This window comes from Labrys sp. WJW (genome assembly GCF_001676615.1).
Lineage (GTDB): Bacteria > Pseudomonadota > Alphaproteobacteria > Rhizobiales > Labraceae > Labrys > Labrys sedimenti.
On sequence record NZ_LYXZ01000079.1, the window covers coordinates 1 to 57520 of the forward strand.

The window sequence follows — 57520 nt, forward strand, 5'->3', positions numbered from 1 at the left end:
TATCGTGGAGGTCGCTATTGGCCGGGGTCCAGCCCAGCGCATCGGCTGCCCTGTCGATATTCGCATAGAGGGCGGCCGGGTCGCCGCTACGGCGGGGGTGAGGCTCGACCGGTACGGGGTGCCCGGTAACGGTTTCGACCGCATTCAGCAGTTCCCGTACGGTGGCACCGCGGCCACTGCCCAGATTGAGCGTGAGGCTGCCGCGTCCCGCCTGCAGGTGATCGAGGGCCCGCAGATGTGCGTCGGCAATATCGATGACGTGGACATAGTCGCGCATGGCTGTGCCATCGGCCGTGGCATAGTCCGTACCGAAAAGCTTGAAGGCGGGGCCGAGGCCCAAGGCAGCCCGGATGGCCTTGGGTATGGCGAGGCTGCTCGTCGCATGCCGCTCGCCGATCTCCCCGTCGGGGTCGGCGCCGGCCGCGTTGAAATAGCGCAGCACCACACTCCGCAATCCATAGGCCGAGTCGTAGTGTCGGAGCGCCTGCTCACCGATGAGTTTGGTGGTGCCATAGGGGCTGACAGGCGCCGTGGGAGAGGTTTCTGTCACCGGAAGAGCGGGGGCGTCGCCATAGACGGCGCAGGTCGAGGAGAAGACGATCGGGCAATTGCCATTGTGCCGGGCTGCCTCGATCACGGCGAGCGTGCCTGCGACATTGGCCTCATAGCAGGGCGAGGGATCGGTGACCGATGACCCCACATTCGCGTAGGCGGCGAGATGCATGACCGCTTTGGGGCGATGGCGAGCGAAAACGCCGGCAAGCCAGTCCGCATCGGCAATGTCGCCCCGTTCGAGCGGCCCCCAGCATACATGGCCTTCTCTGCCGTTCGAGAGATCGTCGCAGGCGACGGGGCTGTACCCGGATGAAGCCAAGGTCTTGCAGACATGGCTGCCGATATAGCCGGCGCCCCCGGTGACCAAGATGATACTCACGATGGCTCTCGTGCTCCTGACGGGCGATTGCGACATGCCGGTGTAAGGGCCTCAACCGTCAATGAGAAGCAAAGAATGGCCGTGCCGCGTCAAATGGAGGCGGGCGAGTGCACTTGTTCAGCCTTTCGCACTGCAACGCTGGCGTGTATTTCCTGCGGGTACAGGTGGGGTGAACCAGCAAATACTGGCCTGGAAATTGCTTCGAAAGGCTCGGCGCAATGGAATTGGAGAAATCACGATGACGGCGATCGGCGTCTCCGAAGCGAGCGAGCCCCCGTTTGCCGACCATCAGGGGCGAGCGGCCATCTATGCCGAGTTGCATGCCCGGCCGACTGAGCCGATCGCAACCTCGGCCCGCATCCGCAGGATCGCCTTCATGCCGGCGGACGCCGGACCTTCGCTGGAGGAGGTGGCGCGGCGCTTCGCCCTTTTCGCCGGCCAGCCCGTGCTGCCCTTCGACGATGCACGTACACGCCACATCAAGGTGGAACGGGGAGGGCGCAAGGCCACCTTCGAACTCCACAACGAATTCGCGACCCTGACCTGGCAGTCCGATCTCACCGACCGCGAGCCCTGGCCGGAGGATATCGGCCTGGATTGCTTTGCGGGGCTGCAGCGGGTCAGCGCCACGCGTGTCGACCTGACAGAAACCCACACGATCACGGAAGCGGCGCTGGTCGGCTTCAACCCGATCAGCCTGTGCTATTCCGAGCTTTATGACGGCAGGGCCCAGGTCGCGACCGATTTCAATCGTGATCGCGACGGCTTCACCCGCTACGAACTCGCGGCTGGCCAGTGCAACGTCTTGCGCCGTGGCGTGCTGGTGCGCCGGCTCCTGGAGATCGAGACCTACAGCAATTTCGTCCTGCTCGGCCTGCCGGTGGCCCGGGCGCTCGGCTCCACGATCCGCCAGTTCGAGGGGGCTGTGAGCCAGGTGATGGGACGCGTCGGCCATGCGCATTCGACCAGGGAGAACCGGGAGGCGCTGGAGAGCATCCATGCGCTGTCGGCAGAAGTTGGCCGCAGTATCGAGGAAACCAGTTTCCGTTTCGCGGCAAGCCAGGCTTATGCGGCCGTGCTCGACACCCGCCTGCGGCAGCTCGTCGAGCGACCGATCGGAGAGTTCACCACCATCGACCGCTATCTGACCAATCGGACCACACCGGCGGTAGCCACCTGCCTGGCGACGGAAAAGCGCCTGCAGGCGGTGGCGATGAAATTGGAGCGCTCGGCGGAACTCTTGAATGCCCATATCAGCCTGAGCCTGGAAACCCAGAACCAGACGATTCTCGATACCATCTCGCGCACGTCGGAAAGCCAATATCGTCTGCAGGAGACGGTGGAGGGGCTGTCCATCATCGCGATCTCCTATTATGCCCTTGCCATCATCGGCTACATGATCGAGGGCGTCAGCCATATCTGGCATGTCGACAAGGCCATTGCCATGCTGTGCGCGGCACCGGTGGTGCTGTTCCTGGTCTGGCGCGGCATCAAGAGCCTGCGCAAGCGCGCCGCCTGAAGGGGCTATTAGAGCCCCCCGACAGGGTAGAAAAGAGCCTCGCCGGGCCCTTGGGTAACCCTGCTGCCGGTCGATGAGCGGGCCATTCGGTAGGATCGATCGTTTTCGAGGCGGTGTGCCGGCCGCCCGTCAGCCATTGGGAATGCATTGGCCGGCGTGATTGGGACGCTGCGATGGCGGGCATACGTCAATGGTTTTGTGATGCTCCGATGTCTGGCCGACCGAGGCACTCGACGCCATGCGTCGGGGATCGAACGCGTCGCGACTGGCGTCGTTGATGGAGCGGTTGGGTACGCATCTGCGCCACTGATTGAAATGGAAGCCTGGAGCGCAAGCGGGGGCCATTGCAGGAGCGTTCGCCATGGGCGCTTCTTGAGCGGCAAGCCCGGTGGGCGCAAGCACTGCCAGGCACATCAACGCGGCGGGCAGCAGGAGGGGGGCTCTGGCGATCATGGAGCGGGCTCTGGTCTGATGGAGGTGTGTCGAGATGCACTGCGTGGACCATCGAGATGATCCATGCGCGGCTTAGCCTGTGCCGCGGCACGGGGGTGTGCGTTTTCGCACAGGACGCGCATTGTCTCGCTCACTTCTTCCTGACCCGGGATCAGGACAGGCGGGCACGTGTCCTCCGCGAGAGGAAGCTCAATCGCGGTTGCATCACGCAAGGGATGGATCGCCCAAAAAGGGGGGAGGCCCGGGGAGGACGCCTTGCTGAGGTTGTCATCCGGGCCTCCGGGTTCCCGGGGTGGGAACGCCCGTGAGTTAGACCGTCGAAACTTAGATAAGAATTAGACGTCAGACGCAGCTGGGCCATACATAGGTATTAGGGGTGCATACTTTAATATAGACGATATTTATAATCTTTGCGCATGGCGAAGAACACCGGAACACAGACGAAGCCCAGGGACATGATCTCATGGTACAATGGCCAATTTAGCTATATCGCATCCCCGTCTTACCCTTCAGGTTATTGATCGATTGTTGTCGTCCATGCTCCGACATCACCTCGATGACATCATTGCATCCGAAGATCCTGGCCCGACAGGTCGTCTAGCGCCGGGCTTTTTCTTTGGCTGCATGCATCACTCGGGTGGACGCCTCGACCCGGCGTTTTGTGGGAGCAAAGGTGACTGAGAGTTTCGCCTGGAACTGACTAGTCCGAACGTACAACTCATAACAGCAAGGAGAATCAGCTAGAGGGGCGGTCGAATGCGGGCTGAAAACAGCTTGCTGAGTTTCGTTTGAGCCTGGGGGGCTTGTGAGTGGATAGTTACGTTCCGGCGACCAATACCGTTTCATTCGGAGCAGTCGTCTTTCGCTTTTCATGGATATATGTTCTTGCGGCGATCGCCGTCGTGGTCATTGCCTTCTTGCTGGAAGCTTTCTTGCATATCGATATGAGCAAGAATTCCTTCCTGGGCGTGCTGCCCTTGATGACGGCAGGCTCGGGAACCGGGAAATACTATGCAACCCGCACCGGCATGAAGCCCAGGGGCGTCAAAGCTTGGTTGATAGCGCTTGTCGGCTTCGTGATATCGCTGGCCTTCAATCTGGCTGTGATCTTCGGCTTCATTGCCTTGACCGACAGTTGGCAGGAGCTGGGCAGCCTCGGCTCGTTTCGCCTGCGCGGCGAGGAGCAATGGCTGGTGCCCTTGGCGCTTGGCGGATTGTTCCTGCTCTTTGTGGCCCTGACGCGGCTGTTTCTGTGGATGGGAGCCAATCCCGTCGTGAAGAAAATGCGCAAGGACGTCACCAGCGCTTTCTGAAGCAAAACGCAGGAAGCCCCCCCCGGCTCGAAGGCCGGAGGGGCAGGTCGCCCTCTTCAACGGAAGTGGCGAAGGAGTGTTGTAGTCGTGGAGGAGCGGCAGGTGTGAATGCCGGACTTGCGTGATCGACATAGCTGCGTCGCAAACATCGGACTATGTTACGCAAGGGCATAGGAGATCTGATGTTCAAACTGTTTTACGACATGTCGATGCTTGCTTTTGAATCGCAGCAGGCCATTTGGCTGCGTACGCTTCGGCTGGCGCAGGGTGGAAGCCGCGCCGAGCGCGAGGCCAAGCTGATGATCAGCGAGAAAGTCGCTGCCGCGCAGAACGCCGCTGGCAAGCTGATGACGGGTGCGGCGCCAGGTGCCGTGGTTCGAGACTATCGGCGCAAGGTTCGATCCAATGTGAAGCGTTTATCCAAGCCGTGACGGCCGGCGCTGGCAGCAGGGCGCAGAGATGGGTAGCAAGCGGTTTCTTCATCAGGAAATTGGCCGCGTGAATGCCGGAGACGTAGCGCGCCGAGTTCTATCACGCTCCCGTCACACCATTTGGTCTAATCATCGCATGTTGTCGGCCGTCCCAATACCGGCCTGATACGTCGCATCCGATCTTGGCCCGGCAGGTAGCGTATCGCCGGGCTTTTTCTTTGGTAGCGAATGGCAGGACCGGGGCCACCGTGCCCGCGTGGCTCTCATGTCACGCGCGTATCACGTGATATGAAATTTATCACCATCGGCTCGCGATTCAGCGAGACAGCAACCTCCTTGGCCCGGCGTTCCGACAGCGCCGGGTTTTCTTTTGGCGGTTCCGTCGATCGGTTGAAGCTCGACCGGAAGGCACGTCGACTTCTCAGGCGCTGCCTCGATGACCGGAAACTTTCTTCAGGAATTGCATGGGCGATTTCAGCCGGGTCATCGGAGAATAGACGATATCCTGGAAGGTCTTGGGATTGGGCATTTCAAGGGCTGAGACCAGCTTGGCCTTGAGGGCATCCCGCCTGGGGGAGTAACCGGGTGGTCTCGGCTTCAGCCGGAGCTGGCGCAGCATGAAATTGGCCTGATAGATTCTGGCCCGTTGCTCCAACGGACGCATGCAGAAGGAAATGCTCAGGCTTACCGAGACGTTGTTGCCGTTCTTGACCCAGTGGGGCGCCACAGGCGGATGATGCACGGCTTCGCCGGGCGTCAGCTTGAAGATCTGGCCGTGGCTCTGCAGTTCGGGCTTGTAGCTCGGCGTATTGTAGCTGCTGGCATAGAAGCGTTCGAGCTCGATTTCCGGCAGAACCTCGCGGTCTCCGGGATCGAACAGACAGACATCCTTCTCGCCCTGAATCTGGAACAGGAAGTTGGATTCGTGATCGATATGGAAGGGGGTAGAGATCCCCGGTGAGGTCAGAATCACGGTCAAGGTCGCCCAGGTCACCTCCTGGCGGAACGGACGATCGGCATAGATCCCGATTTCGTCGATGAGCCGGGCGAGAACCTGGGCATAGTCGCGATTATAGTCCTGCGTCCGCGAAAGCCTGATCCAGGAGCCTCCCTCGCCGAGGCGTTCGATCACTTCCGTCAATCGATCGTGCTGCGTAGCCTCGGTGAATTTGCTGCTGATCGATTCCTTTCTCAAATCGAGAGCGAGAAAATCGGCTGCATTGCCACTCCCGATGATGCTGCGGGCAGTTTTGACGATCTCGGAGATCTCGAACAGGCCGCTCCGGCAAAGTGTGTGATGAACTTTGAAAGGTCGAAGGTTGTAATTTTCTTTAAATGTTCGTTCGCTGATTTCGAGTATGTGATCTATGTCATCAGAAATTGATGGCGGTCCTCTTTCTATTTTATTTTCGAAGGCGATGTTCATGATCAGTAACTCGCTCTTTCTGGAATGCCCCCAGTCCAGTAACACTGATGATATCACCTGTATGAAATTTTATAAGGAGTAGGCGGGAAGCAAATATTAACTCTTTAGGAGGGTGAATGTCATGGCTACGTCATCATCTGAGATGATTAGTTTCTAAGATTGTCGCGTTGAGATCGATTTATCTCCAACATGAAGGATAGTCGGAAATACAGGTCGTGATTACGCCCGAATTCTGACCGATATACATTACGTCGCGGCATCATGTAGTTATTTTCGGCGGGCGCAGTATTCATCGAGAATGGAGGGGCCAGAACTATGGATGCCGTAATCGCCGGCCGCGGGGCCGGCATGTTCTCAAACAAGCTCCCAGGACAGCGCGCCGACTTTCTGTTGGGCAACGCCGCCATCATCCGGGCTCGATGACGGCATCATTCGCCGGCATCTTCCACCTCCAGGAGTTTGGTACGAGCCGCAAGCCGGCGGCCATCGCCGCGCGATCTCTGCACGTCCTGCATGGCAGGAGGGAAAACGGAGGTGCCGCGTGGGACGACGGGATTTGAAACGAAAGAAGGCGCCCCTGGGGGCGCCTTGCTTTTCGTCAGCGATATCAGGAGTTTCGATGGTGGGCGCACTAGGGCTCGAACCTAGGACCCGCTGATTAAGAGTCAGCTGCTCTACCAACTGAGCTATGCGCCCATCGAAACCACCGAAGCGCGACGCGGTGCCGCGTTCGATGGCGGCGATGTAGCAAAGCTCTTTGTGTGTGTCTAGCGTGTGACGGAAAAATTCTTCAGCTTTTTTGAAATTGCGCTCCGGCGTGCTATTCGAAGGCTCTATTCAAAAGCGCCATTCATTAAATCGCCGGAGGTCCCGTATGCCGCCCACCAAATTTGGCGTTGGCCAAGCCGTGCGCCGCAAGGAGGACCAGTCCTTCATCACGGGCACGGGCCGTTATGTCGACGACGAATCGCGTTCCAGCGTGCTCAGGGCCTATGTCCTGCGTTCTCCCTATGCCCATGCCCGCTTCAGCATCGGTGATCTCTCCGACGCTGCGGCGATGCCGGGGGTTAAGCTGATTCTCACGGCGGCCGATCTCGATGGGCTCGGGGACCTGCCGTGTCTGGCCTTGATGAAGAACGCCGACGGCTCGCCGCAGCGCCCGCAGCCCTATCCGCTTTTGGCCCGGGACGTGGTGCGCCATGTCGGCGATGCCGTAGCCTTTGTGGTCGCTGATTCGCTCATCGAGGCCCGCGACGCCGCCGAGGCGATTCCAGTCGATTACGAATCGCTCGACGCCATCGTCGGTTCGGTGGCTGCCCTGGAACCGGGCGCACCGCTGGTCTGGCCCGACCACGGCTCGAACCTGGCGTTCGATGCTCAGATCGGCAACACCAAGAAAGTGGCCAAGGCCTTCGACAAGGCGGCCCGCGTGGTGTCCCTGGACGTGGTCAACAACCGCCTGGTCGCCAATTACATGGAAACCCGCGGCTGCCTCGCCGAATGGGACGGCAAGCGCTTCACCCTGACGGTCGGCAGCCAGGGCGTGCACTCCATCCGCGATACGCTTGCCAACCATGTCTTCAAGGTCGAGCCCGACAAGGTGCATGTGAAGACCGGCGATGTTGGCGGCGGCTTCGGCACCAAGGCTTTCATGTATCGCGAATATCCGCTCTCGCTGGAGGCGGCGCGGCGCCTGGGCAAGCCGGTGAAGTGGTTCGCCGACAGGGCCGAGCATTTCCTCGCCGACACCCAGGGGCGCGACAATATCAGCCGCATCGAGGCGGCGCTGGACCGGCGCTCGCGCATCCTGGCGGTGAGGATCGACATCATTGGCGATCTCGGCGCCTATCTTTCGCAGTTCGGGCCCTTCATTCCGTGGCTCGGCGCCCTGATGGCGACCGGCGCCTATGCGATATCAGCCATGGACGTCAGGGTGCGTGGCGTCTTCACCAACACGCTGCCGGTCGATGCCTATCGCGGTGCCGGCCGGCCGGAGGCTGCCTATCTCATCGAGCGGTTGATGGACGCCATTGCCTTCGAGACCGGGCTTTCGGTCGATACGGTGCGCTCGCGCAATTTCGTCAAGCCGGAACAGATGCCGTTCAAGGCGCCCACTGGCCGCACCTATGATTCGGGTGAGTTCGAGGGCCATATGCGCAAGGCGATGGAGGTTGCCGGCTGGGGTGATTTCAAGGGCCGCTGGCAGGCCTCGAAGAAGGCCGGCAAATTCCGCGGCATTGGCATGTCCACCTATATCGAGGCCTGCGCCGACGGCCCGAAGGAAGCCGCCAGCGTCACGCTCGAAAAGGACGGTACCGCCACCGTGCTGATCGGCACGCAGACCAACGGGCAGGGGCACCTGACGGCCTACGCCCAGTTCGTCTCGCAATATCTCGACCTGCCGCTGGAGCGAATCAATGTGATCCAGGGCGATTCCGACCTGATCAAGACGGGCGGCGGCACCGGCGGCTCGCGCTCGATCCCGGTGGGCGGCGCGTCCGTGGCCCGGGCCAGCCAGACCCTGGCGGAGAAGCTGAAAACACTCGCCTCCGATGAACTCGAGGCCGGCATCGCCGATCTCGAAATCGTCGACGGCCGGGTGCGCGTGGTCGGCACCGACAAGGCCATCGACTTCGCAGCGCTCGCCCGCCTGCCCAAGGCGACGCCCGATCTGCTCAGCGCCGAGACAGACTATCAGCCCGGCGAGGCGACCTATCCGAACGGCACGCATATCTGCGAGCTGGAGATCGATCCCCAGACCGGCGTCACCGCGATCCTCGGCTACACCATCGTCGATGATTTCGGCATGGTGGTGAACCCGCTGCTGCTTGAGGGACAGGTGCATGGCGGCGTGGTGCAGGGCATCGGCCAGGCCTTGCTGGAGCGCACGGTCTATTCGGAAGACGGCCAGTTGCTCACGGCTTCGCTCACCGACTATGCCCTGCCGCGGGCCGACGATCTGCCCTTCATCCATTTCGAGACGCGCAACATCCCCTGCAAGAACAATCCGCTCGGCGTCAAGGGGGCCGGCGAGGCCGGCACCATCGGCGCTGCCCCGGCGGTGATGAATGCGGTGATCGATGCCCTCAGGCGCGGAGTCGGCGTCACCAGGCTCGACATGCCGGCGACGCCCGAGGTGGTGTGGCGCACGATCCAGGACGCGCAGGCCGGGAAGCTGGCGGCGGAGTAGGAAGAGCGGTGATGTGGAAACCACCGACGGATGTTCGCCCGCATCCGGAGAACTGCGTCGGTGATTTCTATGTCGATGACGACTGCTGTGTAACCTGTGGAGTGCCGCTCGATCTCGCACCCGAGATCTTTGCTTGGGCGACAGACGTTGATTTGCCATCCTGTGTCGTGGTGCGTCAGCCGACTACTCCGGATGAAATCTACAGGACGCTGGCCGCTGTCCGGGGGGCCGAGGTGCCATGCATCCGCTATCAGGGGCGCGATCCCGAAATTGGCCGTCGGTTGGTGGCAATGGGCGAGGGCGATCAGTGTGATTTTCCGCCTCCGCCCGATGCCTGCTCCGTGCGCAGATCGCACGTTACATTCGGGGCCATCGGGGCCACGGCGTTCAATGTTAACGTGCCAGAGGCAGCAAAATCTTTTCTCACTCACTTCAAGCAAGGCTTCGAAGCCGATCCCAACCACATTACGCGAGAAATCGAATGCCTCGACGCCAGGGCGATCGTGGCGGTCTCCTGGTATCAACGGAAATTTCATCGAATTGAATTCGAAGCACTTGGCGACGGTCGATGTCTCGCCGTTATGCGGCCGCATTTTCCCGAAGCAATGAACGGGCTTGCTGGTCTGGTCGAGAAGTGGCTGCGCAACGTCGGCCTATTCGGCGATATCCGTTGGTACTCTCTTGAGCAATGGCAAGCCGGCGGGCCATTTCATCCCACCTTGTTTTGAATTTCCCTACTGCGAGTTGCCTGTCTCGATTCCGGCGGCCACCTCATTTCTGTACGCGGCAACTTCGGAAGGGCGCGTTTCGGTGGGAAGATGATGCAGGTCGCGAAGACGCTGACTCATGAACGAGAAGTCCCTGGGAGCGCGGACGTCCTCGTCCGCTCTTGGAAACGCCGTGTCTGCAGGAAAAGAGGAGCGGATCGTCCGGCACTCGTTCGAGTGTCGTAGGGACGTCCGCGCTCCCAGGGGCATTTCAGGCAAATGGGTCATTATTTTCACGACTCGGTATGGTCTCGCTTTTCAAGGCCCGGCCGGTTCGGCCGCCTTCGGCCAATAGGTGCCGAAGGCCCAGACATTGCCTTCCGGATCGCGGCAGATGAATTCGCGGCTGCCATAGTCGCGATCAACAGGCTCTTCCTCGATCGCGGCGCCGGCGGCCTTGGCGCGGGCATGGGCGGCGTCGGCGTCGTCGACGGCAATATAGATCGACTTGCCGCCGCCCGGTCCCGGCGACCCGACGATCTTGCAAAAACCATCGTCACGCGTGCTGCCGATCATGATCATTGAGGAGCCGAGGGCGAGTTGGGCATGATCGACGCTGTCGCCCTCGCCGTAACGCACGTGCAGGGTGAAGCCGAAGGCCTGCTGCAGCCAGTCGATCATGGCGCCGGCATTGTTGTAGCGCAGGGTCGGATAGATGCGGGGGGCTTCGGTGGGCGAGAAAGGCATGAACAGATCTCCGTTGTTGAACCGGAGCTGACTGTGCCTGCATGGATCCAGGCGGTCTTGAAGAAATGTTACGCGGCGGGGCGCCAGGCCGTGGGCGGGCAGCCGGCCAAGGCCGCGAATTCGCGGGTGAGATGGGCCTGATCGGCATAGCCGCAAGCCGCCGCGATGTCGGCCCATCCGGCTGCAGTGCTGCTGGCGGCGAGCGCCTGGGCGGCATTGAAGCGGATGATGCGGGCGACGGCCTTGGGCGGCAGCCCGATCTCCTCGCGAAACCCGGCGATCAGGCGACGGCGGCTCCACTCCAAGTGCCTGGCGAGCGCGCCGACGCGGACGGCGCCGCCCTTGCGCATCAATTCCGAAAAAGCCCAGCCGATGTCGGCACGGGCGTGGTCTGCTTGGGTGAGACGCGTTTCGACGAAGTGCTCGGCAAGGTCGAGACGGGCTTCCCAGGCGTTCAATTCGCCAAGGTGCTGGGCGAACCGGCCGACATCCCGGTCTTCGAGGTCATCCAGCGCCACCATGCGATCGGTAAATTCGCTCATCGGCCTGGCGAAGAACAGCCGGCCGCCCAGCGGCGTGAAATTGATCTGGATACATTGGGCCGCCCCGTCCGAATCCATGATGATCGGGCCGGCGAACAGGCCGGCAGCAAAGCTGTCATGGCTGTCGAGGGCAGTTGGTTTGCGGCCAAGGCCGATGCGGAACGGGCTGCCGAAATTGACGATCAGCGGTACGGTCAAGGAAGCGGCCTCGACCAGGCCGTTCATGGCCTCGCCATACTCGCGATAACCGAAGATGCCGCTCACCAGCGCGGCGAGGCGGGGGGCCGGTGGCCGATACCAGAAAACCGGCTCGCCCGAATCCTTATGTCCCACGCCCATCAGACATCCCGGTCAATCCCTGCACCCAGGCCTTGTCGGCCGAACGCCACCGCGCGGATCATACGCTGATCCGGGCGGGAGAGGGAGTCGCGCTTGTGGGCTTGCGGGCCGCCGTGATCGGGCTCGACTCAGCCATAGCGTTTTGCGATTTGACGGAGTCTCCTCGAATCGCAAAGACGCGTCGGTACAAGGAGCTAGAGCAAGCAAGCGTTCGCGCTTGAACGCGCTTTGCTCTAGGGGATGGCGATCTGTCCAATCCTGTCGCTCCTGCCATCAAAGGGCTTTTCTCTCACCTCGCTCCGCCCTATTGTCCGCTGGAACAAACGATCGTTCGTCATAACAAACGAAAGGCTGGCAATGAGTGGGTTGGACAGGCGGGGTGAACTCGATGCGGGCGCGGTTGCGCTATCGGGGCAACTCGGCAAGACGGTCCAGCGTCTGCGCAAGGCCTATAATCTCTCGCTGTCGGAACTGGCCGAGCAGTCGGGCGTGGCCAAGTCGATCATCAGCCAGATCGAGCGCAACGAGACCAACCCCACTTTGGCAACGATCTGGCGCCTGTCCCAGGCTCTCGACGTTTCGATCGAAAGAGTGCTGGGTTCGAGCGACGACGAGCCCTTCATCGAGAAGACCACCCGTGTCGATACGCCCGTGATCATTTCCGACGACGGCAAGTGCCGCCTGGCGGTGGTCGGCTGGCTGAAGACGGTGGAATGGCTGCAATGGTATGACTTCAGGGCCGAGCCGGGCGGGGTGCTCGAAAGCGACGCCCATCAGCGTGGCTCGGTCGAATGCCTGTCGATCCTGGCGGGCGTGGTCGAGGTCGACGTTGCCGGCGTGCGCGAACGGGCGGAGCCCGGCGAGACGCTGCGCTATCGCTGCGACCGCCAGCATGCCATCCGCGTGGTCGGCGACGAGCCCGTCCACGCCACCATGGTCTGTTTCATGAAGGCGGCCCTCATGGAGTAGGGGCCGCCCCCGCCCACAGGGAGGTTGCCGTAAGGCGTGCCGGCCGATTTGCGCCCCGTTCTTTTCGCTCCGATGTCCGGCGTTCGATCAGCACGGAATCGCCGAATTCGTGGGCGCGATAGTTCCAGGCTTCCAGCATCAGGCAGACGCGGTCGAGCGTTAGGTCGTCGGCAAAGGCGCGCAGCAATTCGAAATGGCTTTCGCCCGGCTGATGGACGCCGCTGAGAATGGCATCGACGAGACGAAGCCTCGATTTCGGCCCGATTCGACCCTGTGCCACGCCGTCGCCAGCTCGGAGGTCTCCGGTTGCCGAGGCTGCATGTTCGAGCGCCCGCACCACGCTGGTGCCGATGGCGATCACACGTCCGTCGGCGGCTTTCGTGCGCGCGATCGCGGTCGCGGTCGCCGCAGGGATGCGGTAGGGCTCGTCGAAGGGAAGGCGCAGATCCATCACCGCATCGCCTGTCGAGGAAATGCCGGCGGCGTGCGTCAAGCTGGCAAAGCCGACGCCGCGCCGTCGCCAGTCGGCGATCGTGCGCCAATCGAGCGCAAAACCGGCCGAGGGCGGTTCAAACGCCAAGGGTTCGGCTGCGATCGCCGTCCACATGTCCCAAAGCGCCAGAGGCTCGGGCACATGGGCATATTGGATCGGTCGCCCGTGCCGCGCCAGGCCGGCGAGGATACGCTCCGAGGGACCAGAGAAACGCAACGTTACCAGACGGGGATAACCGTGCAGGCGTTCGACCTCGGCCGTCAGCGGGCCAAGCTCGAGCTTGTCGCCGGCGAACAACTGGGGTGGCGCAGGGCGGTCCTCGGTGCGCACGCGGTGGTCGCCCGCCCCGAAGACGACGGCGATGAAACGGCTGGGGTCGCCGGGCGCAACCCAGGCGGCAAGCCGGACCTCGATTGGTCTGCCGCTGTCGACATGGCTGCCGGCAAGGCTGGCGGGCAAGGTGGCCGCATCATTGGCGACGACCAGGTCGCCGGGGCTGAACAGCAGCGACAGGGCACTGCGTGGCAAATGACGGATCTTGCCGGTGTCGGAGACGGCGAGCAGCCGTGCAGCGCCTGGTTCGGGATTGCCGGCGGCGATCATGGCCGGATCTCCAGGGTCAAGGCGAGGCGCGGTTGATCCAGGCCCAGGGCGCGTATGATGTCGGCTGCCGCTTCTTCCGGGCGCTTGAGCGCGGATCTATCGGCCTCCGGAACGGCTTGCGCATGCAGGAGCGTGTCCATGTCGCCGGGATCGATGGCAAAGAAGCGCACGCCTTCATCGCGCGCTTCCTCGGTCCAGATGGCGGTGAGATGCTGCAGCGCGGCCTTGCTGGCGCCATAGGCACCCCAGCCGACATAGGCGTTGACGGCCGCGTCGCTGGTGATGTTGACCACGGCAACGTCGCGCCCCTGCCGTGCCGAAGCCGTGAGGGCACCGAACAAGGCCTTGGTCAGGCGGAAAGGGCCGACCAGATTGGTCGCGAGGGCTTCCTCCAGTTCCTCGCATTGCGTATCGGCCAGCAAGGCGAGAGGCACCGGTCCGAGGCTGGAGGCATTGTTGACGAGGAGGTCGAGACCACCGAGTTTGCCGGTGATCTGCAGGGCTATCGGATGGATATCGGTCTTGCATCCGACATCGCCGACAATGCCGAGCGCACCGGTTTCCGCGGCCACGCGCTCGACGGCCTCTCTGGTGCGGGCAACGAAGGCGACCTGCGCGCCTCTCCCGCTCAGCGCCCGCACGAGGGCCAGCCCCAACCCGGAGGTGCCGCCGGTAACGGCGACGCGAAGGCCCTTGAGATCGGTATGAATGCTCATCGATCGAAACTCCCTGAATCACTCAGGTTCGTTTCATACAAGTTCAAGTGAACTTTAAGTCAAGTGGCGAAAGGCGGACGGACGGGGCAAGGTTCTCGGCGATCAGAGCTCCTCGAAGCCGAGTTCGAGCTGGTCGCTGTCCGAAACTTCCTCCGACGCAAAACCCGATAGAGTGACGCCGAGCAGGCGGATGCCCTTCGTTGGCGGGAACACGCTACGGATGAGGTCCAGGCTGACGGATCGCAGGCTTTCCTGGGTGTGCACCGGTGCAGCCAGGGTGCGGCTGCGGGTGGCCTGCTGGAAGTCGGCATATTTGATCTTCACCGTCACGGTGCGGCCGAAGGCATGGGTTTTCTCGCACCAGGCCCAGACCTCGTCGGCCATGGCGAGGACTCCGGCCTCGATATCCTCGGGCTTCGTCAGGTCGTCGGAGAACGTCGTCTCTGAGCCCGAGGATTTGCGCGGGCGGTCGGGCTCCACCGGCCGGCTGTCCTCGCCCCGTGCGATCGCATGGTACCAGGCCCCGGCCTTGCCGAAATAGCGGACGAGATCCTCCAGGGGCTGCGCCTTGAGGTCGGCGCCGGTCATGATGCCGAGACGGTTCATCTTCTCGGCCGTGACCGGGCCGACACCGTGGAACTTGGCCACCGGCAATGTCTCCACGAAAGCCGGTCCCATGGCTGGGGTGATGACGAACTGGCCATTGGGCTTGCGGTGATCGGAGGCGAGCTTGGCCAGGAACTTGTTGTAGGAGATGCCGGCCGAGGCGGTGAGGCGGGTTTCCTCGAGAATGCGCGTGCGGATGGCCTGCGCCGTCGCTGCCGCGCTGGGCAGGCCCTGCAAGTTCGCGGTGACGTCGAGATAGGCCTCGTCCAGCGACAGAGGCTCGATCAGCGGTGTGAACTCGGCGAAGACGGCGTGGATCTGGCGGGAGACGGCGCGATAGACCTCGAAGCGCGGCCTGACGAAGATGAGATCGGGGCAGTTGCGCAGCGCGGTCGAGGAAGGCATGGCCGAACGCACGCCGAAGGCTCGCGCCTCATAGCTCGCCGCCGCGACCACGCCGCGGCGTTCCGAATAGCCCACGGCCAGCGGCCGTCCGCGCAATGAGGGATCGTCACGCTGTTCGACGGAAGCGTAGAAGGCATCCATGTCGATATGGATGATCTTGCGGGTGGGGGCGGACATGGCGACAGTCTATACCAATGGTCGTGATGTTTGACGCGCGCATCATTGCGAGCGCAGCGAAGCAATCCAGAGGCACGCGTGGCACGCTTTGGAGATTGGATTGCTTCGCTGCGCTCGCAATGACGGTGCCTGATCGGTCAAGTCGCAATGCCGTTGCTATTGGCAGAGCTGCAGCGGTGATGGGGAGAGCGGGCAAGGACAGCCTGCGTTCCGACACCCCGCTCTGGAACCGCGGCCGTCATCGGAACTCCTTCGCCAAAAGGCCGAAACTTTCTTCGACATAATGGGCGAGAGGACGCGCAGCTTCGCTCTGCTTCCATCTCTCCAGGGCGAGCCGCAGGGTGCCCATGGCCACCATCGCCACCAGCCGAAGCCCGTCCCGCCGTTCGGGGGAAGGCCATAGCTCGCACATCGCCTCCAGCAGGATGCGCTCGGTCTCGACGAAGCCGGCCTCCTTGCGTGCGCGCAGGGCCTCGGTCGATTGCATCAGGCGGTCGAAAACGATGGACTCCTTGGTCTCGCGCCGGGAAGCAAGCTTGATCAGGCAGTGTTGGACGGCAGCCAGCGGGCGCTGCTCGGGGGACTCCGCCAGCATGGCCGGCTTGAGTTCTTCCCGGAAACCACCGTCATGCGCGGCCAGCAGCACGTCTTCCTTCGACTTGAAATAATAGAAGAAGGTCCGGCGCGAGATGCCGGATGCCTGCGCGATCGCCTCGAGCGTCGTGCCGTCATAGCCATGTTTCACGAACAGTTTCAGGCCTTCTTCGACGATGCGCCCGGACGTTTCTCGCCGCTTGCGCTCCCGCAGGCCCTGCGGCTTTGACGAGAGGTCTTCCATGCGAACAGGCTCCATCGTCACCCCTTGCAAAATTACACTGAGTGTAATAAAAAATCGCACTCAGTGTAATTTTATAGCGGTATTGGTGACATGCCTCAAGCGATGATTGGGGCCGCTATGGAGCCTTTCGCCAAGGCGATGCTTGAGGGCAGATTAGCGCTCACCAGCGCGATGGAGGATCTATCCCTTGCTGTATGATGTCGTGATTGCCGGCGGAGGGCCGGTCGGCCTGTTCCTGGCCTGTGAACTGCGCCTTGCGGATCTGTCCGTATTGGTGCTGGAGCAGAACGAAGATCCGCAATCCCCCCTGAAGCGGCTTCCCTTCGGCTTGAGGGGCTTGTCGGTGCCTACGGCGGAAGCCTTCTACCGTCGCGGCTTGCTGGACGACATCGCGTCCTCGCAGCCCGCGAAGGACGGTTCAGGCCGCGCTGCCCAGGCTGCTGCCCATTGGATGCAGCAGCCCCGCCGACCCGGCGGACATTTCGCCGGCATCCAGTTCTTTCATGACAACATCGATGCTTCGAAATGGCCCTATCGCCTGCCGAGCCCGGCCACTTCCGGCCTTGCGGTCACGATGGAGCATCTCGAAACCGTCCTGGCCGCGCGTGCCCATGCCATGGGCGTGGAGATCAGGCGGGGCATCGGTGTCGAGGGCTTCGATCAATCGGACGAGGACGTGGCCATTCGTGCCGGCACTTCGACTTTGCACGGGCGCTGGCTGGTCGGTTGCGACGGGGGCCGCAGCACGGTGCGCAAGGCCGGCGGCTTTGGGTTCGCCGGCACCGACCCCGAATTCACCGGCTATTCCGTTGACATCGAAATGGCCGATCCGGACGGGCTCAGTCCGGGCCGCCACTACACGCCGACGGGCATGTACACCTATTCACCGCCCGGGACGATCGCGATGGTCGATTTCGATGGCGGCGCCTGCCATCGAAGCCAGGCGATCACGCTCGACCATGTCCAGGCGGTACTTCGGCGTGTCTCCGGCATCGATGTCACCCTGACCACCCTCAAGCGCGCCGCGACCTGGACGGATCGCGCCTATCAGGCGACGGCATATCGGAAAGGGCGGGTGCTGTTGGCCGGAGATGCCGCCCATATTCATTCTCCGCTGGGTGGCCAGGGCCTCAATCTCGGGCTTGGCGATGCGATGAATCTCGGCTGGAAGCTGGCCGCCACGATCCGGGGCGATACCCCGGTCGGTCTGCTCGACAGCTATTTCGAGGAACGGTATCCAGTGGGCGCGCGGATCCTAGACTGGTCCCGCGCCCAGGTTGCGATCATGCGGCCGACCGCCAGCACGCGCGCGCTCGAAGCCATCATCCGCGACCTCGTCGAGACGCGCGACGGCGCGACCTATTTCGCCGAACGGGTGTGGGGCGTGTCTCTGCGCTACGATCTAGGCGACGATCATCCGCTGGTGGGCCGCAGCGCACCCGATTTCGAGTTGAGGGAAGGTGTGAGGCTTGCCGAGCTCCTCAGGGCAGCCAAAGGCATTTTCCTGGATTTCGATGCCCAGCCGCAGCGGCGAGCCCTTGCATCGCGCTGGAACGACCGGATCGACTATGTCGCCGGTGACGTCCATGGCCGGCTCGGTCTGAGCGCTGTGCTGGTCCGCCCCGATGGCGTCGTCGCCTGGGCCAGCGAGGCCGGGCAGGGCCTCGAGGAGGCCTCCAAGGCCCTGTCGCGGTGGTTCGGCGCCCGGTGAGGCTCGACGTTCTTCGCATCGCTACGTCGAACGGCCTCAGATCCGCGAATAGAGGCTCTCGGCGTGCTCGTGCTCGTTCAGCACCAGCTTGTGCTCAGCGGGGGGATGGGCCCGCTGTCCGCAGTCGAGGCGCGGGCAGATGCGGCAGCCGACGCCGATCGCCACGGCCTGGGCGGAATTGGAAACATCCATGCCGTCGGAATAGACCATCTCGGCGGCATGCGAGATGTGGCAGCCGAGGCCGATCGAGAGATGGCGCCGGGGCGCATTGTGGCGATGGCCGCCCTTTGTCAACGACTTTGCAATGCAGAAATAGCGCGTGCCTTCCGGCATCTGGCTGATCTGGATGTTGATCTGTCCCGGCAGCAGGAAGGCGGCATAGACGTTCCAGCGCGGGCAGGCGCCGGAATGGCGCGGGATGTGAATGCCCGAGAGCGAGAAGCGCTTGGAGATGTTGCCGGCGATGTCGGTGCGGATCAGGTGCAGCGGGATGCCGCTGGCGCCGGGGCGCTGCAGCGTGGTCATGCGATGGCAGACCTGCTCGAAGCTGGTCTTGAAGCGCCGGGCGATCCTGTCGATGTCGTAGCGCGTCTCCCGGCAGGCGGCGAGGAAGGACTGATACGGCATGATCACGGCGCCGGCGAAATAGGCGGCGAGGGCATGGCGGGCCAGGGCCGGTGCATCGGCCGGCAAGGCGCTCTCGGTGATGAGATGCTCGATCTCGCGCGAGGCGGCGAGCAGGCCCAGGCGGTGGGCGGCCGTGAAGGTGGCGCTTTCGGGCGAGAGCACGTCCGCCGTCTCGAAGGTCTCCTCGTCGCGGCCGAGGCGCCCGGCAAGGCCTTGGGGCAGGGGAGCGAGCCGCCAATGCACGCCGAATACGTTGGAGAGGTAGAGTTTCAGGCCGGGCTCGAAGGAATCGGAGAGATTGTCGATCTCGCCGCGAATGCGTTCGGCCTGGGCCTCCAGACCCGGGAAATAGTTGGCATTGGCCTGCAGGAAGTCCGAAACCGCATCGGTGGCGACGTGATAGCCAGCCTCCTGCGCCGAGGTTGCGCCTTGATTGCTGTTGCGCAGCGAGCGGAAGCGATCGAACAGATGCACGATGGCCCGGCCGATCTGCGGGTTGGAACTGGCGAGATCGCGGACATCCTGGTTGGTGACGTCGCTGTCGGCGAAGAGGTCGTCGCCGAACAGCTCCATCAGGTCGCCGGCCAGGCGCGAATCGTCGTTCTCGGCGAGTTCAGTGGCGTCGACACCGAAATAGCTCGCCGTCTTCAACAGCAGCGGCACCGTCATGCGCCGGCGATTGTGCTCGATCAGGTTGAGATAGCTCGCCGAAATGCCGAGCGAGCTGGCGAGCTGCGCCTGCGAAATCCGGCTCTGCCGGCGCAGCCGCTGAATCTTGCCGCCGATGCGCGGATCGGCCTCTTGCATGGCGCTTGTCATCGTTCGTCCCTGGTTCCGGAATGTTGTAAATATTTACACGATTTACAACATTACAAAATTTTCTTTACAGCGCTTTTCCGGTTGACGCCCCGGAATTGCGATACGTCTTGCTTTATTGCGCCGCGGTGTCAATCATTGACTTAACACGAAACGCGGCACGGAGGAATGCGTTATGGACCAGATGCGCCAGAGCAACGAACACGACGAATTCATCACCATCATCGGCGCCAGCATGGCCGAGATCAACGCCGAGTACCACGCCCAGGGCCTGGCGGATCGGGACTTCTCGATCGTGCACAAGATCGGCCGGCATCGCTTCACCCGCGTGGGCGGTGGCGCTTCCGAACACATGTTCGACGGCCAGTCGATGATCGCCGCCACCTTCACCCGCACCCGGCGCAATTGACTTTGTTTCACCCTTCCCTGGAGGGGGAGGGTGAAGAGCACTCCCGCCGTCAATTTCTTTACACGTCTCCACGTTAGGAACTTTGTGATGCTCGATACCCAGAAGAACCGTCCCGCCGAGACCTTCCCCGCCCCGGAATGGGCGCCGGATCGCTGGCGCAACGTCCGCCGCAACTACACGCCGCGGGACGTGGAGCGGCTCGCTGGGTCGCTGCCGATCCGCCAGACGCTGGCCGAGAATGGCGCCAGGCGCCTGTGGGAACTGCTGCACAAGCGCGACTATGTGCCGACGCTCGGCACCTTCACCGGCAACCAGGCCGTGCAGCAGGTCAAGGCAGGTCTGGAGGCGATCTATCTGTCCGGCTGGCAGGTGGCGGCGGATGCCAACACCTCGGGCAACATGTATCCCGACCAGAGCCTGTACCCCGTCGACAGCGTGCCCTCCGTGGTGCGCCGCATCAACAAGGCCCTGCAGCGCGCCGACCAGATCCAGACCATGGAGCGCGTCGACGGCAAGGGCGGCGAACAGCTCGATTATTTCGTGCCTGTCATCGCCGATGCCGAAGCCGGCTTCGGCGGCCAGCTCAACGCCTATGAATTGATGAAGGCGATGATCGAGGCCGGCGCCGCCGCGGTGCATTTCGAGGACCAGCTCGCTTCGGAAAAGAAGTGCGGCCATCTTGGCGGCAAGGTGCTGGTGCCGACGCGCACCTTCATCAAGACGCTGAACGCGGCGCGCCTTGCGGCCGACGTGATGGGCGTGCCCACTTTGATCATGGCCCGCACCGATGCCGAGGCGGCTCGCCTGATCACCTCCGATGTCGATGAAGCCGATCGGCCCTTCATCACCGGGGAGCGCACGCCGGAAGGCTTCTATGTGCTCAAGGGCGGCTTCGAGGCGGCGATCGCCCGCGGTATCGCCTATGCGCCCTATGCCGACCTGATCTGGTGCGAGACCTCGACGCCGAGCCTGCCCGACGCCAAGCGCTTCGCCGAAGCGGTGCGCAAGGTCCACCCCGACCAGATGCTGGCCTATAACTGCTCGCCCTCGTTCAACTGGGCCAAGCATATGGATCCGGCGGCGATGAAGGCGTTCCAGCGCGAGCTGGGTGCGATGGGCTACAAGTACCAGTTCATCACGCTGGCTGGCTTCCACAACACCAGCTACACCACCTTCGACCTCGCCCGCCGCTACAAGCAGGATGGCATGGCCGCCTATTCGCAGCTCCAGCAGGCCGAGTTTGCCGCCGAAGCCGACGGCTTCACCGCAACGCGCCACCAGCGCGAGGTCGGCACCAGCTATTTCGACGCTGTCGCCACCATTCTGGGCGAAGGCCAGAGCTCGACCACGGCGATGGAACATTCGACCGAGACGGCGCAGTTCTAAGGCGATCGTCACTCCCTGACGTCATGAAGGCCCTTCCCGCGCCAGCGGGGAGGGCCGTTGTTTTTCAGGGCGCGCGGGCATCCTGCCCGCTCTTGGAAACGCGGCGCACTCTGGAAGGGACGAAGGGCAAGATGCCCGCGTACCCGGAGATTACGATTCTCCCGCCTCGAAACTCGCGCGGTTGATGCCGTATTTCGCCAGCTTGTCGTAGAAGGTCTTGCGCGGGATGCCGAGGGTTTCGAGGCTGGCGCGGACGTCGCCCTTGTGCCGGGTCAGGGCCTCGCGGATGAGGTCGGCCTCGTAGCGCTCCAGCCGTTCGGGCAGGGAGGCGCCTTGGTCCGCCGCCGGGGGCGGGGGCGCCTTGCCGGTCGCCGCCAGGTCGATCTCGGCCAGGCCCAGCGCCACACGCTCGGCGAAATGCACGATCTCGCGCACATTGCCGGGCCAGTCGTGGCTGGCGAGGTGGTGGCGCACGACAGGCGTCAGCATTGGCGCCTCCCGTTGGAAGCGCCGGCAGGCCCGGTCGAGATAGACGGCGAACAGCAAGGGCACGTCCTCGCGCCGTTCGCGCACGGGCGGAATGCGCAGCGTCACCACATTGAGGCGGTGGAACAGGTCTTCCCGGAAGCTGGCCTTGTGGACGGGGGAGCCGAGATCGCTCTTGGCGGCGGCGACCACGCGCAGATCCACCTGCCGGGCCGTGTTGGAGCCGAGCGGCGTGATCTCGCGCTGTTCGAGCACGCGCAGCAGGCGGGCCTGGGCGCTGAGCGGCATGCTCTCGATCTCGTCCAGGAACAGCGTGCCGCCGCTCGAATGCTCGATCAGGCCGACCCTTTTCTTCAGCGCGCCGGTGAAGGCGCCGCTTTCATGCCCGAACAATTCGCTTTCCAGTACCGTCTCGGGCAGCGCACCGCAATTGAGGGCGACGAAGCGCCCGCTGCGCCTGCGGCCGAGATGGTGGAGCTGGTCGGCCACCAATTCCTTGCCGGTGCCGGTTTCACCCACGATCATCACGTCGATATCGGCATCGGCCACCGCCTTCAGCGTTTCGCGCAGGCGCTCCATCGCGGGAGCGTCGCCGAGCAGGGGCGAGGGGGCGTGGGCCTCCTCCGCCGCCTGGCGCAGGCGCCGGTTCTCCATCACCAGGGCCCGCTTTTCGGTGGCGCGCCTCACGCTCTGGATCAGCCGGTCGGAGGCGAAGGGCTTGGACAGGAAATCATAGGCGCCCTCGCGCATCGCCTCGACGGCGGTGGCGATGTCGCCATGGCCGGTGATCATGATCACCGGCAGGTCGGGATCGCGGGTGCGCAGGGTGCGGAACAATTCCATGCCGTCGATGCGCGGCATGCGCAGATCGGTGATCACCACGCCCGGAAAGCGTTCGTCGATGGCCTTGAGGGCTTCGACGGCGGATTCGAACAGGAACGGCTCGAATCCGGCAAGCCGTAGCGTCTGCGCATTGGCGTCACGCAGGACGGCATCATCATCGACGAAGGCAACGGGAAAGGGGGGGCTGACGGTCATGGCGTGCGCCTCTCCGGAAGGAGGCTGGTCGACGAGGCGCTATTGCGAGCGCAGCGAAGCAATCCAGTCTTTCGCGGAGGGGCGAGACCTGATTGCTTTGCCAGGCTCGAAATGACGGGAGCAGGAAATCGAACGACGTGAAATACCGAAGCGTTGCCCATGCCGTTCATCCTTCTTTCTCCGCCCGCTTCAGGGTGATCAGGAAACGGCAGCCTTGGCCTGGCCGGCTTTCCACCTCCAGGCGGCCTCCGAATTCCTCGACGATGTCCTTGGAAATCACCAGCCCGAGGCCGAGCCCGCCGGACTTCGTGGTGGTAAAGGGCGTGAACAGATTGGCCGTCACCTCAGGCGCGAGGCCGGGGCCGTTGTCGGTGACGGCGAGCCGGACCAGGTCGCCATCGCCGGCGATGCCGATCTGGATGGCTTGCTCGGGTCGTCCTTCCAGTGCTTCCAGGGCATTCTGCAGGAGATTGACCAGCACCTGTTCGAGCCGCACGCGATTGGCCACCACCTGGAGATCTTCCGCGACCGGCTCGACCTCGATCTCGGCCCCTTGGCGCCTTGCCCTGATGCCGACCAGCAGCAGTGCGCCATCGAGCACGTCCTGCAGGGCAACCGGACCGATATCGCCACTGGCCTTGCGGGCAAAGCGGCGCAGTTGCGCGATGATGTCGGCGATCCTCTCGGTTAGCCCGGCAATGGTCGCCAGGTTCTGGCGTGCGGGCTGCGGCTCGCTGCGATCGAGAAAGATGGCGGCGTTGTCGGCAAAACTGCGGATGGCGGCGACCGGCTGATTGACCTCATGAGCAAGGCCCGCCGTGATCTGGCCGAGGATCGCAAGGCGGTTGGCCTGGGTGAGTTCGTCCCGCGCGGTCTGCAGTTTGGCCTCGACCTTGCGGCGCTCGTCGATCTCGGCCGAGAGGAGCGCATTGCTCTGGCTGAGGTCGAGCGTACGCGCCTCGACGCGGTGCTCGAGTTCGATCTGGGCCTCGGTGAGTTCGGCCGTCCGCGCGATCGCCCGTTGGCGCCTGTGCAGCAGGATGCCGAGCAGGACCAGTGTGGCGCCGACCACGGCGAAGGTGATGGAGCGCAAGGTCGCGGCGCCGGCGGCGAGCGCTCGTGCGGCGGGCTCGAGCAGATGCAGCTGCCAATTCGTGGAAGGTACCTCGCTTACACTGGCAAGGTGCAGTCCGCTGCCGCGCAGGGAGACGAAATCCGCGCCCGGTGTCATCGCCTGGCCGCGCCGGATCGGCAAGACCGTCAAAGGCGAATCGCCGAATTGCAGCGAAGTTCGGATCTTCGCTGCTTCCTCGGCGGTGAACGGGGCCTGCGCCATGAAGCGCCATTCCGGTTGGCTGGTCAGCAGTACGATGCCCCGGGGGTCGGTGACGTAGACGATGGCGCCCGAGCGATGCCAGTCTTCCTCGACAGAGAAGAACTCCACCTTGACCACGATGACGCCCTGCATGCCGCCCGGGCCGTCGATGCGGCGAGCGATGTAAAGGCCGGGCCGCTGGCTGACGGTACCGAGAGCGAAATGCTCCGTGTCACCTTTGGCCACGGCTTCGGTGAAATAGGGGCGGAACGCATAGTTGGTGCCGACGAAGCTGATATCCTCCTTCCAGTTGGAGGAGGCGATCGCCAGGCCCGTGCGGTCGATCAGATAGATCACAGCCGAACGCGCGCCGGCGTTCAGGCTTTCTAGCTTGGCGTTCATGGCGCCGATATGGGCGGTATCCGGCGTGCTCAGGGTCGCCAGAACGTCGGGATCGCGCGACAGCACCAGCGACAGCGTGCGCTGCTTTTCCAGCTCGCTGCGCAGGACCGCAATATCCAGCGTCGCGCTGCCGGCGGCCTGGGCCCTGAGGGCGTCGGCGGCCTGGCGCGTGCCATAATTGCCGGCGAGCCAGACGGCGAGCGCCAGACTCGCCAGGCTGAGGGCAGTAAAAATCAGCCATTCGATCCGTCGCCTTCGCCGTCTTTGCGCCGCTCCGCTCATGGGTTTCCGTTGTCATCCTTCATATCGAACATGTGCGGAAATCCGCACAGGAGCAAGGCCGATGTGCGGGACTTCGCTCAATAGGGCCGGCGTCGTCATAGGGTAAGAATTGTGGAAAGCAAGCAATATCAATGTTTTAACGGGTTGGCACGAGACTTGCTGTTCGCAGGGAAGCCGCTAACAGAAAGCGGCGTCGAGGAAACCCTTTGGGCCAGGCCGCCTGCCAAGGCCCCACGGAGGAACAGATGATCGCCCTCAGCGAGACGCCCAAGGCAGAAACTCCGCGCAAGCGCCCCTTCTATGCAAACCTCTATTTCCAGGTCCTCGTCGCGATCGCGCTGGGGATTTTGCTCGGTCATTTCTATCCCGATCTCGGCAAGTCCCTGAAGCCTCTGGGCGACGCCTTCATCAAGCTGGTGAAGATGGTAATCACCCCAGTGATCGCGCTGACCGTGATCACCGGCATTGCCGGCATGAGCGATCTCAAGAAGCTCGGCCGTGTCGTCGGCAAGGCCTTCATCTACTTCCTGACCTTCTCCACGCTGGCCCTGATCATCGGGCTTCTGGTTGGCAATATCGTGCAGCCGGGCGCGGGACTGAACATCAATCCGGCCACGCTGGATCCCAAGGCGGTGGCCGATTATGCCGCCAAGGCGCATGACCAGACCATCACTGGCTTCCTGATGAACATCATTCCCAACAACCCGATCAGCGCCCTGGCGGGTGGGGACGTGTTGCAGGTTCTGTTCTTCTCGGTGGTGTTCGGCATTGCGCTGGCCCAGATCGGCAGCGCGGCCGAACCGCTGATGGTCGTGCTGAATTCGATCTCCCGTGGCATGTTCCGGCTGGTGGCCATCCTGATGAAGGCTGCCCCCATCGGTGCTTTCGGCGCCATGGCCTTCACCATCGGCGCTTATGGCATCGGCTCGGTGGCCAATTTGCTGATGCTGATCGGCACCTTCTACCTGACCTCGCTGCTCTTCGTGCTGGTCGTGCTTGGCGCCGTCGCCTGGTACAATGGCTTCTCGATCCTTGCCTTGATCCGCTATATCAAGGAAGAGCTCTTGCTGGTGCTCGGTACCTCCTCGTCCGAGGCGGCACTGCCCAGCCTGATGGACAAGATGGAGCGAGCTGGCTGCCGCAAGTCCGTGGTGGGCATCGTCATTCCCACCGGCTATTCCTTCAATCTTGACGGCACCAATATCTACATGACCCTGGCGGCGCTGTTCATCGCGCAGGCCACCGGCATCCAGCTGAGCTGGGGTGACCAGATCCTGCTGCTTCTCGTCGCCATGCTGAGCTCGAAGGGCGCCGCCGGCATCACCGGCGCCGGCTTCATCACCCTGGCGGCGACGCTGGCCGTGGTGCCCGCCGTTCCCGTTGCCGGCATGGCTCTCATCCTTGGCATCGACCGGTTCATGTCCGAGTGCCGTGCTCTTACCAATCTGGTCGGCAATGCCGTTGCCACCATCGTGGTGGCTCGCTGGGAGGGCGAACTCGACAAGGCCCAGCTCGCCGCGGCACTGAGCGGCGACGACGCGCCGCAAACGGTCGCTGCGGCAGCCTGAGGTCCGACGACAGACAACACCGGAGTGGGGCGGACCAACGGTCCGCCCCTTTTTCTATGGGAATGTATTGCCCGTGTTCACCGCAAGCGCTGTCGTCAGACCTGGAGCTCCAGGTCGGCGGTGACGGGTGCGGCATCGCTGCGGTCCGGCGTTGCCTCATAGCCGCGGACACGCAGGCTGCCCTGGCGGGCATCGGCTTCGACGGCAAGCCGGGTGATGGCATTGCGCAGGGGCGGCTCCACCCAGGCGAAGGGCGCCATGGCCCGGCCGGCGTGGGAGGCGATCGCCAGACGGCGGCTGGGGCTGTCGCTTTCGCTCAGCGTCCCATTGTTCCAGCTCGGCGCATTGGCCCAGTCATTGGCAGCGGCGACCGGGCCGGGTTGCGTGACGAAAGCTTCGGGCCTGCGTTCGATCACGCAAGTCTCGGCAGGCGAAAGGCCCGTCAGCGTGAAGATCGTCTCGGCGGCGATCGGTATGCGTTCCATCAGGTCCCGCGCGGTGGCGAAATCGGGAGCCTCCTCGAAGACGCGGCGAAGCAGGTGCATGGCGGGCATCAGTCCCCGCCGCAAGCCGGACAGATCCGGCACGATCGCACCGCTGGCGCTGGCCGCGCCGGCCGGTGTCGGGCCCTTGTTGATCGTGGCGGCAAAACGGCCGGGTGCCAGGGCCGTCAGCACACCCACGGCGCCCGGCCAGGTCACGTTGAGGAATTCTCCTGCAGGGCCGCGTTGGCGGACCACTTCGACGAAGCGACCGAGACCGTCGAAATCCCAATCGAGCGTCCGCAGCAGCCGGGCTCCGCGTCCGTCCGGTGCGGCTGCCGCCAGGGTGGTGCAGCCCCATTCATAGGCTGCGTTGATCAGGAAGGCGCCGGGCATCGGCAGGAGCGCGGCGATCGCCTCGATCTCACCGACATAGGGGGAGGGGCTGGCGAGCAGCCAGGCATGCGCGCCGCTGTCGAGTTCGGCCACCTTGCCATGGGCCTCCGCCGGCATCGAGATCAGGCAGGAGCGCAACAGCGCCCGCACGGTATCCAGGCGGGCCTGGGCGTGCAGGACCAGGCCGCTATCGCGTGCATCGAAGATGGGAATGGGCGGCAACAAGGCTGCTGGGCCTTTCTGCAGGCCGACGCGAGGAAAAGGGATGACGCTCATTGCCGAGCTCCCGCCTGAAGAAGTTCTCGGCAATTATCTAAGTTTTGCGATGTATTGTCATCCAACAAGATGATGATCGAGGCGTCTGTGTTTCACTCCTCTTTCATCCAGCCGTCGGAGTGGCCTCGACCAGCGTGGTCGCGAACCAATGAGCTTTCGAATGGTTTTTCACTCGGTAAAGCATGTTTCCTGTCCCAAGTTGACGTAAAAACCGAGTGTTACAGGAACGCAACAACCTCGCTGAATTGAGACGGGGCTGTGACGGAAAGGCGGTGAAACGCCGGCTCTGCCCGTTACGGAGCGTCGAATATTCTGGTACGAGGAATCATGAGTTCGAATGAACCATCCGCAAGCAATACTTACTTGCCTGTGGTCAGACAAAAGCAATAGGCAGCTGAGATTACTCAGCCGGACCTGCCGTAGCGGCGGGTCATGATATGGGGGAACGAATGGCAAGGAACACCCAACTCGCATTGCTGCTGATGGCCGGCGTTTCGCTGGCCGCAAGCCAGGCCTATGCCGGCTCTTTCATGCTGCGTGAGCAGAGCACGATTGGTCTTGGGCAGGGATTTGCCGGCGTGGCGGCCGGATCGGGTGGCCTGAGTTCCATGTATTGGAACCCGGCGACGATGACCTTCGTTCCGGGCTGGCAATCGGAGTGGGTTCTCAACGGTATCTTCCCGCAGTCTGACATCAAGCCATACAGTGTTGGCGGCATAACCAGGGACTGGCCCTCGACGGGGGATATCGGCCAGGATAGTTTCCTCGCGGCGGGTTATACCTCCTACCAGGTCAATGACAGGCTCTGGATCGGCCTTGCCACCAACACGCCGTTCGGCCTGGTCACCAAAAACCCCTTCAACGCACCCGGGCAGGTCTACGCACGCACCTCCAAGGTCGCCTCCTTCGATATCAATCCCAACATTGCCTATAAGGTAACGGACTGGTTGTCGGTCGGTGTCGGCTTCCAGGCCATGTATTTCAAGACTCGGCTCGGTCAGGCGATTTCCCCGGCTCCCAACGCTCCAAATGCGACCCTTCGGGGCGATAGCTGGGGCTATGGCTTCACCGCGGGTGTCACCATCACGCCGATCGAGGGAACCGTAATCGGCATAGGCTACCGTTCCTCCGTCAAGCAGAACCTGGAGGGCAATTTGCGCACTCCGCTGGGACGGACGGGAGTTAAGGCCGATCTGGAACTCCCGGATCAGTTGACCATTGGCATCACGCAAACCGTTACGCCTGATCTCACGCTTTCCGCCGGTTTCGAATGGACGAAATGGAGCAGGTTCGGTGTAATTCCCGTCATCGCGACGTCGGGACCTGCGACGGGCCGCCAAGTGACGACCCTGCCGTTCAAATATGATGACGGCTACTATGTTTCAGTGGGTGGTGAGTATGCCTGGAGTCCGGAGCTAACGCTCCGCGCCGGCCTCGGCTATGAGTGGTCCCCGATTTCCGACTTCAATCGTGATCTGCGTCTGCCTGACAGCGATCGCATCCACGCTTCGATCGGCCTGGGCTACAAGATCAACAACAAGCTTTCGGTCGATCTTGCCTATTCGCATCTGTTCACGGTGAACGGCGATATCAAGCTCAATGCCCGCAACCCTCACTATGTGGGATTGCCCTATTTCGCCAAGACGGACTCGTCCGTCGACATCGTCTCAGCCAGCTTGACCTATCGCTGGGACGACCCGGGTGAGCCCAACCAGCCCGGCATCTTCAAGTAAGACGCTGAACTTCCGATAAAAAAGCCTTCGCGCAGGTTCCAGCCGGCGCGAAGGCTTTTTCATGTTGTGCCGTCTCATCTTTCGACACCTGACACCCTTCCTCTCGTCGAGCGGGGAAGGGCGCCAGTCAAGCCGTCAGGCGCGGTGGAACGCTCAGGCGCTCCAGGCCACCGTGGTCTGGCGCTGGTCGCCGAGCTTCTCGATGCCGAGCGTCATCACATTGCCGGGCTTGAGATAGCGCGGCGGCTTCATGCCCATGCCGACGCCGGGAGGCGTGCCGGTGGTGATGACGTCGCCGGGTTCCAGGATCAGGAACTGCGAGATGTAGTGCACGATGTGGGCGACACCGAAGATCATCGTCTTGGTCGAGCCGGTCTGCACGCGCTCGCCGTCGACATCGAGCCACATGGAAAGGTTCTGCACGTCCCCGACTTCATCGGGCGTGACCAGCCAGGGGCCGAGCGGGCCGAAGGTCGGGCAGCCCTTGCCCTTCATCCACTGGCCGGAGCGCTCGATCTGATAGGCGCGCTCGGAAACGTCGTTGCAGACGGCGTAGCCGGCGACATGGGAGAGGGCGTCCTTCTCCTCGACATAGGAGGCGCGGCTGCCGATGACGATGGCCAGTTCCACTTCCCAGTCCGTCTTTTCCGAGCCGCGCGGAATGACGACGTCGTCATTGGGGCCGACCACGCAGGACGGCGCCTTGTTGAACAACACCGGCTCCTTGGGGATCGGCATGTTGCTCTCGGCCGCATGGTCGGCATAGTTCAGGCCGACCGCGATGAAGTTGCCGGGCTGGGCGACGCAGGAGCCCAGGCGCGGATTACCGGTCACTTCCGGCAGCGAGGCTGGCGCAAGCGCGGCGATCCGGGCCAAAGACTGTGGCGAGAGGGCATCGCCCCTCCAATCGGCGACATGGGCCGACAAGTCCCTGATCTTGCCATCCGCATCGATCAAACCGGGCTTTTCAGAGCCCGGCACGCCAAACCGTACCAGCTTCATTGTGGGGTCCTTTAGACGAAAATTGCAGCCCTTCGGCCGTCGTTGAAATTATCGATCCTGAAAGCCGGTCCTCGCGAGGCAAATGCCATCAGCCGGCCGGTGCGGACCATGCCCGATCGGGGGGGCGGTCGCAAGCATTGTGTGGGATGCCACGCCAATATTTGTCGGATGAATGGTTGGCCTCATGTCGAGAAGAGGGAAGGCACCCCTCAATCTGCGGGCAAAATGCGGTGGAAGCACGCTTTGCGCAAAAAGAACGGATAGTCCTTCGCGGGTTTCGCGAAGGTTGCGCCCAGGCCTGTCGTCCCCAAGCCTCGCGAAATGACAAAGCCCGCACAGGTTGAGCTGTGCGGGCCTCGTGATCGGTTTGGAAACATTGGCGGCCTGAGCAGGGGGCGACCTGCTCGGTCTACATCGCTCCCGCCCAAACGCGTCTTGCTCTCCGCATCAGGCGGAGTGTCCCTCGCTGCCATTGCGAGCGGCATTGCGCTCGGCCATGAAGCGATCGAACTCTTCCTTGTCGCGGGCACGACGCAGATTGGTGACGAATTCGGCGAAGGCGCGACCTTCTTCCTCGAGGCGCCGGCGCTCCTCTTCCAGGCGGCGCAGCGTCTCGCGGCGATAATCGTCGAAAGCGGCATTGCCGGTGGCCGACCAGCCCTGGCCGGCATAGCTGCGCTGATCACGCGAGAAGCCGGCGAATTCCGCCTTGGCCCGCTCGAAGCCTTCACGCACCTTTTCCCTGGGAAAGCGGTCGCCCCAGATGAAATAGGCCAGCGCCGCCAGGCCAAGCGGCCACCAGATCAGAAAGCTGGCGATAACCGCCACCACATGAAGCGGATGCCAGCGGCCACGCGTAGAACAAGAGGTCATTATCCTCTCCCATGTTGCAACCCAGCACCCGAGCAGTTGGGGGTGGCGACGGGTGGCTTCAAGGGTACAAGCCGAAGTTGTGTCCGATTTAATCTTGGCGACCGCGCAAGCAGCAAAGCGCTGCTCCCGCGTTTCGTGCCGCAAATTCGGCGGTGGTGATGGCCTGCCGCAAAGTTGCCGTGATCGAAAGCTTTGTGGGCGCGCGTGCTGGGCCGGGCGCAATCTTCGAGGTGTGGAATGAATGGCGCTTGCACCGAAGGCGTCGACACCGGCTTCATGACGTTGGGGGTGGCAAAGGTCGCTTTCCTTGGCGTCGTCCAGGGTATCACCGAGTTGATGCCGATCTCCTCCACGGCCCATATGCGATTGGTGCCGGCCCTGCTTGGCTGGCAGGATCCCGGCTCGGCCTTCTCCGCGGCCATGCAGCTTGCGGCCCTGTGCGCGGTGGTCTGCTATTTCTGGACGGATATCCGCTCGATCACCCTGGGATCGCTGGCGGCCGTGCGGACAGGGGATTGGATGTCCCCGAAATTTCGCCTGGCGGTGGGCGTGGTGTTGGGCACGATCCCGATCGTGCTGGCCGGCCTGTTGCTCGCGCCCCTTCTCAATCGTTGCGACAGTCCCCTGCGCGCACTGCCGGTGATCGGGTTTGCCTGCCTCGTCATGGGTGGGCTGCTCGCCGCTGCCGAACTTCTGGCTCGCCACCGGCGCCGGGTCGAGGACATGCGATTGCGCGATGCCCTGATCGTCGGGCTGGCTCAGGTCGGCGCCCTGATCCCCGGCGTGTCGCGGTCCGGCTCGACCCTGACGGCGTCGCTGTTCTGCGGCTTCTCGCGCGAGGAGGCGGCGCGCTTTTCCTTCCTTCTGGGCATTCCCGCCATTGCCTTGGCTGGCTTGCACGAAATCGGCACCCTTTTGCGCGCCCATCTCTCCCTCGAAGGCTGGCTGATCCTCCTGGTGGGCCTTGTCGTCGGGGCGATTTCCTCCTTTGCCGCCCTGTGGGGGTTGATGCGCATTCTCGAGCGCTTTTCGACCTGGCCCTTCATCATTTACCGCATTGTGCTCGGGGCCGTCGTGCTGTGGATTGCCTATCACTAGAGCCGGGTGGCTCATGAGTGAACGCTCGTTTGCTCCAAGTCTTTGTTTCGGCGCGCGCCCGCAAATCGAGGTGTTCTCGTCTCGGCGCAAGACGCCATAAGAGAAAAGGTGACGAAAGAGCATCGATGTCTCCTTGGACATGTCGCCTGTCATAAAACCATGAACTGAATCGTGTTTGTGACAATCAGGATGCGTCGTCGATTTCGCTGATGTCTGCAGCAAAGCGCATCAAAGCAAGCGCCATGCTCTCATGCTTCGTTTCGACGACACGTTTTTTGGGCCAGGCGAGGATGGTGCCATGAACAGCGACGGCGAAGGCACGCGCTATCGAGCGCTCTTTATCTCGGATGTGCATCTGGGGACGCGCGGCTGCCAGGCCGGCATGCTGCTGGACTTCCTGCGCGCCTATGACGCCGAGACGATCTACCTTGTCGGCGACATCGTCGACGCCTGGCAGTTGAAAAGCGGCTGGTACTGGCCGCAGGCTCACAACGACGTGGTGCAGAAGCTGCTGCGCAAGGCGCGCAAGGGTGCGCGCATGGTCTATATTCCCGGCAACCACGACGAATTCCTGCGCGATTTCCCCGGACATCACTTCGGTGGCATCGAAGTCATGGAGCAGACCGTGCATGTCGCTGCCGACGGCAAGCGCTACCTGGTGATGCATGGCGACGCCTTCGACGTGGTGGTGCGACACGCCAAGTGGCTGGCCCTGCTCGGCGACTGGGCCTATGTCACGGCCCTGGGTGTCAATACCTGGCTGAACGCCATTCGCCGGCGCCTTGACATGTCCTACTGGTCGCTATCCGCCTGGGCCAAGCTCAAGGTGAAGAACGCTGTCAGCTTCATTGGCCATTTCGAGGAAACCCTGGCCAAGGAAGCCAAGCGTTTGAATTGCGACGGGGTCATCTGCGGCCACATCCATCACGCCACGCTGCGCGACCTCGATGGCATCACCTACATCAATTCCGGCGACTGGGTCGAAAGCTGCACGGCGATCGTCGAGCATTTCGACGGCCGTTTCGAACTGGTGCGTTGGAGCGAGCTGGTCCGACAGGCCGACAAGCCGCCGGCCCTCCAGGACGAGACGCTGGTTCCTCAGCGCGCCGCCTGAGCCGGCGCCATGAAAATCCTGATCGCCACCGATGCCTGGCGCCCGCAGGTCAACGGCGTCGTCCGGTCCCTGGAGCAGACGGCTGCGGCTGCAGCACGGCAGGGCGTCGAGATCGGCTTCCTGGCGCCGGATCGCTTCTGGTCGGTGCCGATGCCCTCTTATCCGGAAATCCGCCTCGCCATGCCGCCGCTCGGCGCCATCGAGCGCCATATCGAGGCCGAGAAGCCGGACTACGTTCATATCGCTACCGAAGGGCCGATCGGCCTGCTCTCGCGCCGGGCCTGCCTGAAGAAGGGGCGCCCTTTCACCACCAGCTATCACACCCGCTTTCCCGAATATCTCGCCGCACGCGCTCCCGTACCGCTCGACTGGAGCTATCGCTGGATCCGGCGTTTCCACAATGCCGGGGCGGGTACGATGGTCTCAACACCGGCCCTCGAGCGCGAACTGGCGGGGCGCGGCTTCAAGCGGCTGATGCGCTGGTCTCGCGGGGTCGATGCCGAACTGTACCGACCAAGACCGGTGCGCATCTTCGACCTGCCGGGCCCGATCTTCCTCTATGTCGGCCGGGTTGCGGTGGAGAAGAACATCGAGGCCTTCCTCGATCTCGACCTGCCCGGCTCGAAAGTGGTGGTGGGCGGAGGCCCGGCCCTGGAGATGCTGCGCTTGCGCTATCCGGCCGTTCATTTTGCCGGCATGCTCGAGGGAGAGGACCTGGCGAGGGCCTATGCCTCGGCGGATGTCTTCGTATTCCCCAGCCTGACCGATACGTTCGGCATCGTCCTGCTCGAGGCGATGGCCAGCGGCCTGCCTGTGGCGGCCTTTCCGGTAACGGGACCGATCGATGTGATCAGTACCGGCAGGACAGGCATCCTTGACAACGACCTTGCCGCTGCTGCGCGGGCCTGTCTCGACCTCAAGCCCGCGGACGCCCGGGCGGAGGCCTTGAAATATTCGTGGGACGCCTGCGCCCACCAGTTCATCGCCAATGTGGTGGACGCCTGCAGCCGGGCAAAGACCACACCTGCGCCAGCCGGTGCGGTCAAGCAGGGGCGTGCCAGCCTGCCGGTTTGACGATCAAGATTGGAGCCTGGCGCGCTGCCCTATGACCATGTGATGTCTGGGCTTATATCCGCGATAGCAGCAGGCGGATGCCGGCCAGGCCGAAGAACAGCGCCAGCGTGGCTTCAATCCAGCGCCGTGCCTTCTGATAGAGGCGAACCATGGGCCGGGCGGAAAAGATCAGGGCGTAACCGCCGAAGGTGGTCAGGCCGATCACGGCACAGCCGGCGATGATGGCCAGGGCGGTATATCCGGGAGCGTCGGATTTCAGGCCGAGTGACATGATGGCGATCCAGGCCAGGATCGACTTAGGATTGGTCAGATGCAGCATCAGGCCGCGCCAGTAGAGTCGACGGTAGTCGATTGGACCTTGTTCTTGCCTGGCCTCGTCCTGGCCGGCCTTGAAGGCCGAACGCGCCGATTTGACGGCCAGATAGAGGAGATAGAGCCCGCCGCCGATCTTGATGGCAGTGATGGCGTCGGCATAGGCGGCCAGCAGGGTGGAGACCCCGGTGGCTGCCAGCATGGCCCAGATCATCGAGCCCGTCATGATGCCGGACGCCAGCACCAGTGCCGGCAGGCGCCCCTGTCCCATGGCCACGCCCATGATGGCCAGATTGCTCGGGCCGGGGCTGGCGACGGCGACGGTGTAGAGAGCATAGACCGCCAGCAAGGCATGGAACTGATGGAACAAGGCGTCACCCATCGCAAACGTCTTACCGCAAGCCCAACTTCGGCATGCCGGCGGAGAATAGACAGACAATAGCGGCGCCCCGCTTCAGCGCAAGCCCGGCTTCGGCATGGCAGCCATCTGGCCGCCACAACGAAAAAGGCCCCGGAATTCCGGGGCCTTTTCCATGCTCAACCAGGCAGTTGAGGAAGGTCGTTTTCCAGCCGGGCTCAGGTGAGCTTGCCGGCGGCATGCGCCAGGATCGTATAGACCTTGCCGGAATCGGCGGTGAGATAGGTCCGGGCCATGTTGCCGCTGCGATCCTCGCGGTCCACTTCGGTGATGAGCTGTTCGAACTCCTGGACGTAGCGGTCCACCGTCGCCTGGAAGTCCGCGTCGCGCCGATAGCGCCGACGGATTTCCTCGAAGGCCTGCTGGCCCTGCAGCGTGTAGAGCCGGCGCGAGAAGGCGTTGCGCTCACCGCGACGGTAGCGGTCCCAAACCTCGGCGACGGCGTCATGCTCGACCATCTTGGCGATATCGACCGACAGCGTGTCGAGGGAGGAGGCCATCACGGCGGGCGTGTTGGCCTGGGGAGCCGGTTCGGGCTCTTCGCGCGAGGCGCGGGCCAGCACTTCCGAGAGCCAGCCGGTACCGCGACGTTCACCCCGCGAGGCGGGTGCTGCCACAGCGGTGCTGCGAGCCGGCGCGGCAGGCTTCAGCTCGGGCACCGGAGGCAGCGTGCCGGCGCGCGGCATTTCCGCCCGGCGGGCAGGGGCCTCGGCCGCCACGTCGGCGCGCTCGCGCAGCCGGAGCGGGGCAGGGATCGGCCGGTCGGTCGGCTCGGCGATATCGAGCGAGCGGCTGGAGCGGCTGACGATATCGGCGAGGTCGTTGAGAGCCTGGATCTGTTCGGCCACGACACGGCGCATGGTGGCGGTGGAGTCCGAGGTTTCCTTCGGGATCTCCAGGAGGCCGCGCTTGAGCTCGGAGCGGGTGGCTTCCAACTCCTGCTTCACGGTCTGGGTCATCCCGCGCATCTCCTGGGCCACTTCGGCGAAACGCTCGGTGGCGCTGCCGAACAGGCCGGAGATTTCCTGCACTGCCTGCTCATAGGTCGATTTGAGGGCCGTGGAGGTGCGGTCGCGCTCCTTGCCGGTGGTGGCGCGGATGAGCTCGAACTGGTCGGCGATGGCCTGGGCCGTGGTGTTGGCGTTGTCGGCGAGCAGGCCGCTGGTCTGGCGCGCCTTGCTTTCGGCATTGGCGAGCTTTTCCTCGATCACCTCGGCGAAGGACTTCATCATCGCTTCCATCGCCTCGACCTTGCCGCCAACGGTGGAGACCAGGGCCTCCAGGGTGGCGCGGCGTTCGTCGAGGGCATGGTCGACACGGGCCTGCGTATCGGTGAGGACCGCGGCGGCGCTGCTGAGATGGCCGCTCTGCTCCTCCAGGCGATTGGCCATGGTGCCGACATCGCTGATGACGTGGGCAGCAAGGTCGCGCAACGTCGAGACCTGGTCGCCGACGCGATCGGTCGCGCCGCTGGTCTGGTCCGCCAGGCTCAGCATGGTCGACTGGAAGTCGCGCAGGCGGCCGGCCAGGCCACCCTCGATGGCATCGAGGGCCTTGGTGGAGTTGTCGAGTGATTCCTGCAGGGCGGTGTTGGTGCCGGCAACCCGATCCAGCAGCGCGGTGATTTCCTCGCGCAGGCGAGCCTGCAGCGAACCGAGATCGCCGATCGCCTGGCTGGCCTTGGTCTCGATGGACGAGGAGAGGGCCTGCGACGAAGCCTCCAGCGCCTGGCTGAGTTCGAAACGCTTGGTCGAGAGAGCCTCGACCAGGTTGCCACCCTTCTGGCCGATCAGTTCGGCGAGCTGGCCGGCGCGCTCGTCGAGCGCCTTGGCCACCGTCTCGGCGATATCGCCGAGCTCGCTCGACATGCTGGTGCTGCGGGTCGACAGGGCGTCGACCAGGAACCGGCTGCGCTCGTCGAGAGTCTTGGCCATCGCCTCGGCGATATCGCCGAGTTCGCCGGACATGCTGGTGCTGCGCGTGGACAGCGTCTCCGCCAGGAATTGGCCGCGCTCGTCGAGAATCCGGGCGATCTCGCCGGAACGGGCGCCCAGGAGGCTGGCGAGGGCGCTGGTCTTGTCGCGCAACTGGGTGCTGACATCGCCCGAGATCTGGTTCAGCGTGTCGATCAATTGCTGACCGCGTTCGCTGAGCAGACCGGCCATGGCATTGGCGCGGGTGTCGAGCAACGCATTGATCTCCTCCGCGCGCTCGCCGAGCTTGACGCTGACGTCGCTGGACAGGCGGCTGAGGGTGGCATCGACCGAAGCCACGTTCTGCAGGAGATCGACCGAGACGTTCTGCACCTTCTCGCTGAGCGTGTCGGCGATATGCAGGCCGCGCGAGTCGAGGGAGTCCGACAGATCCGCGAGGCGGCCGAGGACGTCCTGCTCGAAGCGGGTGATCCGCGAGTCGAGCGTATGCGCGATGTCGTCGGCACGCGTGCTGAGGGCGCGATCGATTTCGTCGACCTTGCTGGACAGCGCGTCTGCGATAGCGGTGGTCTTGCTGTCGAACTGCGCCGCAATCTCGGCCGCCTTGACCGTGAGGTCGTTGCTCATCAGCGAGGAGCGGCTGTCGAGATGCGAGGTCAGGTCCTCGGCGCGGGCGCCGAGCGTCTCGGTCAGGTCGGCGCCCTTGTTGCCGAGTGCCACGACGATATCGTCGGCACGGCGCGACAGGGTGTCGGTGAGCGCTGCGCTGCGGCCGTCGAGGAGCGAGGTGATCTCGCGGGCCCGCCCGTCGAGCAGGGTGCCGATCGCCTGTGTCCGCTCGTCGATGAGAGCGCTGATCTGCGTGGCGCGGCCACCGAGCAATTCGTCGATGGCGCTGCTGCGGCCATCCAGGAGATCGCTGATCTGGGACGCGCGGTTGTCGAGCACGCTGCCGATGGCGGCGGCGCGGCCATCGAGCAGGTCGCTGGCCTCGCGGGCCTTGGCTTCCAGCGTGGCGCCGACTTCCTTGCCGCCTTCTCCGAGGAGCTTGGCGAGTTCGAGGGTGCGGGTTGCCAGGGTCTCGTTGAGCGAGCGGGCACGGCTATCCAGGCCCTGATCGATCCGGGCGAGGCGCCCCTCGATGGCCTGTGCGACGTCGCTCGCCTTGGTGGTCAGGCGGTCATCGAGATCCGACAACTGCCCGTCCAGTGCTGCCAGCTTTTCTTCCAGCGTCTGGGCAACGGAGGCCGTGTGGGTGCCGAAACGGGCATCGAAGGCTTCGAGCTTGCCGCCCAGCAGTTCGGCTGCCTGGGCGGTGTGGCCCTGCACCTGGTCGGTGAGACGGGTACCGTGCAGGCGGATCGAGCTCTCGAAGCCGAGCAGCTTCTGAGCGAGGTCGTCGCTGAGGGCCCGGGAATCGTCGCCGATGCGGGTGACGAGGGCCTGGCCGCGGTTGCTGACGATGTCGTCGAGTTCGGAGATCTGGCGCCCCAGCGACTGGTTCACCTCACCAATGCGATGGCTCATGCCATCCTCGAAGGCCTTGAGCTGATTGTCCAGCGTGGCGTGGATGGTAGTCGCGTTCGACTGGAACTTGGTCTCGAAGGCGTTGAGCTTGTCGGCAATCGCGCCGTGGATGACGTCGGTATTGGCCGCGACCTGCGCCTGCAGCGTAACCAGGCGCTCGTCGAGCGCGTCCTGCAAGGCGGAGGAGTTGTTGAGGAAATGCGTCTCGAAGGCGCCGAAGCGCTGGTCGAGCGAGGAGCGCACCAGAGCCGTGTTGCTGGCAAAACGCATCTCGAAAGCGGCCAGGCTGTCGTCGAGCGCGGCCTGGGTGTTCTGCACGTCTCCGTTGAAGCGGCTCTGGAAATCGCCGAGACGGGCGGCGAGATCGGCCTGGTTGGCTTGCAGCGTGTCGCTGAAGCTGGCCTGGAAGTCGCTGATCCGGTTCTCGAAATTCGAGGCTGCCGTCGAGGCCATCAACTGGAAGCGGCGCTCGAAATCATTGAGGCGGGTATCGAGCAGGGCATGGGCGTCATTGGCGCTGCCGGCAAAATACTGCTCGAACTGGTTGAGGCGCGTGTCGATCCGGCCATGCGCATCTTCGGCACTGGAGCCGAAGCGCTGTTCGAATTCGCCCAGGCGCTTGTCGAGAGCCGATTGAGCGCCGTTGGCACTGGAGCCGAAGCGCAGTTCGAACTCGCCCAGGCGCTTGTCGACCGAGGCCTGGACCTGGTCCGCGCTGGCGCCGAAGCGCTGCTCGAAATCGCTGATGCGCTGCTCGATCGCGGCCTGGGCCTGATCGGCGCTGGCGCCGAAGCGCTGTTCGAAACCGCCCAGTTCGCGGCTGAGCGTGGTCTGAATGTCGCGGGCGTTGGAACCGAAACGCTTCTCGAACTCGCCCAGATGCTGGTTGAGCGTGGTCTCGATGCCCTGGGCACCGGAGCCGAAGCGCTGCTCGAACTCGCTCATGCGCTGGTCGAGGGCGGTCTGGATGTCGCCCGCTCCCGACATGAAGCGCTGTTCGAACTCGCCCAGGCGGTCGGCGAGGGCGGTCTGGATGTCGCCCGCTCCCGACATGAAGCGCTGTTCGAACTCGCCCATGCGGTCGGCGAGGGCGGTCTGGATGCCGCCGGCGCCCGACATGAAGCGTTGTTCGAACTCGCCCAGGCGCTGCGAAAGAGCGCTCTGGATGTCGCCGGCGCCCGACATGAAGCGCTGCTCGAAGTCACCCAGGCGCTGGCTGAGGGCGGCATGGATGTCGTCGGCACCCGCACCGAAGCGCTGCTCGAAGTCGCCCAGGCGCTGATTGAGCGTGGTGTGAATATCCTCGGCGCCAGCGCTGAAGCGCTGCTCGAACTCACCCAGGCGCTGGCTGAGCGAGGCATGGATGCTGTCCGCACCCGAGCCGAAGCGCTTCTCGAAGTCGCCGAGGCGCTGATTGAGCGTGGTGTGAATAGTCTCGGCGCCGGCGCCGAAGCGCTCTTCGAATTCGCCGAGGCGCTGGCTGAGCGAGGCATGGATGCTGTCGGCACCCGAGCCGAAGCGTTTCTCGAAATCGCCGAGGCGCTGGCTGAGCGAGGCGTGGATATCCTCGGCATTGGTGCCGAAGCGCTGCTCGAACTCGCCGAGGCGCTGGCTGAGAGCACCATGCGCCTGCTCGGCATTGGCGTTGAAGCGCTGCTCGAAGCCCTTGAGCGTATCGTCGAGGCCCGAACGGTTGTTCTGGATATTGGTGGCGAAGCGCACTTCGAACTCGCCCAGGCGCCGGTCGAGATCGGCATGGGCGAGGGTGGAGAGCGACTTGAAGCGATGCTCGAACTCGGACATGCGGGTATCGAGCCCGCTATGGATGGTGCCGGCGCTTTCGGCAAAGCGCGTATCGAAGCCCTTGAGCGTGTCGTCCAGGGCCGAATGCACCTTCTGCGCGTGGTCGAGGCTGCGGGATTCCAGGCCTGACAGGCGTTCGTCGAGGCGCGAATGCAGATTGTCCGCGATCTCCTGGCTGCGCTTCTCGTGGCTGTCGAGCCGTTCGGCAAGGGCCTTGCCGAAGGCGTTGGTCTGGGTTTCGACCGTGTTCTCGAGCCGCGACACGCCGAAATTGATCTGCGAGACGGCAGCAGCGCTGCGCTCGCCGATGACGCGGGTCAGCGTATCGCCACCGATGGCGAGAATGCCGGAGGCATCGCGGGCGGCCGTGTTGATACGGGCGGAAAGCTGCGTGCCTTCCTCTTCCAGCACGGCCTGCAGGCGCTGAGCGGATGCCGTAACCGCGGCCTCGGCGTCGGTGCTGCGCTTTTCGATGTTGGCCACGATGGTCTGGCCGGTCGCCGCCAGGCGGCGATCGATGTCGCCGCCGCCGACCACGATGGATTCGTGGATGCGCTCGCCGGTCTGGGTGAGGCGGTCGGCAAGGTCGCCGCCGCGGGTGGTGATGATCTCGGCGATCTGGGTGGCCGTGCTCTCGAGCTTGCCGGCGACGTCCATGCCGCGGTTCTGCAAGTCGCCGAGAATGGCGTCGCCCGTCGAGCGCAACGTGCCGTTGACGTCGGCCACGGAGCCGATGATCTGCTCGACCATCTTGGTGCCGGTTTCGCGGATGGAGCTGACCACCACGTCGGTGCCTTCGGCGAAGGCGTTGGTGAGGCCGGAGCCGGTGCGTACCAGCGTGTCGTTCACCGCCGTGCCGCGCTCGACGATGTCGTCGACGATGCGCTGGCTGCTGGTGGTCAGGGTCTCGTTGAGCTCCAGGGCGCGCGAGGACAGGGTGCTGCTGATCTCGTTGGCGCGGGTCGCGAAGTTCTCATTGACCTGGTTGGAGGTCGTGGTCAGGTGCTCGGTAATCTCGGAGACGCGGCGGTTGAGCTGTTCGGTCACCTGTTCGGACGAGCTCGACAGCGACTTGTTGACGTCCTGGGCGGTCGTCGTCATGCGGTCGATCAGTGAATTGCCGCGATCGGCCATGGCGCCGACCATGTGGTCGCCGACCTTGGCGAGCTCCGATGTGAGCTGGCTGCCGCGCTCGCCGAAGGAGCGCATCACCTGCAGGCCGGCTTCGGAGACTTCCGAGGAAATGCGACCGGCGACGGAGCCGAGCGCCAGGGTCAGGTCATCATGGGCGACCACGATGGCCGAGCGCACGCGATCGGCATTGCCGACGATGGCTTCGCGCTGGGTCGAGAGGTCATCCACCAACGAACGAATGCGCTGCTCGCTCTCCGTATAGGAGCGCTCGAGCATCGAGACCTCGTTATGCACCATGATCTCGAGTTCGCTGGCGCGGGCGAGGGCACGGTCAATGCCGTCGCCCATGGCGGCGACTTCTCGGCGGATGGCCTGGCCGACGGAGGTGACGGCCTCGGCAGCGGCTCCCTCGGGTTCGGCCAGGCGCAGGGCGACCTGCGTCATCGAACGGGTGACGAAGCGCATTTCCTGGGCACGCCAGATCAGGCCCGCCACGGCGAAGAAGAAGAAGGGCGGCAACGCCACGGCAAGAATGCCGAGCGCGAGGCCCGGATTGGCCTGATAGGTGGAAGCCTGGAACAGGTTGGCGAGGTTGAGGTTACCGAGGATGCTGAGAAGCAGGGCGCCGCCGGCGAGCCAGACGGCGGAAAGGGCGAGGGCGGTCCAATAGGGCGTGCGCGAGGGGCGGCGCTGGAGGGCCTGGAGCAATTGGCCAACGCTGGCGCGATCGTCATTGGCGGGCGAGCGGGGTTCGCGGGCGAGCGGGCGGTCGGCAGCAGGCTTGTCTTCGGCACGAGGTGCGGCGGCCGGCGGTTCTTGCGGCTCGGGCTCCACTTCGAAGTTGAAGCCCTCGTCGGCCTTGGGTAGCTGCGCGGGCTCCTTGTCGGGCGTCTGAGAAGCAGCCGTGCTCAGATTGAGTGCTTCCTCGATCGCAGACAGGGCGGCATCCGCCGGATCCTGCATCTTCGACTTGTTCGCCATAATCTGCCTCACGCTACTCAATTCAACGCCGCCCGCCTGGGATCCGGATGACCCCAGGCTGAAATCGCTGCACCTGTTTCAGCCCCCATTTCAGGCGAAATGGGGATCGCATCGCTCCACCTATGCGAAGGACAATGCTGCCAGCTTGAAATCCTATCCTGCACGGCTGGGAATGGAAACCGCTTCGGCACGCTTTCCAGCAGCATCGTTAACGACTTTTTTACCACGTCGAAATCGCGCGAAAATGAGGCAAATTCGAGGTTTTCCCGGGATTGAGACCGCGCTGGTGAAAAGTGGCGTGTCCGGAAAGCCCGCCACGCGCGCAATACGGATGGGGCCGGACTGGAACCTTGCCAATGCGCTCTATATAGAACGTTTGTCAGAAAGCTGAGATGGACGATGGTCAAAATCATATTCCGAGATCACACCGGCGAAAGCCGGGAAGTGGAGGCCGAGCCGGGCTCGACGGTGATGGAGGCGGCGATCCGCAACGGCATTCCGGGTATCGTGGCCGAGTGCGGCGGTGCCTGCGCCTGCGCCACCTGCCATGTCTATGTCGACGAGGCCTTCATGCCTCTGGTCGGTGAGCCCGAGCCGATGGAGGAGGACATGCTGGACTTCGCTTTCGACGTGCGTCCGACCTCCAGGCTCTCCTGCCAGATCCGTGTTCGCGACAATCTCGACGGATTGATCGTCAACACCCCCGAAAAGCAGGCCTGATCGTCGCCATGGCCGCGCATCTTTCCATCGCCGTGGAGCGCTGGCCGCTCGCCAATGTCTTTACCATTGCCCGCGGGTCCAAGACCGAGGCGGTCGTGGTCGTCGTCGAGATCTCGCGCGATGGCCTGAGGGGGCGTGGCGAATGCGTGCCCTATGCTCGCTATGGCGAAACGGTGGAAGGCGTGCTCGAGGCGATCGAGGCACGGCGTGAAGCAATCGAGGCGGGCCTGTCGCGTGCCGCGCTCCAGGACCTTGTCCCAGCCGGTGCCGCCCGCAACGCCATCGATTGCGCCTTGTGGGATCTGGAAGCGAAGCTCGCGGGCAAGCCCGCCTGGCGCATGGCGGGCCTCACAGAGCCCGGCCCGCTGACCACGGCCTATACGATTTCGCTGGGCGAGCCCGAGGCCATGGCTGAAGCCACGGCCAAGGCGGCGCACCGGCCGTTGCTCAAGATCAAGCTTGGCACGCCCGACGATACCGCGCGTATCGCCGCTGTCCGCCGCCACGCTCCTCGGTCGCAATTGATCATCGACGCCAACGAAGGCTGGCGGGCCGACAATCTCGTGGCCAATCTGCGCGCCTGCGCGGAGGCCGGCGTCACGTTGATCGAGCAGCCGCTGCCGGCCGGGGATGATGGCGCCCTTGCGCAGGTGGAGCGGATCGTGCCGGTTTGTGCCGATGAATCCCTGCATGACCGCGCATCGCTGCCGGACCTCAAGGGGCGCTATGACGCCATCAACATCAAGCTCGACAAGGCAGGTGGCCTTACAGAAGCCATCGCGCTGGCTGGGCAGGCGCGCTCGCTGGGGCTCGACCTGATGATCGGCTGCATGGTGGGCACGTCCCTGGCCATGGCCCCGGCATTGCTGCTTGCCGGCCAGGCCGTCGTCGTCGATCTCGACGGGCCGCTGCTGCTCGCCCGCGACCGGGAACCCGGCCTGCGCTATGACGGCAGCACCGTCTATCCACCCGAAGCCGGGCTCTGGGGCTGAGCGCCACTCCTGCGCTCGATCGTACCGGCGACGACCACCAGGCCGGTGCCGATCATGGCGATCAGGGCCATGGCGAAATAGCCATGGGCTGAAAACAGGCCGTAGAGTTCGCCGGACATCACGGTGCCGAGAGTGAGGCCGATGCCGATGACCGAAGCGACCACGCCCTGGCGCGCCGAGGGATTGCGTGTAAAGCGGGCGACCCAGCCCATGGTGGCCAGATGCACGCAGGCGAAGGAAAAGCCGTGCAGGGCCTGGAGCCCTGCCACGGCGAAGCCATTGGCGGGAGCAAGGCCCAGCAGGATCCAGCGCGTGATGCCGACGGCTCCGCCGAACAGGATCAAGCGGTAAGGACCGAGCCGCCCGGCAATATTGCTGCCGAACAGGAAGACGCTGGTCTCCAGCACCACGCCGATGGCCCAGAGCACGCCGATCTGCAGGGAAGAAAAGCCCTGATCCTGCCAGATCAGCGTGCCGAAACTGTATAGAAAGGCGTGGGCGCCCTGCAGGCAGGCGATGCCGGCGACGAAGACGATCATCAGCTTGAGCGGCGGTGAGGTGCCTTCCGACGCCGGGCGCATGACCAGCCGCCGGCCGCGGCTGCGGTCGTCCGGCAAGGACAGGCCGGCGAAAACCGTGAGCGCCGCCAGGATCGCCAGGATGGGTGGTACCGTGGTGATCGGCAGATGCTTCAGCACCAGGCCGGCGGTGAGGCCGGAAACGAGCCAGGCGAGCGAGCCCCATTGCCGGATCTGGCCGTATTTATGGCCATGCAGGCTGACACCGCCCAGAACGATGGTGTCCAGCAGGGGCGTGGTGGCGGCCACGAAGGCAAAGGCGATGGCCAGATTGATGGCGACTGCGGTGAAGCTCTCGGCGAAAGTGAGGCCGGCATAGCCGAAGGCCGCGCAGCACACCATGAAGAGAAAGGTGCGTCGCGGGCCGAGCGGACCGTCGCCGACCCAGGCAAAGGGCGCTGAAGTCACGCGCATCAGCATGGGAATGGCGAGCAGCAGGCCCATATCGCTGGCATTGAACCCCCGCTCGACCAGCCATAGGGGAAAGAAGGGCGTATAGACGCCGGGGCCGGAGAGCAACAGGGCGTAGGTCACGCTGGCTGCGATCGCAGATTTGCGTGAGACGCTCCAATCCTTGAAGGAAATCAGCGACATCGGGGGAAAACAACCGCGCAGGATTGGCTCCGGGCGGGCGCTTTGGATTATATGGGGTGAGAATCAGGACAACGACGATTCGTTGAATCTCTTACGCCCGCCTGTGCCAGTTGACGAGGGCCATTTCATGCAATCGCTTTCGCCCGAACCGCTGCTCAGCGAAGAGGATTACGGCGCCATCGAAGCGGCCGTGATGGAGACCGCGCGAGGGCGCTGGTTCCTGGCCGAATATGCCCGCCGCAACCGCAATGCCGACACCGACGCCGTGCTGGCGGCGATCCGCCGTCTCGAGCGGTTGGTCCACAGCGTGGGCGCCCTGGATGCCCGCGACGAGGTCACGCGCGGCATGGCCGACATCGCGCAGGCGATTGCCGCCGCCCAATCGGGACCGCCGGTAACCGTGAAGGGAACCGCCAACGCGGCGTCGGCGCCGAAGCACTCTTCGCCCACCCTTGAGGAGCACCCCGCCGAAGGAGCCGCGGTTTTCGAAGAGGCCGAGGCGGCTATGGAGACCGACGGCATCGGGTTCGCTTCCGAAATCGGAGCGGAGGCAGCCGGAGACGCTCCCCCTCCCACGATGACCGAAACCATGCCGGTCATGTCCGAGGTCGAGGCTGCCGCGGCGGGCGAGACGGATGCTGCGGAGATTGTGGTATTTTCGCCCTCAGAGTCGGAACAAGCGGGGCCGGAAGCCGAAACCGCGAACGCCGATCGGGGCTGGGAAGGCCTCGAACACGCAGCCACCGAGATCGCGGCTCTCGGCCTGCCGCCAGAGCTGGCGAGTCCGGACAGCACCGAAACTGTGCACGACCAAGGAGGCGGCCAGCAGGCCGGGGGCGAGATCGCCGCCGCTGCCATCGAGCAGGGTGAGGCTGTTTCAGACCCCAAGGGCGGCGTGGCGGTGCCCGACGAACTCTTTCCGATCCTCGAGCTCGACGAGGAAGCGACCGAGGCGTTGCTGACGCTGGACGTGCCGCGCCAGGAGCTGATCCTGCCTCCCAATCACCTCGCAACCCAGCGCTGGCATAGGGAACTGGCGGCCAGCGAGGACACGGCTCAGCATCGCCTCGATAAATGGGCGGCAATCTCAGGCAAGGGCGATGGCGCGGCCGGTCTTTCGATACCGGAGGGCGAGCGAGACAAGGTGCTCGACATGGTGGCCGTGGTGGAGGCAGCACTCGAGCCTGCGCCTCCTTCTGGGCTGGTGACCTTCATCGATGAAGAACCGGTGGAGGAGCAGCACTCGATCTTCACCGCTCCCCTCAGGCTCGAACCTGAGGCGGTGGTGGACAAGGAAGTCGAGGTCGCCGTCGCGCACAGGCCCGCTACGCCGAAAGCACGCGAACTCGCGCCTCGCCTGACCCTCGGCGAGATCGAGGTCATGCCGTTCACCAAGAAAGCGGCGCTGTTCAGCTGAACCGAACCTGCAGGTGGCGGAGGCATGGTCGCCACGGCAGGCTGAGGGACGTCAAAGGATATTCCCTTTATTTCAATCTATTGCGATTGAATTTTAATCAAAATTATGACGCAAGGGACGCCTTGCCCGTCGTCCAGGCCACGATCTCGATCAGCACTTTGCGCAGGGCCTGATCGAGGGCGGCGGAGGCTTGCTGACCGGTCAGGCCGCCGGCGGGAAACCGGGCGGAAAACAGATTGGCGGCGACGATGCGCCCGGATTTCTGGCTGACCACGCGCGCGGCGACCGTGACCACCGCGACGGGCGAAGTGCCGGCATCGATCTGGAAATCACGCAGTTCCGTCACCAGCAGGGCATCCGGCGTGAACTTGTCGTCGGGTCGCCCGACCATGCCGATGCGGTGGGCGTTCTCGAAGGTCTGGATGAGGCGGGCTTGTACCAGCAGGGGCAGGCGATCGGCCCATTGTGCTGCAGGCAGGTAGGAGATCTGGCTGTTGGCGGCATGCACCAGGATGCGCTCGCTGTTGATGGCCTGCAGCGCGGTCGGCTCGGCCACCATGATCTGGGCGCGGCTGTTGCCGCGCGCCTCGACATCCCGGGGAGCGCTGAGGTCGTAGGTGGCCGGTGGCGGTGATCCGGCCAGCGTGGAGCAACCGGCAGCCAGCAGGGCTGCTGCCAGGGCCAGGGCCTTTGCCGAATGGGCGGGCAGGGAGTGGAGGAGGGAACGCATACCGACACCACGCATATCATTTACCCTTGTAATCAGGGATATTCGATTTCGGCCCGAAGATCAGCTGTTGTGGATTGCGCTGAAGGCCGTTGAGGGTCCGCTGCAGATTCTGCAGAGTTTTCTGTCCGTCGACGGCCAATTGCCGATAATCCCGCAAGCCGGCACCGGTGAACTGATCGAGGTTCTTCGCCAATGCCGCAGTGCGGGCGTCGAGATTGGTCGCGAATTGGCGGATGGCCTTTGCCGCTTCGGTGATCTCGGCGAACATGCCCTGACCGCCCTGTCCCGAGGTCATGGCGGTGATGTTCTTCATGATGCCGTCGAGCTGGTCGGCTGCCCGGTTGAGCTTCTTGGAGATGTCGCCGGCATCGGCGACCACCTGGCGGACCTGGGCGCTGGAATCGCCGAGGGTGGTCGCAAATTTGTTCACATTGCTAACGACGCCGTCGATCTTGGCCGGATCGAGCGCGGTCGCCACCCTGTTGAAGCTGTCGAAGGCAGCGGCGAGCTTGGGCGTCATTGCCGACAGGTCGCCCGAAATCCTGCGGGCATCCTTGACGAAGGCCGTGATCTCCCCGGCGTTCTGTCCGAGCGCTCCGGTGAAGGCGGCGACGTTGTCGACCACCTGGTTGACCTTCGCACTGTCGACCGCCGCGGTGATACGGTTGATGTTCTCGAGCCCCGCATCGAGCTTGGGCGCCATTGCATTGAGCTGGGCCGTCAGCGAGGAGGCATTGGTGGCGAAGGCCTGCAGCGGTTCGCGGCTGTCTGCCAGCGTCTTGCTGAAGGCCGTGATATTGTCGACGGCAGCCTGCGCCTTGGCGGCATCGAAGGCCTTGGTGAAAGACGTCAGATTGTCGGAAGCCAGGGAAACGTTGCTGACGATATGATCGATCTTCTCGGGTGAAACCGCCTTGAGCAGGGCCTGCAGGTCGGATGTCATGCCGTTGAGGTTGTCGGCCACACGTTTGATGCTCTGGGCAGCCTCGCCGGTGCTGTGCAGGAAGTCGGAGACATTGGCGGAATTGTCGGCGAGCGCCTTGGTGAAGGCCTGAACGTTCTGAATGGTCGCCGTGGCATTGGCTTCGTTCTGGGCGATCCAGCCATCCAGGCGGTTCATGGTGGAGGCAGCCTGGGTGATGGTGTCGCGCGCGCCGTCGACAAGGTTCTGCAGCTCCGAGCGCTGGGCCTGGATCACGGCATATTGCTGGTCGTCCTTGGGCTTGAGATCCTCCGTGTTCGGCTTGCCGCCATAGAGTTGGATGTTGGCGCCACCGGTGATGCCGGTAAATTCCAGCCTTGCCGAAGTGTCCACCTTCACGGGGGTCTTGTCGCGTACGCTGATGATGGCGATCACGCCCGAGGGGTTGTTGGGATTGATCTCCAGCGTTTCGACCTGGCCAACCCGGATGCCGTTGAACGTGACACTCGACCCGACGGTGAGGCCTGTGACGGAACCGGCGAAATCCACCTGGAAGCGCCGGACCGTCTGGCTTTCGCTGATGCGGGCGAACCAGACCACAAAGCCGAGCGCGGCGGCGACGACTGCAAGGGTGAACAGGCCGATCAGGGCATTGTGAGCGCGTGTTTCCATGGGTCAGGCACTATCCATGTTCAGCTCGATTTCCATGCTCAACTCGCTCCCCATGCTCAACTCGCTCTCTTGGCGCCGTTGCTGGCGGTCGCCAGGGCGGCACGGGCACGCGGGCCGTGAAAATAGGCGCGCAGCCAGGGATGTTCGGAAGCGAGCATGGTCTCCATCGGGCCTTGGGCCAACACGCGTCCCTCGCCGATCGCCACGATGCGATCGCAGATCGCATGGAGGCTGTCGAGGTCGTGCGTCACCATATAGACGGTCAGCCCGAGTGTCTGCCTGAGCGTGGCGATCAACTCGTCGAATTCACCGGCGCCGATCGGATCGAGGCCGGAGGTCGGTTCGTCCAGGAAAACCAGGTCCGGGTCGAGGGCCAGGGCCCGTGCCAGCGCCGCACGCTTGATCATGCCGCCCGAGAGCTCCGAGGGACGCTTGTCGGCGGCATCGGGTTTGAGGCCCACCAGCGCGATCTTCAGCATGGCCAGTTCGTCCAGCAGCTTGGGCGAGAGCTTGAGATATTCGCGCATCGGCACCTGGATGTTCTGCTTCACCGTCAGGGAGGAGAACAGTGCGCCTTGCTGGAACAGCACGCCCCAGCGCCGGGCGATGCGCTGCTGTTCGCGCGGACGCAAATTGAGATAGTCCAGGCCGAAGACCTCGATCTGCCCGGAGTGGAGCGGTGCCAGGCCGATGATGGTGCGCATCAGCACCGATTTGCCGGTGCCCGAAGCGCCGACCACGCCCAGGATCTCGCCGCGATAGACGTCCAGGCTGAGGCCGTCGAGGATGAAACGGGGTCCGAAGTTCACGCGCACGTCGTGGGCGGAGATGATGATTTCGCGGGATTGGTCTGGGGGTGCCATGGTCAGAAACTGATCGATGCGAAGAAAATGGCGAAGACGCCATCGACCACGATGACGATGAACATGGATTTGACCACCGAGGCCGTGGTCTGGCGCCCGAGCGATTCAGCCGATCCCTGTACCTTGAAACCTTCGACGCAGGCGGTGATGCCGATCATCAGCGCCATGACGGGCGCTTTGATCAGGCCGACGAGGAAAGTGTGCATTGTCATCGAATCCCGCAGGTTCTGCAGGAAGGTGGTGGGCGTGATGCCGCCATAGCCCCAGGCCACCAGCGCGCCGCCGAACATGCCTGCCATCGCGGCCAGGAAGGTCAGCATCGGCAACGAAATGATCAAGGCGAGGATCCGGGGGATGACCAGGACTTCCATGGGATCGATGCCCATGACGTGCATGGCATCGATCTCCTCGCGCATCTTCATCGAGCCGAGTTCCGCCGTGATCGCCGAACCCGAGCGGCCGGCCACCATGATGGCCGCAAGCAGGAGGCCGACTTCCCGGAACATCAGCACGGCCAGGGTGTACACCACCAGCAGCGTGGCGCCGTAATAGCTCAGCTGCAGGATCATCTGCTGCGCGAGAATGGCGCCGACGAGAAAGGAGATCAGCGCGATGATCGGCACGCCGCGCAGGCCGATCAATTCGATCTGATTCACCACGGCGGCCCAGCGAAAGCGTGTACGCGCCGTGAGCAGGCGCCCGATCGCGCGCATGGTTTCGCCGAGAAAGACGTTCATGTTCACGGCGTCGTGCACGATTCGGCGCATCGACTGGCCGAGATCGGCCAGGAGTTCGATGAGATGATGCGCTTCCGGCGGCTGAGGGGGCGACGTAATGTTCTGGGCCGCGATCTCCGCCAGCAGGATCGCCTGCGCCTCGGTGGCATTGGTGATCTCGAGCGTGGAGTTGCGCGCGCCGAAGGCTGCCCGGATATTCTCGATGACGACCCCGCCGAGCGTGTCGAGCTGCGAGACGCCCGACAGATCGAACTCCACCACGGTATTGGCCGGGGCGGCCTTGATCATGATCGCAGAGAGTTTTTCCAGATGCCGCGAATTGCGTGCGACCCAGGCGCCTGTTGGCGCCAGCCGAGCGGGACCCGTCTGGGTCAGATCGCTATTGTCTATGTCCTGTTCGGGCTTCAAGTTGCGAAACGGGCTCTTGCGGGGGAATCACTGGAGGCCATACTAATCTCTCAGGCATGATGCGCAAAAAGCCCTGTGCTGCTTTGCCAATATTTCTGTGCAGTCAATAGGATAGCGTGTGACGGCGCGACCCGGCAACCACTGCGCGCAGGTCTTCAGGAAGGTCGCTGCCCCATGCAGATCGAAAAGCCCTATCTGATGTTTGTTGGCGACGTGGCCGACCAGCTTGCCGCCAAGACCGCGGTAGGCATCGTCGACTGGCGCAGGGACTGGTGCCTCGGCCAGTTGCGGCTGCCGGGGTGCCGGGCGGATCTGGGGCTGGAGGACCTCGGCATTGGCGAGGGTGTCCGGCGTGGCGCCCGGACGCTGGTGATCGGCGTGGTCAATGCCGGCGGCGTCCTGCCGGAGCATTGGATCAGCGTCATCGTCGAGGCCCTGGAAGCCGGGCTGGACGTCGCCTCGGGCCTGCATCGCCGACTGGAGGAATTTCCGCAAATTGCCGAAGCCGCCCGGCGCCATGGCCGGCAGCTCCACGACGTGCGCATCCCGGGCCAGAGTTTCGCCACCGGAAAGGGCACCAAGCGCAGCGGCTTGCGGCTGCTCACCGTCGGTACCGATTGTTCGGTGGGCAAGAAATATACCGCCCTTGCCCTGGAACGGGAGATGCAAGCCCAGGGCCTCGATGCCGATTTCCGAGCCACGGGGCAGACCGGCATCCTGATTTCCGGACGCGGCGTGGCCGTGGATGCGGTGGTGGCCGATTTCATTTCCGGCGCCGCCGAATGGATCAGCCCCGATGCCGACCCTCGTCATTGGGACGTGATCGAGGGGCAGGGCAGCCTGTTCCATCCCTCCTTTGCCGGCGTGACCCTCGGGTTGCTGCATGGCGCCCAGCCCGATGCCTTCGTCGTCTGCCACGAGCCGACCCGCAGGACCATGCGCGGCGTGCCGGCCGCGCTGCCGAGCATCCGTGCCGTCATCGACGCCACCATCGCCAATGGCCGCCTCACCAATCCCGGCATTCAATGTGTCGGCATCGCGGTCAACACCCAGGCGCTGGACGAGGCGGCGGCGCGGGCCTGCCTGGCCGAGATCGCCGAAGCCGAGGGGCTGCCGACGACGGACCCTGTCAGGTTTGGCGTCGCCGACATCGTCAAGCGGCTGAGAGAGGTGTTTGGCTGATCGAAGCCCATCGGGGCGACGAACCTCCGGATAGTTAGGAAGATTTCACGATGAACTATGTCATTGAACCAGCGCCGCAGCCCTTCGTGGCAGTCGCCGGCGAAACCGGGACCTTTCCGGTGCGCCGCATCTGGTGTGTCGGGCGCAACTATGCCGATCATGCCCGGGAGATGGGAGCCGATCCCACGCGTGAGCCACCCTTCTTCTTCGCCAAGCCGGCCGATGCCGTCAATCCCGGCGGCTTGCTGCCGTTTCCGAGCCAGACCTCTGACCTGCACCATGAGATCGAACTGGTGGTCGCTATCGGACGGGGCGGGCGGGACATTCCAGTCGAACGGGCTCTCGAACATGTCTATGGCTATGCCGTCGGCCTCGACATGACGCGCCGGGACATCCAGGCCGAGGCGAAGAAGCTTTCAAGGCCCTGGGAGCTTGCCAAGGGCTTCGACCAATCATGCCCGATCAGTGCCATCGTGCCCGCCGCGCACATCGGCCACCCCGACAGGGGCAGGATCGAGGTGACGGTCAACGGCAAGGTGCAGCAGTCAGGCGATCTGTCGCAGATGATCTGGTCGGTGCCGGAGGCTATCGCCTATCTGTCGCGCTATGTGGCGCTGGCGCCCGGCGATCTCCTGATGACCGGCACGCCGGCCGGCGTCAGCTCGGTGAAGCCCGGCGACACGCTGCACGGCCGTTGCGAAGGGGTCGGTGAGATCACGGTGAGCTACGGGAGATAATCGAGCAGGACGGCAGCTTTTTTGCCGGAAATTTCCAGTGACAATCCGAACAGGACTGTGATCGCCGGGGCCGCAGCGATCACAAAACTGCCGAAAAGGCCTGCGATTGCTTCGTGGGTTCAAGCAAGTGATTGAGTTGGAATGACGACGCGCATGGTCGGTATTGGCGTTTCGGTGCTTGCGCTGGCGGGGGCTTTCACGGCTTTGCCTGCGGTGCTTGATCGCTCGGGGCTCCCTCCGCCGTTCAAGCAGGAAAAGCCAGCGGTCTTTGCTGCCCTTCCGGTCGGGATTCCATTCGAACAGCGCCACCTTCAAGCCGTACCGATGTCGGTTCGATCGGTGATGGCAAGAGAAGGCATGAAGAGCATCGACCCGGTGCTGATCCGCATCTTCAAGGCCGAGAGCGAACTCGAAATCTGGAAGAAAGGCGGGGATGGGCGCTTTTCCCTTTTGAAGACCTGGCCCATCTGTACCTGGTCCGGCGAACTCGGACGCAAGAAGCGAGAAGGTGATCGTCAATCGCCGGAAGGGTTCTACACCCTGACCAAAAACTCGCTCAATCCGCGCTCCTCCTATTACCTTTCCTTCAATCTCGGTTTTCCCAACGCGCTTGAGCGCTCCCTTGGCTATACCGGTTCGGCGCTGATGGTGCATGGCGCGTGCCGTTCCGTCGGCTGCTACGCCATGACGGATGGCGGCATCAACGAAATCTACCCGCTGGTGCGTGATGCCCTGGAGGCCGGACAGGAAACCATTCAGGTGCAGGCTTTTCCTTTCCGTATGCATGCCCGGAACATGGAAGCCAATGCAAATGGCCCGGACCGGGCCTTCTGGCAGAATCTCAAGGAAGGGTATGATCATTTCGAAGCCACGCGACGCGAACCGACCGTGGCGAGTTGCGGCGGGCGCTATGTCTTCAACGCCCGTAGCACGCTTCCCTTTGAGCCGGCAAAGCCGTGCCCTTCGCTGACCGTCTCTCCCAACACGCTCGCTGCTGTTGCAGAGTACCGGGCCAGAGACGAGGCGGATTTTACCCAGGTGGTGGCCGAAGCCACACCGAGCTGGCGCCGCTGGCTGACTCGATTGGGAATCAGCCTCTGATCTCGGCAGAGGACGCTACTTCAACGGCAGGTTCACCGCCGTCAGCCATTCGGAAGGCGGCGCACTGCGGGGATCGTTGAGATATTCCTCGAAGCAGGGCGCATCGCCCGGCTGACGCCCGGAATGCGGCAGCCAGCTATGATAGAGAAAGGCATAGGCGACATCGAGATCGGCATAGGGACCTTTGTGCACCAGCCGTGCCACCGGACCGCCACCAACCTCGCGCCAGACCATGTCCGGGCCGAGCGGGCTGTCTTCCGGCACCGCTAGGCCTGCCTCCGAGCGCAGCTCTGCGACGGGCTTGCTGTCGGGATCGTCGTAATAGATGCCGATCATCCGCACGCCCGGGCGCAGCAGGCCGTGTCCGCCTGCCCAGGCAAACAGGCGCTCGAAACTGGCACCGATCTTCTGGTAATCGCCGTGATGGGGCAAAGTCACCAGCCTGAGGTTGGGCACGGTCTCGATGGTGACATCGTAATGCAGGGCGGAGCGCAACGCGGTCGCACGGGTCATGGCTTGTGATCCTGATTGCGGGGATACCGGGCGCAGATCCTGCCCGGCGCGCCGATAGGCGGCCGGTGGCGAGCCATAGGAGGCCGCAAAAGCGCGGGTGAAGGCCGCCACCGATCCGTAGCCTGCCCGGCTGGCGATGCGGGCCAGCGCGTGCCGGGAGCGGTTGAGCTCGACGGCAGCGCGATGGAGGCGCAGCCGCCGCACAGCCTCTGCCACGGTTTCTCCCGTGACCGCGACGAAGACGCGGTGGAAGTGGTAGGGCGAGAAGCAGGCTATGTCGCTGAGATCGTCGAGTTCGAGCCGGTCGTCGAGGTGCTCGGCGATATGGCTCATCACCCGCTCGATGCGAGCGGCATAGGCGAGGCTGGTTTCGTGTCGGGTCATGATCTGTCTCCGGTGGCTTCACCCTAGCTGCGCTGATTTGATCATGATTGCGGAGTTGACGAGGGCATGCGCTTCGTTGACTTTGGTCAGCCTTGCTGCCCTAGAGCAAAGCGCGTTTAGACGGAAACGCCGCATTGCTCTCACTCTTTGATTGGACGCGTCTTTGCGATTCCTGGCGATTCCGCCAAATCGCAAAACGCTTTAGAAGCTGCTGTGAACCACCTATCGGACAGATCATGACTGAGATTATCAAGACCGACGTGCTCATCGTCGGCGCCGGGCCTGTCGGCCTGTTCTCCGTATTCGAACTCGGTCTGCTCGATATCAGGGTGCATGTGGTCGACATTCTCGACAAGATCGGCGGCCAGTGCGCCGAGCTCTATCCGGAAAAGCCGATCTACGACATTCCCGGCTTCCCGATCGTGACGGGGCAGGAACTCGTCGACAATCTGCTCAAGCAGATCGAGCCTTTCTCGCCGGTCTTCCATCTGTCGCGCATGATCTCGACGATCGAGCGCATCGGTGATCCCTTGTTCCGGGTTACCACGGATGCCGGCGACGTCTTCGAGACGAAGACCGTGGTGATTGCCGCCGGCGGTGGTTCCTTCCAGCCCAAGAAGCCGCCGATCGAGGGCATCGAAGCCTATGAGGGCAAGTCGGTCTCCTATGCCGTCAGGCAGATGGAAGCTTTCCGCGACCGCTCCGTGCTGATCGTCGGCGGCGGCGATTCCGCTCTCGACTGGACGCTGAACCTGCAGCCCATCGCCAAGCGCGTGACGCTGATGCATCGCCGCGACGCGTTCCGGGCCGCCCCCCACTCGGTCGAGAAGATGCGGGCCCTGGCGGCAGAGGGGGCGATGGACCTGAAATTCGGGCAGGTCGTCGGCCTGGAAGGGGCGGAAGGGCAGCTTTCGGGGGCCGTGATCCGCGAGGATTCCGGCACTGTCTATACCTTGCCGGTGGAGCACCTGCTGCCCTTCTTCGGCCTGACCATGAAGCTCGGCCCGGTGTCGAGCTGGGGGCTCGATCTGCACAATGACGAATTGGTGCTTGTCTCCACCGAGACCTTCGAGACATCGCAGCCGGGCATTTTCGCCATCGGGGACATCAACTGGTATCCCGGCAAGCTCAAGCTGATCCTCTCCGGCTTCCATGAAGGCGCGTTGATGGCGCAGAAGGCTTTCCGCTATATCTACCCGGAGAAACGCCTGACCTTCCAATACACGACCTCATCGTCTTCCCTGCAAAAAAAACTCGGTGTGCTCTGAACTTTTTGGCATCCCAAGCGTTTGCAATTCGTCAGGGGGCCCTATATCGATTAGGTACAGCCGTCCAAGGACGGCTGGGGCGTGCTCTTTCAACTGAGGCGTGACGCCATAACGTCTATTCTGTTCTGTGCGTCAGCTCGGCCAACGGGAGTAGACAAGATGTTCAAGTCGATCGTCGTTCCTGTCGATATTGCAGATCTGAAACTGGCCAGACTCGCCATCGACAGCGCAGTGAAACTTGCCGATACCGCCGGCGCGACGCTGACCCTGGTCCATGTCGTGCCGATCATGCCCCTGATGATGCTGGATACGGTGCCCGTGAGCTTTGAAGGCGAAGTCGCCGAAAAGGCCAAAGGCTCGCTTGCCGATCTTGCCCGTACGGTGTTGCTGCCGGGCGGCCAGGTGCAGAGCGTGGTGCGGATCGGTGGCATCTATCACGAAGTGCTGGCCATTGCCGAGGAACAGCAGGCCGATCTCGTGGTGGTCGGTTCTCACCAACCGAGCGTCGCGACCTATCTGCTCGGCTGCAATGCGAGCGCCATCGTGCGCCATTCCGGCTGCTCTGTGCTGGTCATTCGCGAGGAAAAACCACACGCCGAGGAAAGCACCGACGATGTCTCGCCGCATTTCGCCTCGGTCGATGATGCCATGCGGGCAGCGTGGGAAGCCGACAAGCTGCATTGAAGCGCGAGATAGCGCCGTTTCCTGAAAGGCACGGTGCTCCATCTGAAAAGGCGCAACGAGGCCGGGAAAGGCACGCTATTGCTATGGCCGGGCTCGTCCCTGCCTGCGGGCTTTCAGGCCCCGCAGGACGCCATGGCGTCGTCGAGCGTTTTCGAGGCGTCTTCGGTGGGGATGGCTTCCGACCGACCGACTGGCTCGCCGGCCTTGTTGAGCACGGCGACGGTGAGACTACCGCTTCTGCGCAAATCCCTGATATCCTTGGCAGCGAGCAGGGCGGCGACGCTCTGCTCGCCATTGCCGGCCGCCTCTACGCTGTCGATCGCAACCTGACGCCCGGCAATCCTGAGCGCGCGCGCCGAGACGGCAGCGGCCCGCATGCGTTCGAGGTCGAGCGGCGCCAGGGCCTTGAAGGA

General features: G+C 63.7%; 46 protein-coding genes and 1 tRNA gene (1 of these 47 cut by a window edge). 23 read left to right on the forward strand and 24 right to left on the reverse strand.

Features of this window, described 5'->3' with window-relative positions:
• A partial coding sequence (galE, locus tag BA190_RS32925; protein WP_068298660.1) for a UDP-glucose 4-epimerase GalE occupies positions 1 to 934 on the reverse strand: 934 nt, incomplete at its 3' end.
• 238 nt (positions 935 to 1172) lie between these two features.
• Between galE and BA190_RS32930 the strand changes: the two genes are divergently transcribed.
• From BA190_RS32930 to BA190_RS32945, 3 genes are all read left to right on the forward strand, one after another.
• A complete protein-coding gene (locus BA190_RS32930; RefSeq protein ID WP_068298662.1) occupies positions 1173 to 2453 on the forward strand; it encodes a DUF3422 domain-containing protein in 1281 nt (426 codons plus the stop codon).
• 1262 nt (positions 2454 to 3715) lie between these two features.
• Positions 3716 to 4219, forward strand: a complete 504-nt coding sequence (locus tag BA190_RS32940; RefSeq protein WP_256390563.1) for an ABZJ_00895 family protein — start codon at positions 3716 to 3718, stop codon at positions 4217 to 4219.
• A 182-nt stretch (positions 4220 to 4401) separates the two neighbouring features.
• Positions 4402 to 4650, forward strand: a complete 249-nt coding sequence (locus tag BA190_RS32945) for a hypothetical protein (RefSeq protein ID WP_068298675.1) — start codon at positions 4402 to 4404, stop codon at positions 4648 to 4650.
• Positions 4651 to 5071: 421 nt separating this feature from the next.
• Here BA190_RS32945 and BA190_RS32950 read toward each other — a convergent pair whose 3' ends face one another.
• Complete coding sequence (locus BA190_RS32950) at positions 5072 to 6076, reverse strand: cupin-like domain-containing protein (protein WP_068298682.1); 1005 nt, start codon at positions 6074 to 6076, stop codon at positions 5072 to 5074.
• Between the two features lie 620 nt (positions 6077 to 6696).
• Positions 6697 to 6772, reverse strand: a tRNA-Lys gene (locus BA190_RS32955).
• Between the two features lie 178 nt (positions 6773 to 6950).
• Between BA190_RS32955 and BA190_RS32960 the strand changes: the two genes are divergently transcribed.
• Positions 6951 to 9266: a xanthine dehydrogenase family protein molybdopterin-binding subunit gene (locus BA190_RS32960; RefSeq protein WP_068298684.1), complete on the forward strand. Its 2316-nt coding sequence runs from the start codon at positions 6951 to 6953 to the stop codon at positions 9264 to 9266.
• Between the two features lie 11 nt (positions 9267 to 9277).
• Positions 9278 to 9994 (forward strand): ferredoxin, encoded by a 717-nt coding sequence (locus BA190_RS36655; RefSeq protein ID WP_068298687.1) that lies wholly within the window; start codon positions 9278 to 9280, stop codon positions 9992 to 9994.
• 297 nt (positions 9995 to 10291) lie between these two features.
• On the opposite strand, the gene BA190_RS32970 is transcribed toward BA190_RS36655, so the two are convergent.
• Both BA190_RS32970 and BA190_RS32975 read right to left on the reverse strand, forming a co-directional pair.
• Positions 10292 to 10720: a VOC family protein gene (locus tag BA190_RS32970; RefSeq protein WP_068298690.1), complete on the reverse strand. Its 429-nt coding sequence runs from the start codon at positions 10718 to 10720 to the stop codon at positions 10292 to 10294.
• Positions 10721 to 10788: 68 nt separating this feature from the next.
• On the reverse strand, positions 10789 to 11601 hold the full coding sequence (locus BA190_RS32975; protein ID WP_068298693.1) for a helix-turn-helix domain-containing protein: 813 nt from the start codon (positions 11599 to 11601) through the stop codon (positions 10789 to 10791).
• 357 nt (positions 11602 to 11958) lie between these two features.
• Here BA190_RS32975 and BA190_RS32980 point away from each other — a divergent pair, with 357 nt between their 5' ends.
• Positions 11959 to 12570 carry a helix-turn-helix domain-containing protein gene (locus BA190_RS32980; RefSeq protein ID WP_068298698.1) on the forward strand — a complete coding sequence of 204 codons (612 nt, stop codon included), beginning with the start codon at positions 11959 to 11961 and terminating at the stop codon, positions 12568 to 12570.
• Here the strand turns inward: BA190_RS32980 and BA190_RS32985 are convergent.
• From BA190_RS32985 to BA190_RS33000, 4 genes are all read right to left on the reverse strand, one after another.
• A complete protein-coding gene (locus BA190_RS32985) occupies positions 12560 to 13666 on the reverse strand; it encodes an S-adenosylmethionine:tRNA ribosyltransferase-isomerase (RefSeq protein WP_068298702.1) in 1107 nt (368 codons plus the stop codon). The genes BA190_RS32980 and BA190_RS32985 overlap by 11 nt on opposite strands.
• The gene (locus BA190_RS32990; protein ID WP_068298704.1) at positions 13663 to 14382 is read right to left on the reverse strand and encodes an SDR family oxidoreductase; all 720 of its coding nucleotides are present in this window, start codon (positions 14380 to 14382) and stop codon (positions 13663 to 13665) included. Before BA190_RS32990 ends, BA190_RS32985 begins: the two co-directional genes overlap by 4 nt.
• A gap of 102 nt (positions 14383 to 14484) precedes the next feature.
• Positions 14485 to 15570, reverse strand: coding sequence for a DNA polymerase IV (gene dinB / locus BA190_RS32995; protein ID WP_068298707.1), 1086 nt, complete (start codon positions 15568 to 15570; stop codon positions 14485 to 14487).
• A 238-nt stretch (positions 15571 to 15808) separates the two neighbouring features.
• Positions 15809 to 16408 carry a TetR/AcrR family transcriptional regulator gene (locus BA190_RS33000; protein ID WP_068298712.1) on the reverse strand — a complete coding sequence of 200 codons (600 nt, stop codon included), beginning with the start codon at positions 16406 to 16408 and terminating at the stop codon, positions 15809 to 15811.
• Positions 16409 to 16595: 187 nt separating this feature from the next.
• Here BA190_RS33000 and BA190_RS33005 point away from each other — a divergent pair, with 187 nt between their 5' ends.
• Positions 16596 to 18119, forward strand: coding sequence for an FAD-dependent monooxygenase (locus BA190_RS33005; RefSeq protein ID WP_082980217.1), 1524 nt, complete (start codon positions 16596 to 16598; stop codon positions 18117 to 18119).
• Between the two features lie 36 nt (positions 18120 to 18155).
• Here the strand turns inward: BA190_RS33005 and BA190_RS33010 are convergent, their stop codons facing one another.
• Positions 18156 to 19565: a short-chain fatty acyl-CoA regulator family protein gene (locus tag BA190_RS33010; RefSeq protein WP_245315031.1), complete on the reverse strand. Its 1410-nt coding sequence runs from the start codon at positions 19563 to 19565 to the stop codon at positions 18156 to 18158.
• Between the two features lie 172 nt (positions 19566 to 19737).
• On the opposite strand from BA190_RS33010, the gene BA190_RS33015 reads away from it, so the two are divergent.
• A complete protein-coding gene (locus tag BA190_RS33015) occupies positions 19738 to 19971 on the forward strand; it encodes a hypothetical protein (RefSeq protein WP_068298726.1) in 234 nt (77 codons plus the stop codon).
• 87 nt (positions 19972 to 20058) lie between these two features.
• The gene (gene aceA, locus BA190_RS33020; protein WP_068298729.1) at positions 20059 to 21357 is read left to right on the forward strand and encodes an isocitrate lyase; all 1299 of its coding nucleotides are present in this window, start codon (positions 20059 to 20061) and stop codon (positions 21355 to 21357) included.
• A 150-nt stretch (positions 21358 to 21507) separates the two neighbouring features.
• On the opposite strand, the gene BA190_RS33025 is transcribed toward aceA, so the two are convergent.
• Together BA190_RS33025 and BA190_RS33030 are read right to left on the reverse strand one after the other, a co-directional pair.
• Complete coding sequence (locus BA190_RS33025; protein ID WP_068298737.1) at positions 21508 to 22881, reverse strand: sigma-54 dependent transcriptional regulator; 1374 nt, start codon at positions 22879 to 22881, stop codon at positions 21508 to 21510.
• Positions 22882 to 23047: 166 nt separating this feature from the next.
• Positions 23048 to 24880, reverse strand: a complete 1833-nt coding sequence (locus tag BA190_RS33030) for an ATP-binding protein (RefSeq protein WP_068298740.1) — start codon at positions 24878 to 24880, stop codon at positions 23048 to 23050.
• A gap of 245 nt (positions 24881 to 25125) precedes the next feature.
• Here BA190_RS33030 and BA190_RS33035 point away from each other — a divergent pair, with 245 nt between their 5' ends.
• On the forward strand, positions 25126 to 26448 hold the full coding sequence (locus BA190_RS33035) for a dicarboxylate/amino acid:cation symporter (protein WP_068298826.1): 1323 nt from the start codon (positions 25126 to 25128) through the stop codon (positions 26446 to 26448).
• A 95-nt stretch (positions 26449 to 26543) separates the two neighbouring features.
• On the opposite strand, the gene BA190_RS33040 is transcribed toward BA190_RS33035, so the two are convergent.
• Positions 26544 to 27602: a hypothetical protein gene (locus BA190_RS33040; protein ID WP_068298743.1), complete on the reverse strand. Its 1059-nt coding sequence runs from the start codon at positions 27600 to 27602 to the stop codon at positions 26544 to 26546.
• A 449-nt stretch (positions 27603 to 28051) separates the two neighbouring features.
• Here BA190_RS33040 and BA190_RS33045 point away from each other — a divergent pair, with 449 nt between their 5' ends.
• On the forward strand, positions 28052 to 29335 hold the full coding sequence (locus BA190_RS33045) for an OmpP1/FadL family transporter (protein ID WP_068298746.1): 1284 nt from the start codon (positions 28052 to 28054) through the stop codon (positions 29333 to 29335).
• A gap of 153 nt (positions 29336 to 29488) precedes the next feature.
• Here the strand turns inward: BA190_RS33045 and BA190_RS33050 are convergent, their stop codons facing one another.
• Together BA190_RS33050 and BA190_RS33055 are read right to left on the reverse strand one after the other, a co-directional pair.
• A complete protein-coding gene (locus BA190_RS33050) occupies positions 29489 to 30337 on the reverse strand; it encodes a fumarylacetoacetate hydrolase family protein (RefSeq protein ID WP_068298749.1) in 849 nt (282 codons plus the stop codon).
• 447 nt (positions 30338 to 30784) lie between these two features.
• The gene (locus BA190_RS33055; protein ID WP_068298751.1) at positions 30785 to 31210 is read right to left on the reverse strand and encodes a DUF2852 domain-containing protein; all 426 of its coding nucleotides are present in this window, start codon (positions 31208 to 31210) and stop codon (positions 30785 to 30787) included.
• Positions 31211 to 31447: 237 nt separating this feature from the next.
• On the opposite strand from BA190_RS33055, the gene BA190_RS33060 reads away from it, so the two are divergent.
• The 3 genes from BA190_RS33060 to BA190_RS33070 all read left to right on the forward strand — a co-directional run bounded on the left by BA190_RS33060 (position 31448) and on the right by BA190_RS33070 (position 34496).
• The gene (locus BA190_RS33060; protein WP_068298759.1) at positions 31448 to 32308 is read left to right on the forward strand and encodes an undecaprenyl-diphosphate phosphatase; all 861 of its coding nucleotides are present in this window, start codon (positions 31448 to 31450) and stop codon (positions 32306 to 32308) included.
• A 298-nt stretch (positions 32309 to 32606) separates the two neighbouring features.
• Positions 32607 to 33422 carry a UDP-2,3-diacylglucosamine diphosphatase gene (locus tag BA190_RS33065; RefSeq protein ID WP_068298829.1) on the forward strand — a complete coding sequence of 272 codons (816 nt, stop codon included), beginning with the start codon at positions 32607 to 32609 and terminating at the stop codon, positions 33420 to 33422.
• A 9-nt stretch (positions 33423 to 33431) separates the two neighbouring features.
• The gene (locus tag BA190_RS33070) at positions 33432 to 34496 is read left to right on the forward strand and encodes a glycosyltransferase family 1 protein (protein ID WP_068298763.1); all 1065 of its coding nucleotides are present in this window, start codon (positions 33432 to 33434) and stop codon (positions 34494 to 34496) included.
• 52 nt (positions 34497 to 34548) lie between these two features.
• Here BA190_RS33070 and BA190_RS33075 read toward each other — a convergent pair whose 3' ends face one another.
• Together BA190_RS33075 and BA190_RS33080 are read right to left on the reverse strand one after the other, a co-directional pair.
• Positions 34549 to 35190, reverse strand: a complete 642-nt coding sequence (locus BA190_RS33075; RefSeq protein ID WP_068298766.1) for a LysE family translocator — start codon at positions 35188 to 35190, stop codon at positions 34549 to 34551.
• Positions 35191 to 35384: 194 nt separating this feature from the next.
• Positions 35385 to 42605, reverse strand: coding sequence for a hypothetical protein (locus tag BA190_RS33080; RefSeq protein WP_068298774.1), 7221 nt, complete (start codon positions 42603 to 42605; stop codon positions 35385 to 35387).
• Here BA190_RS33080 and BA190_RS36335 point away from each other — a divergent pair.
• The 3 genes from BA190_RS36335 to dgcA are packed head-to-tail and all read left to right on the forward strand — an operon-like array spanning position 42595 to position 44317.
• On the forward strand, positions 42595 to 42996 hold the full coding sequence (locus BA190_RS36335) for a hypothetical protein (protein WP_156771810.1): 402 nt from the start codon (positions 42595 to 42597) through the stop codon (positions 42994 to 42996). The genes BA190_RS33080 and BA190_RS36335 overlap by 11 nt on opposite strands.
• An 8-nt stretch (positions 42997 to 43004) precedes the next feature.
• Positions 43005 to 43325 (forward strand): 2Fe-2S iron-sulfur cluster-binding protein, encoded by a 321-nt coding sequence (locus BA190_RS33085; RefSeq protein ID WP_068298777.1) that lies wholly within the window; start codon positions 43005 to 43007, stop codon positions 43323 to 43325.
• Positions 43326 to 43333: 8 nt separating this feature from the next.
• Positions 43334 to 44317, forward strand: a complete 984-nt coding sequence (gene dgcA, locus BA190_RS33090) for an N-acetyl-D-Glu racemase DgcA (RefSeq protein WP_068298781.1) — start codon at positions 43334 to 43336, stop codon at positions 44315 to 44317.
• Here the strand turns inward: dgcA and BA190_RS33095 are convergent.
• Positions 44287 to 45489 (reverse strand): MFS transporter, encoded by a 1203-nt coding sequence (locus BA190_RS33095; RefSeq protein ID WP_068298785.1) that lies wholly within the window; start codon positions 45487 to 45489, stop codon positions 44287 to 44289. The two genes, dgcA and BA190_RS33095, sit on opposite strands and share 31 nt — an antisense overlap.
• A 127-nt stretch (positions 45490 to 45616) precedes the next feature.
• On the opposite strand from BA190_RS33095, the gene BA190_RS33100 reads away from it, so the two are divergent.
• On the forward strand, positions 45617 to 46906 hold the full coding sequence (locus tag BA190_RS33100; RefSeq protein WP_068298791.1) for a hypothetical protein: 1290 nt from the start codon (positions 45617 to 45619) through the stop codon (positions 46904 to 46906).
• Between the two features lie 103 nt (positions 46907 to 47009).
• Here BA190_RS33100 and BA190_RS33105 read toward each other — a convergent pair whose 3' ends face one another.
• The 4 genes from BA190_RS33105 to BA190_RS33120 are packed head-to-tail and all read right to left on the reverse strand — an operon-like array spanning position 47010 to position 51118.
• Positions 47010 to 47636, reverse strand: coding sequence for an ABC-type transport auxiliary lipoprotein family protein (locus BA190_RS33105; RefSeq protein WP_068298836.1), 627 nt, complete (start codon positions 47634 to 47636; stop codon positions 47010 to 47012).
• 16 nt (positions 47637 to 47652) lie between these two features.
• Positions 47653 to 49230 carry an MlaD family protein gene (locus BA190_RS33110; RefSeq protein ID WP_068298793.1) on the reverse strand — a complete coding sequence of 526 codons (1578 nt, stop codon included), beginning with the start codon at positions 49228 to 49230 and terminating at the stop codon, positions 47653 to 47655.
• A gap of 56 nt (positions 49231 to 49286) precedes the next feature.
• A complete protein-coding gene (locus tag BA190_RS33115; protein WP_156771811.1) occupies positions 49287 to 50093 on the reverse strand; it encodes an ABC transporter ATP-binding protein in 807 nt (268 codons plus the stop codon).
• 2 nt (positions 50094 to 50095) lie between these two features.
• Positions 50096 to 51118 (reverse strand): ABC transporter permease, encoded by a 1023-nt coding sequence (locus BA190_RS33120; protein ID WP_082980220.1) that lies wholly within the window; start codon positions 51116 to 51118, stop codon positions 50096 to 50098.
• Positions 51119 to 51412: 294 nt separating this feature from the next.
• Here BA190_RS33120 and dgcN point away from each other — a divergent pair, with 294 nt between their 5' ends.
• The 3 genes from dgcN to BA190_RS33135 all read left to right on the forward strand — a co-directional run bounded on the left by dgcN (position 51413) and on the right by BA190_RS33135 (position 54258).
• Positions 51413 to 52420: an N-acetyltransferase DgcN gene (gene dgcN / locus BA190_RS33125; protein WP_068298796.1), complete on the forward strand. Its 1008-nt coding sequence runs from the start codon at positions 51413 to 51415 to the stop codon at positions 52418 to 52420.
• 50 nt (positions 52421 to 52470) lie between these two features.
• The gene (locus tag BA190_RS33130; protein WP_068298800.1) at positions 52471 to 53157 is read left to right on the forward strand and encodes a fumarylacetoacetate hydrolase family protein; all 687 of its coding nucleotides are present in this window, start codon (positions 52471 to 52473) and stop codon (positions 53155 to 53157) included.
• Positions 53158 to 53298: 141 nt separating this feature from the next.
• Complete coding sequence (locus BA190_RS33135) at positions 53299 to 54258, forward strand: murein L,D-transpeptidase family protein (protein ID WP_245315032.1); 960 nt, start codon at positions 53299 to 53301, stop codon at positions 54256 to 54258.
• Positions 54259 to 54273: 15 nt separating this feature from the next.
• Here the strand turns inward: BA190_RS33135 and BA190_RS33140 are convergent, their stop codons facing one another.
• Positions 54274 to 55155, reverse strand: a complete 882-nt coding sequence (locus BA190_RS33140) for a GyrI-like domain-containing protein (RefSeq protein WP_068298809.1) — start codon at positions 55153 to 55155, stop codon at positions 54274 to 54276.
• Between the two features lie 236 nt (positions 55156 to 55391).
• Between BA190_RS33140 and BA190_RS33145 the strand changes: the two genes are divergently transcribed.
• Complete coding sequence (locus tag BA190_RS33145; RefSeq protein WP_068298812.1) at positions 55392 to 56423, forward strand: NAD(P)/FAD-dependent oxidoreductase; 1032 nt, start codon at positions 55392 to 55394, stop codon at positions 56421 to 56423.
• A 159-nt stretch (positions 56424 to 56582) separates the two neighbouring features.
• Positions 56583 to 57107, forward strand: a complete 525-nt coding sequence (locus BA190_RS33150) for a universal stress protein (protein ID WP_068298815.1) — start codon at positions 56583 to 56585, stop codon at positions 57105 to 57107.
• Between the two features lie 113 nt (positions 57108 to 57220).
• Here BA190_RS33150 and BA190_RS33155 read toward each other — a convergent pair whose 3' ends face one another.
• On the reverse strand, positions 57221 to 57520 hold the end of the coding sequence (locus BA190_RS33155) for a hypothetical protein (protein ID WP_156771812.1). The gene runs 957 nt beyond the window's last position; 300 of the gene's 1257 nt are visible here — the last part of the coding sequence; its start codon lies off the right edge, out of view; the stop codon is at positions 57221 to 57223.

What these genes read in the sequence shown, in the direction of transcription:
- BA190_RS32930 (WP_068298662.1), top strand. Translation starts at nt 1,173, where the DNA reads ATGACGGCGATCGGCGTCTCCGAAGCGAGCGAGCCCCCGTTTGCCGAC.
- BA190_RS32945 (WP_068298675.1), top strand. Translation starts at nt 4,402, where the DNA reads ATGTTCAAACTGTTTTACGACATGTCGATGCTTGCTTTTGAATCGCAG.
- BA190_RS32950 (WP_068298682.1), bottom strand. Translation starts at nt 6,076, where the DNA reads ATGAACATCGCCTTCGAAAATAAAATAGAAAGAGGACCGCCATCAATT.
- BA190_RS32960 (WP_068298684.1), top strand. Translation starts at nt 6,951, where the DNA reads ATGCCGCCCACCAAATTTGGCGTTGGCCAAGCCGTGCGCCGCAAGGAG.
- BA190_RS36655 (WP_068298687.1), top strand. Translation starts at nt 9,278, where the DNA reads ATGTGGAAACCACCGACGGATGTTCGCCCGCATCCGGAGAACTGCGTC.
- BA190_RS32970 (WP_068298690.1), bottom strand. Translation starts at nt 10,720, where the DNA reads ATGCCTTTCTCGCCCACCGAAGCCCCCCGCATCTATCCGACCCTGCGC.
- BA190_RS32975 (WP_068298693.1), bottom strand. Translation starts at nt 11,601, where the DNA reads ATGGGCGTGGGACATAAGGATTCGGGCGAGCCGGTTTTCTGGTATCGG.
- BA190_RS32980 (WP_068298698.1), top strand. Translation starts at nt 11,959, where the DNA reads ATGAGTGGGTTGGACAGGCGGGGTGAACTCGATGCGGGCGCGGTTGCG.
- BA190_RS32985 (WP_068298702.1), bottom strand. Translation starts at nt 13,666, where the DNA reads ATGATCGCCGCCGGCAATCCCGAACCAGGCGCTGCACGGCTGCTCGCC.
- BA190_RS32990 (WP_068298704.1), bottom strand. Translation starts at nt 14,382, where the DNA reads ATGAGCATTCATACCGATCTCAAGGGCCTTCGCGTCGCCGTTACCGGC.
- dinB (WP_068298707.1), bottom strand. Translation starts at nt 15,570, where the DNA reads ATGTCCGCCCCCACCCGCAAGATCATCCATATCGACATGGATGCCTTC.
- BA190_RS33000 (WP_068298712.1), bottom strand. Translation starts at nt 16,408, where the DNA reads ATGGAAGACCTCTCGTCAAAGCCGCAGGGCCTGCGGGAGCGCAAGCGG.
- BA190_RS33010 (WP_245315031.1), bottom strand. Translation starts at nt 19,565, where the DNA reads ATGACAAGCGCCATGCAAGAGGCCGATCCGCGCATCGGCGGCAAGATT.
- BA190_RS33015 (WP_068298726.1), top strand. Translation starts at nt 19,738, where the DNA reads ATGGACCAGATGCGCCAGAGCAACGAACACGACGAATTCATCACCATC.
- aceA (WP_068298729.1), top strand. Translation starts at nt 20,059, where the DNA reads ATGCTCGATACCCAGAAGAACCGTCCCGCCGAGACCTTCCCCGCCCCG.
- BA190_RS33025 (WP_068298737.1), bottom strand. Translation starts at nt 22,881, where the DNA reads ATGACCGTCAGCCCCCCCTTTCCCGTTGCCTTCGTCGATGATGATGCC.
- BA190_RS33030 (WP_068298740.1), bottom strand. Translation starts at nt 24,880, where the DNA reads ATGAGCGGAGCGGCGCAAAGACGGCGAAGGCGACGGATCGAATGGCTG.
- BA190_RS33035 (WP_068298826.1), top strand. Translation starts at nt 25,126, where the DNA reads ATGATCGCCCTCAGCGAGACGCCCAAGGCAGAAACTCCGCGCAAGCGC.
- BA190_RS33040 (WP_068298743.1), bottom strand. Translation starts at nt 27,602, where the DNA reads ATGAGCGTCATCCCTTTTCCTCGCGTCGGCCTGCAGAAAGGCCCAGCA.
- BA190_RS33045 (WP_068298746.1), top strand. Translation starts at nt 28,052, where the DNA reads ATGGCAAGGAACACCCAACTCGCATTGCTGCTGATGGCCGGCGTTTCG.
- BA190_RS33050 (WP_068298749.1), bottom strand. Translation starts at nt 30,337, where the DNA reads ATGAAGCTGGTACGGTTTGGCGTGCCGGGCTCTGAAAAGCCCGGTTTG.
- BA190_RS33055 (WP_068298751.1), bottom strand. Translation starts at nt 31,210, where the DNA reads ATGACCTCTTGTTCTACGCGTGGCCGCTGGCATCCGCTTCATGTGGTG.
- BA190_RS33060 (WP_068298759.1), top strand. Translation starts at nt 31,448, where the DNA reads ATGAATGGCGCTTGCACCGAAGGCGTCGACACCGGCTTCATGACGTTG.
- BA190_RS33065 (WP_068298829.1), top strand. Translation starts at nt 32,607, where the DNA reads ATGAACAGCGACGGCGAAGGCACGCGCTATCGAGCGCTCTTTATCTCG.
- BA190_RS33070 (WP_068298763.1), top strand. Translation starts at nt 33,432, where the DNA reads ATGAAAATCCTGATCGCCACCGATGCCTGGCGCCCGCAGGTCAACGGC.
- BA190_RS33075 (WP_068298766.1), bottom strand. Translation starts at nt 35,190, where the DNA reads ATGGGTGACGCCTTGTTCCATCAGTTCCATGCCTTGCTGGCGGTCTAT.
- BA190_RS33080 (WP_068298774.1), bottom strand. Translation starts at nt 42,605, where the DNA reads ATGGCGAACAAGTCGAAGATGCAGGATCCGGCGGATGCCGCCCTGTCT.
- BA190_RS33085 (WP_068298777.1), top strand. Translation starts at nt 43,005, where the DNA reads ATGGTCAAAATCATATTCCGAGATCACACCGGCGAAAGCCGGGAAGTG.
- dgcA (WP_068298781.1), top strand. Translation starts at nt 43,334, where the DNA reads ATGGCCGCGCATCTTTCCATCGCCGTGGAGCGCTGGCCGCTCGCCAAT.
- BA190_RS33095 (WP_068298785.1), bottom strand. Translation starts at nt 45,489, where the DNA reads ATGTCGCTGATTTCCTTCAAGGATTGGAGCGTCTCACGCAAATCTGCG.
- BA190_RS33100 (WP_068298791.1), top strand. Translation starts at nt 45,617, where the DNA reads ATGCAATCGCTTTCGCCCGAACCGCTGCTCAGCGAAGAGGATTACGGC.
- BA190_RS33105 (WP_068298836.1), bottom strand. Translation starts at nt 47,636, where the DNA reads ATGCGTTCCCTCCTCCACTCCCTGCCCGCCCATTCGGCAAAGGCCCTG.
- BA190_RS33110 (WP_068298793.1), bottom strand. Translation starts at nt 49,230, where the DNA reads ATGGAAACACGCGCTCACAATGCCCTGATCGGCCTGTTCACCCTTGCA.
- BA190_RS33115 (WP_156771811.1), bottom strand. Translation starts at nt 50,093, where the DNA reads ATGGCACCCCCAGACCAATCCCGCGAAATCATCATCTCCGCCCACGAC.
- BA190_RS33120 (WP_082980220.1), bottom strand. Translation starts at nt 51,118, where the DNA reads ATGATCAAGGCCGCCCCGGCCAATACCGTGGTGGAGTTCGATCTGTCG.
- dgcN (WP_068298796.1), top strand. Translation starts at nt 51,413, where the DNA reads ATGCAGATCGAAAAGCCCTATCTGATGTTTGTTGGCGACGTGGCCGAC.
- BA190_RS33130 (WP_068298800.1), top strand. Translation starts at nt 52,471, where the DNA reads ATGAACTATGTCATTGAACCAGCGCCGCAGCCCTTCGTGGCAGTCGCC.
- BA190_RS33135 (WP_245315032.1), top strand. Translation starts at nt 53,299, where the DNA reads ATGACGACGCGCATGGTCGGTATTGGCGTTTCGGTGCTTGCGCTGGCG.
- BA190_RS33140 (WP_068298809.1), bottom strand. Translation starts at nt 55,155, where the DNA reads ATGACCCGACACGAAACCAGCCTCGCCTATGCCGCTCGCATCGAGCGG.
- BA190_RS33145 (WP_068298812.1), top strand. Translation starts at nt 55,392, where the DNA reads ATGACTGAGATTATCAAGACCGACGTGCTCATCGTCGGCGCCGGGCCT.
- BA190_RS33150 (WP_068298815.1), top strand. Translation starts at nt 56,583, where the DNA reads ATGTTCAAGTCGATCGTCGTTCCTGTCGATATTGCAGATCTGAAACTG.